The organism is Segatella copri (assembly GCF_019249795.2).
Classification (GTDB): domain Bacteria; phylum Bacteroidota; class Bacteroidia; order Bacteroidales; family Bacteroidaceae; genus Prevotella; species Prevotella copri_B.
In genome coordinates, this window is record NZ_CP156893.1 from 1 (window position 1) to 57,671 (window position 57,671).

Consider the following 57,671-nt stretch of genomic DNA (forward strand, 5'->3'; position numbering starts at 1 on the left):
ATGAAACATGAACTACAGGAAATTGTTGCAGTAGTGAACAACAAGGGTGGAGTAGGCAAGACGGCTACTGTGCAGTCTCTGGCTTCTGGCATAGTCCGGTTGAATCACAATCTCAGGGTTCTGGTAATAGACTTAGACCCACAATGCAACCTCTCTTCGCTTTTCGGAGTGAGAGATAACGAAAATGATAACATATACAACGCCATGTGCAAACAGAGTGGTGTGCCAGTCTACAAATGTAAAAATGGGGTATATGCAGTTCCAGGATCTGCTCAGATGGAAAATATAGAACAACACCTTCCTGGAGGCCCTTCACTGAGAGAACAGATGAAGAGCTACACGGTATTACTGGGATGCTTGCAAGACAACGATTGCCATGACATGACAGGAGAAGGACTGAAAAACGTATTTGATGATTTCGACTACATTTTCATCGACTGTCCTCCAGCACTTTCCAAGAACACTTATAATGCTTTGGTTGCAGCAAGCAAGATTTTGATTCCTGTACAGATGGAAGCATTATCTGTCAAGGGAGTAAGTGAAGTACTCAGCGTAATGGATGAAGTGAAAGAGTTCCACATGAACGATAATTTGGAATTACTTGGACTCCTGCCAGTTATGGTAGATGAACGAACCAAGATAACTAAGCAGTTGAGCAAACTTTTAGGCGAAAAACATGGCGACTTAATTCTGCCTTGCCGTATCCGACGCTCTGTAAAGTTCCTGGAAGCTCAGGCACACGGACAAAGCATATTCGAATATGCACCTTACTCAAGTACAGGTATCGATTACGAAATTGCTATCAAGCGCATGTTCAACATCAAAATCTAATCTTGGTAGGGTAGGTTGAAACATGTAATAATAAAACAAAAGAAGATAAACTTATAAAATATAAGAATTATGGCTGTAGCAAAAAGAAATTTAGAAGAAATTGGTGAGTCTCTTGAAAATATGGGTATGAACGACCGACCAAGTTTATTAAACACAGAAATGGCAAAAAGCGAAGAGGATAAAAATATATCTAAAGGTGGTCGCAAGAGAAAAAGTTACTGGACTGCAGAGGAAAGACGCACTAGAACGAGTGTGGCTACATATCTTAACAAGGAAGAACTCCTTCTCCTGAAGATGAAATGCCTCTCAGATGATATCCCACAGGAAAACCTGCTCTACAATATCCTGATGGATTACTTGAAAAAGTAAGCAAACAAAAAGTAGTTATTAAAAGGGTGAAAACCACAAAACTGTTTACCTAAAAAAGCGCTAAGCTTAAAAATAAGGTATAAGTTCCTACAAAAACCACATTTTTGTTTACCAAAAGAATGATAATTATAGATTATTCTTTATAATAAATTATATATCTCTTATTTATTACAGAGAGTATAATAGTTTGATTAATAATGAGTTATGTTTGAAATGGTAAATAGAAAAGTGGTTTTAGGTAAATAGGAATATGGTTTATGGTAAATAGCTTGGTGGTTTCGGGTAAATATTTATGTGGTTTTAAGTAAATAAAAAAGTGGTTTTAGGTAAACAACTTTGTGGTTTATGGTAAACAGAAATGTGGTTTTTATATGAGTGAACCAAAAGGAAACAAGAATCTGGTGTGGATTAACACACCTTTTTCGCTGACAAAATTGGATAAGCAATATACATTATTGCAACAAAACATATTGATGGTTGCAAGTACCCATCTGCAGAAGTATGTTGAAGAGTATTTTACCGAGAAGAGAGTGCTTGGAGATGCACGCTCCGACTATCTTTTCGAGAAAGGAATAGAGCATGCTGTTATGGAGATTCCGCCCATCAAAATAGACATCAAGGATTTTCAGGTATCAACGGAGTTTCATAATTATAAGAATCTGCGTGATACGCTGAAGAACGATATCCTCAACCTGTCGGTGCGTGTAAAGACGGATAGCAAGACAGAGAAGATACAGCACGTATTTTCAAACATCGAGATTCCGACAACGCAGAAAGGCTATACAAAGAGCGATGGTGAGAAAGTAGAACGCATCAAGGGTGAAGTAATACTTGAGATAGATCCAAAACTCACCATGAGCCTTTTTGACATGCGTCAGGGATATATTCACCATATCTCCATGATTGCTAAATATTCCAAGAAGGTGAATACACCTCGACTCTATATATATCTGCTTCGTCAGATGGGACTAGACAAGAGCTTGGATGTTAAGGTTGGGTTTTTGCCGATGAAACAGTATTTGGGTCTGGTAGAACTTGATGAACATGGCAATATTCTGCTTGACGACAAGGGGGAGCCTGTGATGAATAAATATCCTAAATTCTCGCAATTCAGAAAACAGGTACTCGATGTGGTAAGGGAAGATCTCAACAGAATGGCTAGTCGCAGTGAGACAGATATCGTATTTGATGAATTTTCTGAAGAAGACTTTATTTATCGGAACGGAAAGCATAAGGGTGATCCTGAATATGTTATCTTCCATATCAAGCGGACGGATGTAGGTATCAATCATATCGGAGATAAAGATGCAGATATTGCTCGTCGTCTGAATGAAAAAATAAACCGTAATAGGGGAAAGAAAACATCTGATGATGCCATACAGCAGGGAGATCTTTTTGCGCATGTATATCAGAATCCTGACAAGAAGATAGAAGTAGACACGACTCAAGGTTTTGAGCAATGGAATCAGTTTATTTCGATGGTACAGGATACCAGTCAGCAAGCCCTGTTGGGCAGATGCAAATTCATAGGAATCAAGAATGACAGATTCTGTATTGCTGCTAGTGATGATGATTTTGCTGCTTTGAAAACATTGGGTCTTGAAAGGCTGGCACAAGAATTTTTTGACTGTGTCGGTTCATTCATGCCTGTATTCTATAGAGGCTGAGCAGAACAAGAAAGCAGAAGAGGAAGTAGGGGAGTACCGTACTTCCTCTTTTTGATATGTAAAACCACATTTCTGTTTACCTGCTTTTAAGAATGGCTTATCATCATAACCACAAAACTGTTTACCTGAAATGTCATGTATATAATTCATTCCATTTTGAGGTTATATTAATTATTTACCAAATCCCATGTTATAATTTGATATGTAATAAGTTATATCATTTTTATATCAGTCTTTTATTCTTAGGTAAACAGTTTTGTGGTTTCTGGTAAACAAAATAGTGGTTTCTGGTAAACAGTTTTGTGGTTTTTATCTTGACAAGATACTATTTTTTATCTTATTCTATTTGAAATCAGGCACCTGAATACAATTTGAAAATGTGTATAACTATCAGTATATTAGTATGTTATGTAAAACGCATAAAGGAGTTGTCTAGACTTTTTGATTTTTTCTTTAGTAGCAACTGAATAAGAAATTAAAAACCACAAAACTGTTTACCTGGCAGAACGTTCATCGATTTTTCTCATAAACCACATTTCTGTTTACCTGTTTTTCTCATGAATTTTACTAGGTAAAAACCACATTTCTGTTTACCTAAAAAGGAGCAACTGCTTTTTACTAGGATAGGTAAACAGTTTTGTGGTTTCTGGTAAACAAAATAGTGGTTTTTGGTAAACAGTTTAGTGGTTTAGGTAAATAGAATAGTGGTTTGTGCTACAAAATGCAGTGATTTTTGGTAAACAGTTTTGTGGTTTATGCGTAGTTTTATGATTTTAGGTAAACAGAAATGTGGTTTTATCCTTATAGAGAATCAAATTCTTAATTGCCTAATTGTAGAATTGACTAATTGTCGGAAAAACGACAAGTAAGTTTCTTTTTTAGGTTATTATTTTGTCATTGAACTGCTTTCAAGTAAGAAACATTTTAGTAAGAGACTGACGTGATGAGGAACGGGGACCGAGACTATGAGCAATGGGCGACCGAGTACATTTTGACTTTTAGTACATTGGATAATTGTTTGTTTAAAAGGTAATTTCTCACCGCATTCACAAGTTCTATGATGGTTATACCAGTCATGGCCCAACGTGAAGCCAGAACCATCAACTTTTGAGGTCAGGAATGAACTGTTTGCGCCTGATGGAAAACTCTTGCAAACTTTCAAGAAAAAAGTGACTCTGAAAGCCGGCGAAACCAGGCGCATGGAATTACAGTCTAAGCTCATCAGTAATTCTGAGCTTTGGACTCCGGAGACACTTATATTATATAAGGTGGTAACTTCGCTTGTCGACACAAAAACAAGAAAAGCCATTGACGAGAAATCCCATAAGGTAGGATTCCGCTGGTTTTCATTCGATGGCGAGAAGGGATTCTGTTTGAATGGGAAGTCTTACAAGTTGCGTGGTTTCAACCGTCATCAGGATCAGGCACCTGTAGGTGTAGCCCCGCACCGTCGCGACATCCGTCTGTTGAAGGAAATGGGCAGCAATTATATCCGTATCTCCCATTATCCACAAGATGATGCTCTCCTGGATGCCTGTGATGAGCTTGGTTTGTTGGCTTGGGAGGAAATTCCTATAATAGATCTTGTGCCCGACACTCCAGGCTATGCAGATAATTGCGAGCGTAATCTGCGGGAAATGATCCGGCAACACTTTAACCATCCGAGTATTATCAACTGGGGCTACATGAATGAAATACTGCTCTGCACTCCATGACCTGCACGAAAGAATGGCCAGCTTTCAAGGAGCGTACATTAGCACTTGCTGAGCGGTTGGAAAAGGTTCTGAAGAAAGAAGATGCTACGCGAAAGAGTGTGATGGCTTTCAATATGACAATGTTTATAACGAATAGGCTTGAACCTCGTAGATGTGGTAGGTTGGAATCTTTATCATGGCTTGTACGAGGGAGAGTTGAATGGTTTCGACCGCTGGTGTGAAGACCAGTACAAGAACTATCCTAGGAAGCCGATGATCATCTCGGAGTGGGGAGCCGGAAGTGGAACTTTTCGTCAATGGCAAGAGCTGTGGAAAGAAGAATGTAGAAAATTGCCTTGCAGTCTTTGATGTAGTATTGCCTTTCGGAAGTTCAACGTTAGAAGCAAAAGGTTTTGGTGAGAAGCTCACTGGCGATGCTGGCAGGAAAGATGGTAATACAGAAGATGTGATGAATATCTGGTACAATCCACTGCCAGACCAAGCCTATAAGGCAGGCTCATGGGGATATATAGGAGGAGAAAACAAAAGTACCACATCTGAGATACAGAATACGATTGATGGACCTATTTATCAGATTTGGCGTAAAGGCGACTTGGAATATAAGATAGATGCACCAAAAGGCGAATATCAAGTGGAATTGTTGATGGCTGATGTTACTAAGCCAGCAACCCAGTTGCCTAATCTTCTTGCCAGAAGCAATGGAGAAGCTTCATCTAAAGATGCAAGATTTGATGTCAGCATAAATGGAGAAATCAAGGAGACAGATTTCACTCCTACCGATGGACGCCATTATTGCACAGCCTTCAAGCCCAAGTCGATGCCGACACTCAGATTGGTTTTCTCCAAGTCCTCGACCTCAACCTGCGCCCTCGATCGGATCCGACGATTGAGGGCGCAGGTTTTTATCTGTATATTTGTTAACTGCCTTATTATTAGTAATATATGTATCTTATCCGTGTTTTGCAAATGTTAATTTCAAAGGTATATCGAATCGTGATACATTTTTATTTCAAAATTTTATACTTTTGCAGCGGTTTATAATTAATTAGAAATAATATGAAGATAAAAAATCATTTATTGGGTATGATGGCTATAGCATCTCTCCTGGTCAGACGCAATAGCCATCCGAAGTTTCAAACATCGGTAGATGTTGTAGAAGGCTGCAAGAAGGAGCTTGTTGCCTTGAAGGAAAAAATGAAAATGTCGATGGACCAATTTATAAGACCACCTTGAAGGTATGTGTTGGTTTATATGATTCTGTCGGGAAGAAAGTAGTATCCTTTCTTTCGTGGTACTACGAAAAGATGAAAACTAGCATCAGCGCAAGAAAACTTTTTACACTTATTTTTGTGATGGTTCTTTTGGCTGTTCAGTATGTTGATTACGAAACAACCCTCTCTGCAGTTAGAGCAAATCATTTGATTGGAGAAGCTTCTTCATTCTTGAAAATGGATAAAGCCGGAATGGGCAGTTGTCTTTGGAATGCGTGGGAGAAAAATCTACTTTTTCTCCCATCGCAAACTCCTTACAATTTGATAATGGTAAATCTGTTATGTACCTTTCTGCTTTTCAACTATCGTATAGCTGAGAATGTTCTTACTTGTTTGAATCAGAAGAAGATTATATTTTCATTATCGGCAGCTGTTTCTGTTACTCTCATCCTGATAGATGGAAGGCTCCTGATTGGTTCCGAATGCATTGGGCGCAGGAGCTATTTTTCCAAAGTTCGTAGGACATGGACAGGGTGGTTCTAAAGAATCTCTCAGACACGTTGTAAGAGAGTTTCGAGAATGGAACGAGATTTATCGAAATGCAGCGTGATATGTTCATGTTACATTTATTTATTATCATTTTAATATGTAAATATTTAGTCATTTTATGGAACACCAAAATAAAACAAGATTCAGAGACATCATTAATGCAAAAAAAGCTCAAAGCAACGTTATCGAAACTAGGCTTCCAATCGAAAAGAAATACTCAATACATATTCCTTTTGAGGTAATGGACTTTTTGGGCAATGATTACGTAATAGTGAGTCCAAAGCGTTTTTCGAGAATCAAGGCTTTTAGATATTTGCTATCCCGGCATATTGATGGTCTTGAAAAAGGAGAACTGAAACGCAACTACATTTCTCAACTTTGCAAAGACTGGAAATGGACTCGTCCGACAGTTGTCTCTTTTTTGAAGTCTCTTCAACAAATGAATGTAATCGATATCAAACAGATTCTCTCGGCTAAAATGGTCTCAGTAAATCCGACCATTATAGTTATGAGTCTTAGTAAAGAAGAACTTGACAAGATGGCTCAGAGAAAGCTTTTACAGCTCCCTTCGCCCTTGCCACATATCTCTTCTGGAAAAACAAAGTTATTCACATAACAAATTAAGTATAATTTCAAAGTAAGGTTCTTTTACAAATGCGCTTGCGCATGAGAGGGGAATGTACTACATCCCTGTAGCCTAATACGGGGTTTTAGAAAAACACCCTGAAATCCCCAAAAACGTTAAGTAAAACGTTTTGACATTCGTGCGGCAAGCCGTGGGGGTATTAGGCTCAGGGAATACTTCCCTAAGAACCTTTCTTTTTAAAATAGATAATCATGAGCGGAGCAAAAAACGTTATTGATATGAGACCCAGTAAAGGGTTCTCGTCTTCACAAGGCAACGAACACCTTCGCCGTTTAGATGATTGCGAAAGGGCGCAGAAAGCCAGATGGAATTATGACCCTTCAAGAGAACATCTGAACTTCGAAGTGGGTAAAGGTGGGGTAGTGACAGAAGTAAATAAGTTCAAAACCATCAACCAGAGAATACAGAAAAATTTGGATTCACGTGGCATTGTAAACCCCAACAAAAAATACATTGACCAGGGACTGGATCCAAAGTACAGGACTGTCGCAAACTTTATCTTGGGTGGCAACCGAGAGGTAATGAGAAACCTGGCTTTTGGTAATCAGGAGGTGGATTGGGAACATGGAGCCGACAATTCTGACTTGAAGAGAATGCCGGAAATTGAAGCATGGGCAAAAGATGCGTATGCCTTCATGTGTAAAAAATTCGGAGAACAGAACATAGCTGCTTTTGTCGTTCATCTGGACGAAGCGAACCCACACGTACATTGTACGGTTTTGCCTCTTACGGAGAAAAATAGATTCTCTTTCAAAAAGATATTTACTAAAGGTGTTAATACTAGAGAAGCTTTAGTAGAGTACATGGAGTCTCTTCATACCGAATATGCAGAAGAGGTAGGTTTGAAGTATGGTATGGAGAGAGGGGATAGTATCAAGGAAACCGGTGCTGTTCATCGTACTACAGAAGGGTATCGCAGGAAACTCTGGAAGGATGCTCAGGAGAAGGAAGAAGAGGTTCGAGAAAACATCAAAACCATCGAACAGCAAAATTCAACGATTACCAATCAGCGTGGAATTATTGCTTCACTTAGCAGGGAAATCAAGCACTCTGCTGCTCGTCTGAAGGCTTTAGCTACGATGATCAAGAACCTTGAAACTCATAAGGCAGACCTAGAACAGGAGATTAAAAAGTTCAATAGAGACCTTGCTGCAGGAAAGATTTCTAAGGAAGAGGCAGACCGCAAACTTTCAAAAATTAATGCCGAAATCAAGAAAACAGAAGAGAAAATAATTGACAAGGCAGATAAGCTAAAAGTTGCAGAAAGCAAGCTCCATGATGCGGAACAACGGAAGGCAGAATTGGAAGCAAAAGCCCATGAAGCCGAAGAAAAGAGAAGTTCAGAAGAACAGAAAACTGCTTTGGCTGTAGAAAAAACGGCAAAGGCAGAAGGTAAATATCAGGTGATTAAAGCGAAATACAAAGAGATTGCTCCGAAAGTGAATCTTAAAGTCAGCCATGAATTTGGCTCACTCGGTTTTCACATGGCAGCACTTGATATGAAAAGTCGTCTATCTAAATATGGTGAACTTCGAAACTCTTTATCTCCGAGCCAAAGAGATTTCTTGGATAGGACAGTTGGCGAAATATTCGATGGCTCACTTATCGAAAATGTAGCAGAAAATTCTGCAAATCTATGTTCGGTTGCAGCATCCTTATATTTGGGTTATCTGAATGCAGCTACAAGGATAGCTCAAAGCTGCGGTGGCGGTGGAGGACCAGGAACCGGATGGGGTAAACGAGACGATGAAAATGATATGGACTTCAGAAGGAGGTGTTTCGGCATGGCAATGAAGATGATGAAGCCGGGACGTCAGCAGCGTCTCAAACGTTAGTTGTTGCTAGGGGGTGTAATTTAAACTGTGTCAAGGTTTGTTCTTAACTGTTGCTACAGTATTATATAATAGTGCCAAGAAAGCCCAATGGTCTTTTTGCCTTTGGATTTTCTTGGCACAAAATTTAGCCTTAATCTGTTTCCTTATGTTTATGTAAACGGCTAATTATCTTGTAGCCTCTTCCGTATCTTTTGCCTTTTATTCCAATCAGTCCACCATTATAATAATTCAGAACTTCATTTTTATGGAGTCTTGATAGGGTGGTGTTGAAACAGTTTATCTTGAGAGTAGGATAGAGTTGCATAGTCTTATCAATAAGACTCTCTTTGGTTTGCGGGAGGGACTCCTCTGTTAAGACTTTTACCATCGTAGATGCCAAAGAAGGTTTGGAATTATCTTTCAGGATAGTCTTTTCTTTTTCCTTCTTCTCCTTCTTCTTTTTCTTATGGTTATCTACAGTTGGAGTGGCGGTCTTTTTCTCTTCCTTCTTTGCCTGTTTGGCAAAGGATTCCGCATTGATGTCAAGCTTCAGTCCTAGAATTTCCGAAATGATGTTCTTGAGGACATAGATGAACAACTCGCTGTCTTCACTCTTGAGTGAGGTCTCTTGTTTCCAGTAGCGACTCTTGAAAGCAAGTTGGGTCAACTCTTCAATCTCCTGTTCAGAAATATCTTCTTTGTTAGCGAGACGTGTATTGGCCACATTGAGGAATGAAGCAAAGGAAAAGGTGGAGAATTGACTTGGAATTACGTATGTGAAAATATGATTGTTTTCTCCCTTTGCTGAAGGATGTTTAAGATTAATCATACTCATCCCTTTTACCAGAGCAATTAAAAAAGCCATGCTGGCGTATGAGAGATTTGTATTTTCAACCTCACAGATTCCTTTATAGTCGAGGTTCTTATCCGAGATAAAGTTCATGGTAAAAATACCATAGTTAGTCCATTCTGTAGAATGGAGCAACTGCTGGAGTGTGGAATCTTCTGGTGCACCCAAGCCTCTGTTAACGCTATCTATATAGCGACGCATTGTTTCTACTTCTTCCCATTGGAGAAGTGAATCATCTCCCGGCTCATTGTTTCTGATGCAGCCGATGGTTCCCAGTCTGATAACATCAGCAGAAGTTGAAGTTCGCAGGTGATTTGCGAGCTTGGCAAATAAATTAGGCATCCAGTCGAAATCATCAACCGGCGAATCTATATAATCTTCCTGATAGTAATTGTTATCAGTAAAATCTAAATCTTGATACATGCTATATTTTGTAAAAATATTGAATTCAAATCTTTCATTTGCAAAGGTAAGAAAAAATATTCTATTCTCCAAATTTTTGGCTAACTATTTGAACATCAGAGTATATTTTATGGTTTTGTTTGCTGAAAAAACACAAAAAATGGTCTTACTTGTAAAAACAGACAGACTTTTTAATAGTTTACAGGTCAAAAGGTGAGAAAGAATCTGTATTTTTTCTTGTATGATTAAAATGTTTTTTGTAACTTCGCAGCATGATTTAACGTGAATGTAAGCGGCTCCGCGTTTATACCTTGCATAATTCAAAAAAAAGCAGTAACAGCTGATTAAATTAATGCTGTTGCTGCTTTTTCCATCGGTCAGGAAGTAAGTCTCTATATTTTTCTAATGGGGTATTGGGTTGCCATTCTACAGTCTTTTCTATTACGTCGCATATGTATTCAAACAGATTAATGCCATTCAGCCTGCATGAGATTGCGATAGAATATAGGATAGCCGCCCGGCTTGCTCCTTCGTGCGAACCAAAGAACATTGAGTTTCTTCTTGATTCCTAAGACATAGCCAAATTTTTGAGCAACTTTTTGTGTTAATAAATACAAAAGAGGTATTTTGGAACATACAGGCACTAAAATATCGGTAGCAGAAATGGTCAAAAATGATTTTTCTGTTACAAATCAACACGGAACTCGTTCTTTTAATAGCGTGTGGCTAGATTCCTAATTAGTTATCCGTGTTTGTGTCTTTACAAGACTCTAAATGGCAGTAGCACAGACTGCTATAGTTCACTTGTTTCGGACTTATGATATTGCAAGTTTTTCATTGCTGCTCTTTGAATCCAACGGTTCCCATTTTCTGTTCTGCTTACCTATAGCGAACATTCTGAGAACAAGTTTGAACTTAACGGCATTCAATGCCTTGCGTTTTGTGTCTGAATCTTGCTTACCTCCTAATTTACGGTTATAAAATGATTGTAACTCTGCATCATATTGTACAACAACTGTGGCCGCCATGGATAGATCTGCTTTCGCCTGACCATCACAGCGTGCTGAAGGTCGGGGACGCCATTTCACACTGGTGCCTGAAGTGCGGAAGTGCGGTGCCACGCCGACATAACTGGCATATTGCCTTGCTGTTTCAAAAGCGGTAAAGTTTCGGGTAATGACAATGACATTTATGGCATTGACGAAGCCTATTCCCGGTATTGTCAGAAGATTCTTGTAAGTAGACAAGAGGCTATCGTCTGTAGCCAGCAACTTCTGTTCTTCCAACTCGATGTTCTCAATGTCACGGCTGAATTTTTTGATGTAGCCATCATATAACTGGGCATCTTCCTTTGTGATGCATAGCTGTCTTCTGTTCATGAAGCATGTACGCTGTTCCACCAGGAACTTACGCTCATTCATCAGTGCCTTGAGTCTCTGCATGGTCTTGTCAGGCATATTATAAGGCTTGACACATTCAGTACCATTATAGCGATAGAGAAAGTCTGCAATCTTGGCAGAGTCAATCTTGTCGCTCTTGTCCTTGGGCCCCATGGGATAATGCTTTACCACATGGGTGGAGAGCATGCAGAACTGATAGTTCCTGGTATTAAGAAACTTCTCCAGCTCCATGGAATAGCTGCCGGTGAACTCCATTCCGAAGAGACTGTTCGAGAGAACCACATGATTCTTCTTGAGCCATGTGCACATTTCGCCAAATCCCTTGCGGGAATTGTTGAATACATCGTGAGAAAAGTCCTTAATTGGGGTTTCTTCACAGAAAATTGATACGTCAATGACATTTTTTGAGATGTCGATGCCGATAAATGATTTATTTTTCATACCTTTGTACCGCATTTTGTAGGAAGGAGCTCTCTATGTCAGGGTAAGCCACATCTTTTAAAAGCTTCCACGGCTAATTCCCTAAACGGCACTTGACCTGGCATTTCAGGCTGGGGAGACTAGATCAGGGAAAGGTCTTTGTCTAAGACAAAATAGTTCACTACCCCCGTCCGGAGTTCCTTCCATTTCAGATGCTCCGGCAAAGGTAGTGAAAAAAACGCAGACAAAAGACTTAGTCGGGAAATAGTTATGCTCTAAGAAGTGCGATAGTTCACTTTTGCTGCATTTTAGTTCTTATATGCATCTGTCTCCACATATGGTGTTCCACGCTTTATCACGGCAAACATACGAAGGACCAGCTTGAACTTGACGGCATTGAGCACGATGCCACCGCATTTTTCCTTTCTCTTGCGTATCCAATAGTCTCTTATTGAAGGATTGTTCCTTATGGCGGAAAGGACAGCTATGGATAAGTCTGCCTTGGCTTCAGAAAAGCCTTTCTTGGAAACCCCCGTTTTCTTTCTTACTGAGGTACCAGATTCCTTTTTAAAAGGGGCTATTCCTATGTAACAGGCATATTTGCGAGGATTGCTGATTGCAGTGAAATTTTCCGTCAATACAATGGTTTCCAACGCTATGATGCGACCAATGCCAGGAATGGAGGTCAGCAGATTGTAATTCTTTCTGATGCTTGTATCTTCATTCATGTAGCTGTCAATCTCTTTGTCTATTGCTTTCTGGTTTTCCTGCATGTTCTTCAGCAGGAGTTTCTTGCGTTCAACGGATAAGTCTGTATCGTATGCGCTGATATCATGAAGCTGCTGCTTATAGAGAGTTGACTGCTTGGTGTTCTGCTTACGCTCTGCCAGCAATCTCTTCAACTTGAAATAGACAGGTGAAGGAAGTTTGGAGGGATTGCGAAGAATCTTCTTGTGGTTCTGCTCACAATAGATTGCTATTCTGAAAGCATCCAGTTCATCAGTCTTGATACGGTCTAGAGAGCGCTGGTCATCATCCAAGTCTGGCTCGAAGCGATGCATTTTGCGAGGTTCCACCATACCATAGATATATTCTTTGGATTCCAGCCATAATCTGAAGTTTTGGTTATAGAGTCCAGTATATTCCATACAGAACAAAAAGGTATCGAAGTCTTTTCCTACCTTTGCGACCCAGGAGCCAATCTTTTTGAACCCAGCATCATCATTGCTCACCTTAATATGAGCATTCTTCCAGTCGATGGTTTCACCATCATAATAAGCAAGGTCGAGAGTCTTCTTGGAGACATCTACGCCAAAGTAAAGTTCCTTATCCATATTATTGACATTTTAGCATTAAATGGAAACAAGAAAACATTTGGCTTGGCGAAGGACTGAATCAAAAAATAGTGATATTCTAGAGTGACATACAGTTCACCTTAACACCCGTTAACCAATTCGTTTAAACTTGTTTCCAGGTGCAAAGGTAAAAGATAGTGATATGTATCTCTGGATTCTCTCAATGTAGTTGTTATCGAGAGCCGTATCACCTCTTTTGAAGATGTCACAAATGGCATTATATTCATTAAGGGCATAGCCGACCGCCTGCGCCAAGGTAGACTTGGGCAGCAAATCTTTCCTGGAAGATATTTCCTCCAGTTTCTCCAATAAATCCTGCAAAATGTCCGGTGCATATGACTGCCGATAGGCTAGATGGTCTTCAACGGTCCATCCATTTACCCCAACCTTATGTTTTTTGTCTTCTCGATAAAATCTGTTGAGGATATCTACGACCTCCTGAGCATCCTTGTCTTCCTTGCCGCAGTCGATGAAATCTCTCTTGACATGCTGCAGGCAGGCGATTCTCATAATGTCAGGATAAGCATCCGACTCCAGTTTCCGGTAAGGAGCATATGCATCACTCTGTATGGTACCTTTATAATCAGAGAATATGTTAAGTATGACCTGCTCAGAGCGTGATCCATCCTCATATACGAAGAAGACAAGTCCCAGTTTAGGCGCACTTACAGCCCAGAAGTAGCCTTTCTTCGAACCCTTGTCCGTAGGCTTTGTCTTGGCTAACAGCACTTTATGGTATGTCTCGTCTGCCGAGACATAATCCTGCTGCAACACTACTTGGCAGATAGCCTTATAGAAGTTTTCCAGTACATCGGCACTTCTGGCAATCAGTTTGTTTGCCGTGGCTTTCCTTAACGTAAACCCATTGTCGGCAAAGTATTTGATGATTCGCTCTACCGGCATGGAATAGATGTATCGCATCTGCAGGAGTCCTGCTGCAAAGGAAGGTGAATAGGAAGAATTCAACAACAGAGCCGGCGGAGTTTTCCCCGGATACATGATACTTCCATCAGTATAAGTGTTGATGTGATACACGGTCTTGATGAATTTGATGGGTTCCATGCTGTAACGTATACAGGTACGAGTTCCGAAGAGACGCAACGTCTTCAAAAACTCTGCATCCATGACTGGATCTATCGTAACATGCACCTCTTTCATCTCGTAATGCATGTCACGCTTGGCTCCGTTGTTTTTGCGTGCCTTTCTCTTTTCGGCCTGCTCTGTTTTCTTCTTGTCAAATTCCTCCTGGGTCATCGAGTCTTGTGGATTCTTTTCCTGACGTTCGGACTTCTTGCCTGAAACGAGCTTGCCGAGTGCCTTGTTCTGACGATTCGCTTTGTCAATGGCGATTCCTTTCTGGACGAGTAATTCTTCTAATGACTTTATACGTTCAATGAGTTCGTTGACCTGTGTAGTCAATGAACTCACCGTAGCATTAGCTTGCTGAAGCTGTTCGTTTGCAAGCTGAAGCTGTTTCTTTAAAAGTACTATAATTTCGTCCTTTTTCATAGTGCAAAGGTACGAAAAAATATCGAGATATGCAAGGATTTTTAGATATTTATTTTTCTATCTTATTGATACACAGTTCATTAAATATAATCTTATGCGCCTATAGATTAAGCCGTTTCCTATATCTCATACTTTTCAGGCAAATTCCGCTCATGATGGCAGATAGCGTCTTGTACGGCATTTTGCATTGTTTGCTTTGGGGATCAAAGAATGGTAATTCAAAGGTTCCTCGCTCCAGTCGCTTCTGATACAGCAAGAAACCGTCGCCATCCCATTTTAGCATTTTTACCTGCTGGCGGTTCTTGGAGAAGAAGATGAAGACGGCACCACCGAGTGGCGGCAGCTCCATCTCCGTCCTCACAATCTGGTACAGGCCATTTATGCCCATGTTCATTCGGACATATCGCTGGCAGACGTAATACTGGGTGTTTTCGTTTAATCCAAACATAGCAAGTCCTCCTTCTCGTAAAGTTTCATCAGATGCATGACTGATTTGGCACTACCTTTCTTGATGGTGACTATCGTTCCATTGGGAAAGGTTAAGGTTATGCCGAAAAGATAATTTTCCGGGCAGACGGAATCGGATGGCATTTCCATGGGAAGGAACATCATCCCAGTGTCCTTGGCTGTTGCTTCGGAACATTCCTTACGGGCTTCGGCCTGAAGCAGACGAATCTGCTGTTTGGCTAACCTAACAGAATAACCTTTCTCTGACATCCATCTATGCATCGAGCGATGGTTTACATGCCGTTCCTTTAAAAAAGGAATCAAACTGGCTTTTGGATTATGATTCAAATGAATCTGGAAGGCATTCCATGCCCTCTCATAACGTTCTGTTGCTCTCATAATTTCGTTGCTTTTAAAATTATGGTGCAAAGGTAAGAACTTTTACGATAAAGGGCAAGGTATAAACGCGGAGCCGCTTACACGTGAATAATAATACTTATATCACTACTGTCCAATAAAAAAGGGCAATTCGATCTTTGAAACTGTTGAATTATAGTCTTTTATGCAGTATTTTGCAATGAAACGGACTTGATTTTGTAACTTTGCAGCCAAAAAGAATTGGCTACTATGTTTCAAGACAAATATGTTTTCGTTCAACTTACTGCATTTCTGAATAGAACTCAGTTCAACAACTACGTACGCAAGTATGATGGCAACCGATACGTGAAACACTTCACTTGCTGGAACCAGCTTCTTGCAATGATGTTTGGGCAACTGAGCTATCGTGAGAGTTTACGTGACTTGATAGTTGCATTGGAAGCTCATCGAGCTACGCAATATCATCTGGGGCTTGGACGTAATACTATCGTAAAAGCAACTCTTGCTTATGCCAATCAGACTCGTGATTACAGGATTTTCGAAGACTTTGCATTCTATATGATGAAGGAAGCTTGCAAAAAGCGAGAAACCAGCATTTTGAATATACCAGGAAAGAAGTATGCTTTTGATTCGACAACTATTCCGTTGTGTCTTGCAACTTTTCCATGGGCAAAGTTCAGAAGTAAGAAAGGAGGAGTCAAAGCACATGTCTTATATGACGTAGAAGCACAAGTTCCAGCTTTCTATACTGTGACCACAGCATCAAAGCATGATTCTACAGCAATGTCTTCAATTACGTATGAACCAAATAGTTACTACATTTTCGATAGGGCTTATGATACTTTCAAGGAACTTTATAAGATTCATCTTACAGGTTCCTACTATGTAGTCAGAGCCAAAACGAACTTGAAGTACAAAATGGTAAAATGGAAGCGAAGAATGCCAAAGAATGTAAAAAAAGATGGTTGGTTGAACTATTTTTCAAATGGCTAAAGCAGCATCTTAAGATAAAGAGATTCTGGGACACAACGAAGAATGCTGTACGCATACAGATTAGTGTTGCCATTATCACTTATTGTCTCGTGGCTATTGTGCACCATGATATGCAATTGAAACGCTCGACATATGAAGTTTTGCAGATTCTAAGCATTTCATTGACGGACAAAACCCGCCTAAGAGATCTATTTGATAAGACTATTTTCAACGATGTCAAAGAACTCGATTATCCCCTTTTTAAGGGACTATTTGATTAATTAATTAACGTGTCCAATTTTTATTGGACACTAATGTACTTATATATATAATTAAGGTGAAAGCATTTACATATATCCAGCAAGGAAAGTTTGGCTTCACAGAAAAAGGGAAGCCTACGATAATAGATGAGCATGATGCCATCGTAAGAGTAACGCTGAGCAGTATCTGCACCAGTGATCTTCATATCAAGCATGGTTCTGTGCCTCGCGCAGTACCGGGGATTACTATTGGCCACGAAATGGTAGGCATTGTAGAGAAAGTAGGAGAGAGGGTTTCCCATGTGAAGCCGGGAGACAGAGTATCCGTGAATGTAGAGACCTTCTGTGGAGAATGCTTCTATTGCAAGCATGGATACGTGAACAATTGTACATCTCCACATGGCGGATGGGCACTGGGATGCAGAATCGATGGCGGGCAGACGGAATATGTGAGGGTTCCTTATGTTACAACCGGCTTGAACAAGATTCCTGATTCGGTAAGCGATGAGCAGGCACTCTTCGTTGGCGACATCCTTGCTACTGGATTCTGGGCTACGAGAATATCTGAAATTACGGAAGAGGATACTGTCTTGATTATCGGTGCTGGCCCTACGGGTGTCTGCTGTTTGCTTTGCACCTTGCTCAAGAATCCGAGAAACATCATCGTCTGTGAGAAATCAAAGGATAGGCGAGAGTTCATCCAGAACCATTATCCGCAGGTGATGGTTGTTGAACCGGAGGATTGTGAGGCATTTGTCAAACAACATAGTCTGCATGGGGGAGCTGATGTGGTGATGGAGGTTGCAGGTGGACCTGATACCTTCCAGCTTGCCTGGAAGTGTGCCCGTCCTAATGCCATCGTCACCATCGTTGCGATGTATGACAAGCCGCAGATGCTTCCGCTTCCTGATATGTATGGCAAGAACCTCATCTTCAAGACGGGAGGTGTGGATGGATGTGACTGTGGGGAAATCCTTGATTTGATATCCCAGGGAAAGATAGATACCACTCCTCTGATTACCCATCGTTTCCCGCTTTCAAGAATAGAAGAGGCATACGATGTTTTCGAGAACCGCAGGGATGGAGTCATCAAGGTGGCGATATTTCCTGGATAAATAAGAGAGGGTGGGTCATAACTCCATGACCCACCCTCTCTTGTTAAAATGCAATGTTCTGTAAATATTAAGCTTTACTGCCAGGAATGGCAGAAGCAACACCTTGGTGCATCATACGCGATTTTTCCTTAGCCAAGGCTTGCATGTCTACAGCCACATCGTCTTCATCCACGATTTCTACGCCAGTCATCGTTTCGATTACGTCTTCCATGGAAACCACTCCTCTCAGACAACCGTATTCATCCACGATGATAGAGATGTGTTCTCGTTTTTCCAACATCTTTTCCCATATCTGGTATAGAGATTCATCCTCGTTGAAGGAAAGAATCGGACGCATCAGTTCGGATAATCTGGTTTGGAACTCATCGTCTGAAACCAATTTGAGAACCATATCTTTCAATACGTATCCCACAATGATATCTTTATTGTTGTCATAAACGGGAATGCGTGAGAATTTCCATTCTTTCTGTTCGTAAAACTCCTTGGTAGTCAGATTCATGTTGGCTGATTCTACTACGATGGATGGAGTCATCACCTCCTTTGCCTTTACTCCTGCCAGGTGAATGCAGCTTTTGATGATCTTGCTTTCCGATTCACGGAAGATGCCTTCTGTAGTACCTACGTCTACCATGGCCGATACCTCCTCGCGACTCACGGAAGCCTGGTGGTTCTTCGGAGTAAATACCTTAGTGATAAGTTCCGAAAGCAGTACCAAAGGATAGTTGATAAAGATGAGCACACGGATGATTTTGGTAGATGTCATGGCAAGAGAGCGCCAATATGAAGCTCCGATAGTTTTCGGGATGATTTCTGAAAGTACCAGAATCAACAGAGTGAGAATGGCGGAAATGATGCCGAAGTATTCTTCGCCAAAGAGTTTCATTGACTCGGCTCCTACACCGGCAGAACCGATGGTGTGAGCGATGGTATTGAGCGAAAGGATGGCACCCACCGGACGGTCTACGTTGTTCTTATACTGTTTCATCAGTGAGGCAGTCTTGTTGCCTTGATTCTCCTTCATCGAGATAAACGACATCGGAGTAGAAAGTAATACCGCCTCCAGGACGGAGCATAAAAAGGATAGTGACAGAGCACCTAAAAAATATAAAATGATTAAACCCATGTAAATTTAAATTCGTTAATAATATGTTATCTCAAGCAAGATAGATATTATTTCCGAAGACTACAGTTGAGGATGTAATGGGGAACATTACATCTATGTTTATCCAATATAAGTGCATTTTTAAATACCATTACTATATGTTTCATATTTTCTGCAAAGATACTGATAAAAAAATGAATCTAATATGTTTTTGTTGAAAATTAAATTGTTTTAATATGTTTTTGGTAAATTTGTAGAGAAGTATAAAAAATCTAATTTTAACGTAAGCGGCTCCGCGTTTATACCTTGCATAATTCAAAAAAAAGCAGTAACAGCTGATTAAATTAATGCTGTTGCTGCTTTTTCCATCGGTCAGGAAGTAAGTCTCTATATTTTTCTAATGGAGTATTTGGTTGCCATTCTGCAGTCTTTTCTATTACGTCGCATATGTATTCAAACAGATTGATGCCATTCAGTCTGCATGAGATGGCGATGGAATATAGGATAGCCGCACGTCCTGCTCCTTCGTGCGAGCCAAAGAACATTGAATTTCTTCTTGATAGTGATATGTACCTCTGGATTCTCTCAATATAGTTGTTATCGAGAGCCGTATCACCTCTTTTGAAGATGTCACAAATGGCATTATATTCATTAAGGGCATAGCCGACCGCCTGCGCCAAGGTAGACTTGGGCAGCAAATCTTTCCTGGAAGATATTTCCTCCAGTTTCTCCAATAAATCCTGCAAAATGTCCGGTGCATATGACTGCCGATAGGCTAGATGGTCTTCAACGGTCCATCCATTTACCCCAACCTTATGTTTTTTGTCTTCTCGATAAAATCTGTTGAGGATATCTACGACCTCCTGAGCATCCTTGTCTTCCTTGCCGCAGTCGATGAAATCTCTCTTGACATGCTGCAGGCAGGCGATTCTCATAATGTCAGGATAAGCATCCGACTCCAGTTTCCGGTAAGGAGCATATGCATCACTCTGTATGGTACCTTTATAATCAGAGAATATGTTAAGTATGACCTGCTCAGAGCGTGATCCATCCTCATATACGAAGAAGACAAGTCCCAGTTTAGGCGCACTTACAGCCCAGAAGTAGCCTTTCTTCGAACCCTTGTCCGTAGGCTTTGTCTTGGCTAACAGCACTTTATGGTATGTCTCGTCTGCCGAGACATAATCCTGCTGCAACACTACTTGGCAGATAGCCTTATAGAAGTTTTCCAGTACATCGGCACTTCTGGCAATCAGTTTGTTTGCCGTGGCTTTCCTTAACGTAAACCCATTGTCGGCAAAGTATTTGATGATTCGCTCTACCGGCATGGAATAGATGTATCGCATCTGCAGGAGTCCTGCTGCAAAGGAAGGTGAATAGGAAGAATTCAACAACAGAGCCGGCGGAGTTTTCCCCGGATACATGATACTTCCATCAGTATAAGTGTTGATGTGATACACGGTCTTGATGAATTTGATGGGTTCCATGCTGTAACGTATACAGGTACGAGTTCCGAAGAGACGCAACGTCTTCAAAAACTCTGCATCCATGACTGGATCTATCGTAACATGCACCTCTTTCATCTCGTAATGCATGTCACGCTTGGCTCCGTTGTTTTTGCGTGCCTTTCTCTTTTCGGCCTGCTCTGTTTTCTTCTTGTCAAATTCCTCCTGGGTCATCGAGTCTTGTGGATTCTTTTCCTGACGTTCGGACTTCTTGCCTGAAACGAGCTTGCCGAGTGCCTTGTTCTGACGATTCGCTTTGTCAATGGCGATTCCTTTCTGGACGAGTAATTCTTCTAATGACTTTATACGTTCAATGAGTTCGCTGACCTGTGTAGTCAACGAACTCACCGTAGCATTAGCTTGCTGAAGCTGTTCGTTTGCAAGCTGAAGCTGTTCCTTTAAAAGTACTATAATTTCGTCCTTTTTCATAGTGCAAAGGTACGAAAAAATATCGAGATATGCAAGGATTTTTAGATATTTATTTTTCTATCTTGTTGATACACAGTTCATTAAATATAATCTTATGCGCCTATAGATTAAGCCGTTTCCTATATCTCATACTTTTCAGGCAAATTCCGCTCATGATGGCAGATAGCGTCTTGTACGGCATTTTGCATTGTTTGCTTTGGGGATCAAAGAATGGTAATTCAAAGGTTCCTCGCTCCAGTCGCTTCTGATACAGCAAGAAACCGTCGCCATCCCATTTTAGCATTTTTACCTGCTGGCGATTCTTTGAGAAGAAGATGAAGACGGCACCACCGAGTGGCGGCAGCTCCATCTCCGTCCTCACAATCTGGTACAGGCCATTTATGCCCATGTTCATTCGGACATATCGCTGGCAGACGTAATACTGGGTGTTTTCGTTTAATCCAAACATAGCAAGTCCTCCTTCTCGTAAAGTTTCATCAGATGCATGACTGATTTGGCACTACCTTTCTTGATGGTGACTATCGTTCCATTGGGAAAGGTTAAGGTTATGCCGAAAAGATAATTTTCCGGGCAGACGGAATCGGATGACATTTCCATGGGAAGGAACATCATCCCAGTGTCCTTGGCTGTTGCTTCGGAACATTCCTTACGGGCTTCGGCCTGAAGCAGACGAATCTGTTGTTTGGCTAACCTAACAGAATAACCTTTCTCTGACATCCATCTATGCATCGAGCGATGGTTTACATGCCGTTCCTTTAAAAAAGGAATCAAACTGGCTTTTGGATTATGATTCAAATGAATCTGGAAGGCATTCCATGCCCTCTCATAACGTTCTGTTGCTCTCATAATTGCGTTGCTTTTAAAATTATGGTGCAAAGGTAAGAACTTTTACGATAAAGGGCAAGGTATAAACGCGGAGCCGCTTACCTGCAGTCATCAAGGGAAATGCCAGTGAGATTCAGGCATTGTACTCTCACCAGATAGGCATGCAGGGAGTGGATAGTCACCAGGAAACCTATGAGGTGAGAAACAGGCTAAGAAACTGGCTCAGCAACTTTCCTGTATCATAGTTGTAACTGGAGCCATAGACTTCATCACGGATGGCGAAAGAATGGCTTATGTTCATGAAGGACATCCCATGATGAGCAAGGTTACTGCAATGGGATGTACTGCCACTGGTATCGTTGGGGCATTCCTTGCTGTGAACTCCGATCCTCTGGAAGCATCTTTTCATGCCATGAAAGCCATGGAAATTGCCGGAGAAAGGACAGCTTCCCTGTCTAGAGGCAATGGTAGCATGATGATTAACTTCCTCGATGAACTCTACAATCTTATGGCTGATGACTAGGATTATCAGAATCAAGAGACGTTCCTTCATGAAAAGCTTCATTGCAATCAATCTCTTTGGCATAATTGTTACTTGCGAAGAGCTTTCTAAAGAAGAACTCAACCATGAGCTTATACATACGGCTCAAGCAAGGGAGTTGTTGTATATCCCATTCTACCTCTGGTACATCATAGAATGGTTTTTCTTATTTCTCAGATATCAGAATTGGATGTGGGCATATTACAACATCAGGTTTGAAAAGGAAGCCTATGCTCACCAAGAAGACCTGGAATATTTAAATCGAAGGAAACATTATTGCTATAGATGATATTACGTGGTTCCATAATCTTACTATTCCCCAGTTTTTTGGGGAATAGTTCTACACTTTTTCCCAAAATTCCACAGGGGCAATTTATGGCACACAAATTATAAGTCTCTGTATATCAAGCTTATCATCTTTTCTATTATCTTTTGGCATGCAGGTTGCAACCATGAATAGTGGGTTCGATAATGAATCCCAAAACAGAGAAAATAACAATAAATAGTAACAATTTAAAATAGATAAGATTATGAAGAAGTTCGTTTTTGCAGCTATCGCAGCTATGGTAATGGTTTCAGTAAGTAACGTATTTGCATCAAGCAAAATGATGATAGATAATTCAGAAGTAGTTCCAGTTGACACTGTAGCACCTGAAACTCCAAAGGATTCAGCAGAGATCAGCACACCTGTTTTGCCTCAGGCGGGTGCAGAGAATTCAACAGAGCAGGCGACTCCTGCAGAGACAACAGCAGAGTCTGTAGAAACAACCCAATCTGAGCAGCCAGCTGAGGTTCAGGAGACTCCACAGAAGAACGCCCAGCAGGAGTCAACAGAGATAGAACAGGCTGCTGTTTCAGAGTAACAAATATCTGATTTTCAATATAATTAAAACGCAGAGGTCTGCTGGCAGTAATGCCGGCAGATTTCTGCGTTTAATTTAATACATCTAATTATTCTTAAAAAAACTTGATAACCCATCTTATAATGAAGTAAATTATGTATTTTTTCATATTATAATTAAGATTAAAGCTATGACAAAGAATACAATGGCAAACAAACTTCCAAGGAAGTTGATTCAAAAGATGGAAATCGTGGGTGAGCAGATTAAGCTTGCCAGATTACGGCGCAACCTGAGCATGGCACAAGTTGCAGAAAGGGCAACATGCTCGGAAGTTACACTTTGCAAGGTAGAGAAGGGATTACCAACGGTCTCCATCGGAATTTACCTTCGTGTACTCTATGCTCTTCAGCTGGATGATGACATCTTGCTCCTGGCAAAGGATGACAAACTCGGAAGGGCATTGCAGGATATGGGACTGAAGCATCGTCAACGAGCATCTAAAAAGGAATAGGAATGGAACGACTGTTTGTTTTCGCTGATTTTAACTGGCTCGGCAAAGGGGAGCTGGTAGGGGAGTTGTGCTATGAAAAATTGCGCGGCTCTGGCAGTTATGCATTTAAGTTTGATGAGAATTGGCTTAAGGTTCATGCCGGAATTAAGCTTTCGGAAGACATCAACAATTACCCAGGCATGCAATATACCCAGCCAGGAAGTGATATTTTCGGATGTTTTTCTGATGCTTTGCCAGATAGGTGGGGACGTACCTTGCTCAAAAGAAGAGAACAGATACAGGCCGCTGAAGAAAAAAGAGCAGTCAGACCTCTTTCCTCATTCGATTATCTCATGGGCATCGATGACTCCTCCAGAATGGGTGGATTTAGGTTTAAGAAGGAAATGGAAGGTGATTATATCAATGTGTCTCCATCTCTCAAGATACCCCATTAACAGAGATTAGAGAATTGGTTCATGCCAGTCAAGAAGTAGAGAGATCTGAAGAGAATGATGTTTTGCCTGAGAAAAAATGGATAGCGCAGCTCATCCAACCTGGTACTTCATTGGGTGGCGCAAGACCTAAAGCAGGCGTATTGGATGAAAAAGGTAATCTATGCATCGCGAAGTTTCCTTCTCGAAAAGATGACTATGACGCAGGACTTTGGGAGCATTTTTCTCACCTGCTAGCTCAAAAGGCTGGTATCCTGGTAGCTCAAACCAGGGTGTTGGGAGGATTGGGAAAATATCACACACTCCTGTCTAAACGCTTTGACCGAACTACAGAAGCTAAGAGAATCCATTTTGCGTCATCCATGTCTCTGCTAGGATTAAAGGATGGTGAAAATGCACAAGGTGGTTATGGTTATCTCGATATTGTTGATTTCATACTCCAAGGTTGCTGCGACGTAGAGAAAAATCTTCTGGAACTCTACCGAAGGGTTGTCTTCAACATCTGCATTGGAAATTCTGATGACCACTTCAGAAACCATGGCTTTCTGCTCACACCAAAGGGCTGGACTCTATCACCAACCTATGATATGAATCCTACCCTTAATGAATATCAGAGTCTTCTGATAAATGAATCTTCAAACAAGGCAGACATCAATATTCTGCTTGATTCATCTGAAAGCTACATGATTAAGAGGGAGAAAGCTGAAATCATCATCCAAGAGGTTCAAGCAGCAGTTAGTCAATGGGAAAGTTTAGCTACTCTGCTTCAAATCCCAGCTAGAGAGATGGCTATGTTTAAAAAAAGGTTTAAGCTTAATCTATAATATAATGAAGTATCGAACCTATTTGCTTCATTATATTATGGGTTATCCTGCAGTCTCTATCATGTCGATGATGGTATAGATTGGCAAGATATCCAATGCAAGTTGGGTGTTAAAATGGTAAGAAAGGAGATTATTTATGTCACAAAAGAAGATATTCAGATGCCAGGATTGTGGGTACGAGACAGAAGTATATGAGGGACGTGGCTTCATGGGACAGCATATCGAAGCCATGTCTTGTCCTGGCTGCAGAAACATAGTACCTCTTGTGGTGGGTGGAGTAATTGGTGATGCTGCATCTAGTTTTAATTCTCTTGTAGGAAGGCTATGTCTAAGATGTGGTTCTGACAGGATTCACAGGTGGGATATGCATACTTGCCCAAAGTGCGGGAGCAAGATGCAACCCACTGGCGAAGAAGAGTTTTGGACATGAAAATTCTAGCCTTTATAGGAAAAAGAAATTCCTTTTCAAACTTGTTTTTCTATCCAGGTCATAAGTACCGCCACTGCATATTGCTGTTCTTCTTCTGTCAACTGTCTTCCGGTAGGTATATGATGCCATTTGAAGAAACAACCACGGCAGCAGCAGCCGGTAGCATGCTGGGCAATGAATACAGGATGACCTCTCATCGGTGTCTGCTTGCCGTCATTGGGAATCACTGCTGGAGCAAGACGTTTGGCAACGAAATCCTCCGCATGCTTACGGATGGTAGCCAATCCCTTTTCTGCAATATATTCCTTATCCTTCTTCGAGAGATGGAAACGGCTGCGGAAAGCTGACCCGGAAAGTCTTTCAAACAGATCTGTCAAATCATACTCTTTGTCTGAAGAAGTATGGTTTTCTTTACTGTCTGAGGAGACAGAGTCTTTCTGATGATCCTCTATCTCCTCAGGAAACAAATTGAGTTCTACATATTTGGCTTGGTTTCCTTTTGAATCTTTTTTCATTTTTATGAGTCTCCTATATATATGAATCTCCTATATATTTAATGGATACTAGCTGGCTGCTGCGGTGGGCAGAATACCTGATTCTCTGCAGCTTGAGATTTCTATTTCTTTTCTTCTTGTTCCATTTTTAATACTCTCTTATACAATTATTTAAAATCAAAGTCTTTCATTTACTTTGCGTTTTCATCAGTTTCTTCAACGCTTCTCTTCTGGGTATTCGGCAAGAATCCTGCTATGATGCCGAGCAATGGCAGGAAGGCACTCACCTGGAAGATAAACTCAATACTGGTCTTGTCGGCTAACCAGCCGAAGAACGCTGAACCAAGTCCTCCCAGTCCGAACATCAGGCCGAAGAAAATGCCTGCTATCAATCCCACTTTATCTGGCATCAGGTCGGTGGCATATACCACGATGGAAGAGAAAGCCGAGGCAATGATCAATCCTGACAGGAAGGTAAAGATGATGGTCCACGTGAAGTTGACGAAAGGCATGGCGATGGCGAAAGGTGCTGCTCCCAGAATGGAGAACCAGATGACATACTTTCTGCCAAACTTGTCACCTAGCATTCCTCCTGCCACCGTACCTATAGCAAAGGCGGCAAGGAATACGAAGAGGCACAGCTGCGAGGTCTGTACCGATACGCCGAACTTATCCATCAGGAAGAAGGTGAAGTAACTCGTAATGCATGCCGTATAGAAATACTTGGAGAACACGAGCATGATGAGGATAAACAGAGCCCAATACTTCACCCTTTTAGAGATATGGGTATTAAGAAGGGGCTGTTTCTGGGGATGGTTCACCACGTAAGTCAGTCGTGCCTTATACCAGACTCCCAATCTTACCATGATGATGGCGGCAAGCAAGGCTGCAAGGGCAAACCAGGAAATGGCATGCTGTCCGAAAGGCAGGATGATGATGGCTGCCAGCAGTGGTCCTACTGCCGAACCGCCATTGCCACCCACCTGGAAGATGGATTGTGCCAGACTCTTCTTACCTCCCGATGCCATCTGTGCCACTCTCGAAGCCGTGGGATGAAACACAGACGAACCCAGACCTATGACACTTACAGCCAGAAGAATCAGAAAATAATTCTCGGCGAAAGCCAGCAGGAGCAGGCCCACCAATGTGAAACACATGCCGATGGAGAGGGCATAGGGACGGGGATGCTTATCGGCATAGAGTCCTGTGAAAGGTTGCAGGATAGAAGATGTCATCTGGAAAACCAGCGTGATGATGCCTATCTGTGCAAACGAGAAGTCGAACTTATCCTTCACAATCGGATAGATGGAAGGGATAATCGACTGAATCATATCGTTCAGGAAATGGGAAATGCTACAGATGATGAGCATGGAATACACCGTACCCTCTACCATCGTAGGATTTCCCTTGATTTTACTGCCTATTGACTTGATGTTCATTTCTTTTATTTTTTGTCTTTTTTATTTTCTTATTTGAAAATCAACATTATGTTGTTTTTGTTCTGCTTCAATCTCTAATAACCTTCTCTTTGCATCCAATCCTCCGGCAAAACCTGTAAGGAGATGATTGCTTCCGATAACACGATGGCAGGGAATGAAAATGCTGATGCCATTAGCTCCGATGGCACCTGCCACGGCTCTTGTGCCATTGGGGTTACCCATACTTATGGCTATTTCCTTATAGCTCCTTGTTTCTCCGTAGGGGATGTTGAGCAATGCACCCCATACTTTTTTCTGAAAATCGGTTCCTATAGGGTGCAACGGAATATCGAATGTCCTGCGGCTGCCGGTGAAATATTCATTCAGCTGCTTCTTGGACAGTTCCAGGATAGGGGATGTTTCTATCTTGAACACTGCCTTCATATACCGCGAAAGCCGAAGCTTATTGCGCTCTGAACATGGCATTTCATTCCAATCACAAAGGCACAATTCATCGTCCACCGATGCCAGGATGATTTCTCCACAAGGCGAACTGTAATATTGGATACTTACTTGCTGCATTATATCAGACACGATTGAACAGATTCTTATTTTTCATACAGTTCTATCGGCAAACCATCTGGGTCACTGAAGAATACAAATCGCTTGCCTGTATATTCATCTGTACGGATGGGTTCATGAGCGATACCTTTATTGTCAAGTTCATCTATAGCCACCGAAAGCTCATCCACCTCAAAAGCAAGATGACGCAGTCCAGCTGCTTCCGGATAAGAAGGACGTGCAGGTGGGTTAGGGAAAGAGAACAGTTCTATGACATACGTGTCACCAAGAAAGCAGTCTGCCTTCCAGGAGTCGCGTCCTTCACGATAGTTTTCACTTACAATCTTCATTCCGAGCACATCTGTATAGAAATGCTTGGATTTCTCATAGTCGGAGCAAATCACGGCTACATGATGGATTTTGTTAAGTTTCATAGGATATTGTTTTATTGTTAATCAATGATTTATCAACTACAAATGCTTTATTTACCTCTCTGATATTTTGCTGAAAATTACTTCTCAGAATTTCTTCGTTCTCAGATGGCAATAAGGCTCACCATCTGTTTTTTCATAATAATGCTGGTGGTAGGCCTCACCAATGTAGAATGTCTCCTCTGGCAGGAGCAAGGTATTGACCTCGTCACCCTTACTACGGAGAAGTTCCGTCACATGTTCGGCTGTCTGCTTCTGAGATTCATTACGATAGAAGATACAGCTGCGGTATTGTGGCCTCAAATCAGGACCAACACCATCGGTCTGTGCCGGGTCGTGAATCTCGAAGAAGAGTTTACATAAGCTCTCATATGAAACCTGTTGGGGATTGAACTCCACGATGACGGCCTCTACGTGGTGCGTCTTGTGCCCTCGTACATCGGCATAGGAAGGAAAAGCCTCTTTGTCGCCGGTATATCCTGCCAGGGTATTGAGTACACCGGGCTGTTTCTGAAACTGATGTTGCGCGCCCCAGAAACATCCGCAGGCAAAGATGCCAACCTCTATACTGCAGTCTTCAGGCGCATGATAGATGTCAACCTGAGAGCATTTTTCGATGGCTGCCTTTATCATTTCCAGTGCCTTGCCATGTTTCTTCTGAAGGTCTGGGTAGGCCTTACCTCTCTGAAAGTTATGTTGGAGGTCATTGTACTTTACTTGAAGTGCAATGGGATTTTGAGAATCGATAATGCTCTGCACATAATCGAAATAATCAGTTCCCGGCTGATGTGTAAGGATGCGAAGGGCATTCACTACACCTGTGGGAATACCTTCATGAAGCAAATCCTCAAAGGAGTAGGAGGTATCTTCTACCACATCATGCAGAAAGCCTGTCATCTTTTCCTCGTCTGCATGGCCCATCAAGCCCACTGTGAGTGGATGAAGAATAACAGGATAGCCATCGCGATCAAGTTGACCGGCATGGGCTGACGTTGCTATACGGAGTGCTATATCAATTGGATTCATTGTTAATTATGTCATTCTATGTTTATAATCTTGTCGTATCTCTTGCCTTGCTAGTCCTGGAATGATTACCACCCTTCATGGAGCAAGAATCATATATCTATCGATTCGCCCTCATGTGCTATCTTCCAAAACGGAATTTGCACAGCATCGGTAAACTCTTTCATACGCCAGGCGCTTTTGAAACCACTTGCCACAAAATGCATTGGGACAAACAGACCTGTCTGGAATTGCTCTATGAACTGTCTTGCACCACGGGTATAGCCATTACCTATGCGGCCATCTACAGGAAACAGCACAACATCAAAACTATCAGTCATTTTTCTGATGTCCTTGAGTTCACCCAAATATTGCTTCTCGTCTTTTTGAGGGTCTATCTCGCCAAACTCAAAGCTCCAGATGGTTCCACCCTGATAGTCGGAAGTCAAGAACCTGGCGTACCAATTATTCAGATCGCCTGCATGAAAGATACGCTTGTCTGCAACTTCTACTATCCAAGACACACCGCTATCATTACTACCGGCTGCAACTATCTTTATATTTTTGTCGCACCATGATTTTCCCTTTACCATCAAGACGTCAGCTTCGTCCTTTTGGCATCTGTTATGTCTGAAGATATCCTTGGAGAGTATATAGGTAAAAGAGGTATGAGGGTAGCACTGGCGCCATGAAAAGATTTCCCGAGAGAAGTGATCTTCATGGAAATGACTTACAAGTACATACACAGGCTTACCCTTGGACAGAATCACCGGCATACAATCGGCGGGATCCATCCAATAATCGAAGACCAATACGCAGGATTGGGTCTCCACTGCAAAACCACTATGAAAGATATATGTCAATTTCATGATTCTCATTCTGATTTACGATTGAATCTTTGAATTCTTTCTTGGACGATTTGAAATAGGTATGTTTCAACTTACCGTCCAAAACCGATAGCTTTTCTCATATCCTACTATATTAAAACGGTTTGACGAATCTCATATTTAACCTCCATGCCAAGGATATCCATGATTTTTTCAACCGTCGATAGGGAAGGGTTGCCTTTACCGCTCTCTATTTTCTTGATGGTAGAAATGGCTATCTCAGACATGTCAGCGAGGTCTTGCTGGGTTATCCCCAAGGCCTTACGCTGCAATTTCATTACTTCTTGAATTTTCATACCAAGTAGTGTATTATATTGTACTTTTCCTGCAAAGTTAACAAAAGAATCTAGATTACGCAAGAAAAGGTATAATATATTATTCTTTTTATAAAAAATTATAAGTTTCTGAGATTTTTCTTGGTTTTTTGCCTTTGAATATTGTTTTTTTCTTAACTTTGCATGCACAATTCATTATAGAAATCATGACTATAGAAGAAGCTATCAAACAAAGACATAGTGTACGAAAGTACATACACAAACCTCTTTCAACTGAGGTAGTTAGAGCACTTGAAGAAAAAATCTTGGAGTGCAACAAAGAGGGTGGCCTTCACATACAACTGGTTACCCAAGAAACCAAGGCATTCTCCGGCATTATGTCATATGGAAAATTCCATGGCGTGGAGAACTATCTTGTAATGGCTGGGCAAAAAGCTGACAATCTTGATGAGCGTATTGGCTATTATGGCGAACAGCTTGTGCTGCTTGCCCAAGCTCTAGGACTCAATACCTGCTGGGCAGGATTAAGCTATCGCAAGGTGAATGGAGCCTACAAGATTGAAAAAGGGGAGAAGTTGACATGCATGATTGCCTTGGGATACGGAGAGTCACAAGGGGTTAGTCACAAAATCAAGACCATGGAACAGGTGAGCAATGCAACCAGCAACTCTCCTTCATGGTTCCGAAAGGGCGTGGAAGCAGCTCTTCTTGCTCCCACTGCCATCAATCAGCAGAAGTTCTCATTCTTCCTGCAAGACCAGAAAGGTACAAAAGTTGGTTGTAAACCCAAAGTTATTGCCAAGAGAGGCTTCTCAATGGTAGGATATACCAAGATGGACCTCGGCATTGCCAAGCTTCACTTTGAAATAGGAGCAGGAAAGGAAAACTTTAAGTGGGTGGTAAAGAAAGGATGAGAGACTTCACGGAAATATGGCAACTTCAAGATACCATCATTACAGCAGTCAACGCATGCGGTTATGGTGTCTGGGATTTGCACGCTACCAGTTGGGGATTTCATCTGGAGTTAACAGAGCATTTGGATGATGCAGAAATCTGCAATATCTGCAATCAACTTCCGCTTTCTGGAGATTATGAAGGAGAAGGCATAAATGGTTCTATTCTAAGTTTGTACAACTACTGATTATTGATGTTCAAAAAATAAAAGATAGATTATTATGCAGATATTATAGGCAAATGCAAAAATCATGTTTGATAAGGCAGACAGGAAGCCTATCTCCGTGCCACTCTTCCAATCAGTTGCCAATGTCTTGGCCGAAGAAATGGCAAGGATGAATGTAGAGGAATTGGCTAGGCAACTGGATTGCAGCAGCAAGATTTTTTTCATCCTCTTTCGGGAACTTGCTTTCACCCCCACTTTCATTATAAGAGGTCTTATGGTAAATAGAATGTTTGCAGTACACCCTATTGAGAAGAATCACTATATCCTAATTTCCGCAACACTATAATTTAATATTTTTTATAAGCACCTGAGCAACAAAAAGTTGCTCAGGATTTTGCCATGTCAGAAATTTCACTTATCTTAGTGTTGCAAAATAAAAACAATCTTCGTGGTGGCAAGGAACGCATCTTCGATGACATGAACAATGGCTTTGGCTGGAATCGATTGCCAAAATCGTTCATGGCACAGAATATTGTATTCCTGCTTATGACAGCTCTCATCAGAAACTTCTACAAAGCTATTATGCAGAGATTGAAAACCCATGAATTTGGATTGCGTGCCACCAGCAGAATCAAGACCTTTGTTTTCAAGTTCATCTCTGTTCCTGCGAAATGGATTAAGACATCACGTAGGCATGTATTGAACATTTACTCAGACAACAATGCTTATGCCTTATTCCCATTGAAAAGAGTGGTATACAGGTTCATGCGCATCCAGTTCACCAATACACTTCCTACATCGAAGACGATATTCTTGTATCTACTCATTGCTATCTGATTCTTTAAACATTCACATAGAAAAATTCAGGCTGCTTAGGTTCCGAATACGCTTTCTCGAATTTCCAGCTGACAGCCTTATACAGCAGGCCACCGAAAAGTCGGGCTTGCTCAGGACAGACCACGACACAGCGTCCGCAAGAGATGCATTTCTTTTCGTTGGTCTTGTAGGGTTCCCCCATAGTGATGGCTCCGACAGGGCACATTTTCACACAGGCATGGCAGGATGTACATTTTCCCTTACTTCCTTCTGGATGCAGAGGAATAGGCTTGGTATCACGATAAGGGCGATTTCCATTTACCATCAGTCGGCTGACTGCTGACATCTTTGGTATCTGGAGTAGAAGTTCCCTACTCTTTGAAGCAAAATCATGGAGTTTCTCCATATCATCCGCATTAGGTCTTCCTTCTGCTATCTTGGGAAATATAGAATGCTGGGCTATGACGGCTGCTGCTGAGAGCAACTTGAAGCCGTGGGATTCCATCAGATCCTTCAGTTCTATGAGCGTATCATCATATGCTCTGTTTCCATAGACTGATACGATGATGGCTGGGGTATTGTTTCCAAGAAAACGTCTCAAAGAGCGAACTGCCATTTCCGGGACTCTACCAGCATAGGAAGGTACGCCCACTATCAGCAGATCGCCATCACTTCCCAGCGAGACATCATCCTTCAGCACGTCTGAGGTAATGTCATACTCAATGACAGGCTTCTGAAACTGGGATGCTATCTCACGAACGATACGTTTGGTGGAGAAAGTGGCACTAAAATAGGCCAAATGGATATTCTTCATGTTCATAATGTCTTTGTTTTCTTTTTGTTGGGTGCAAAGTTACTATTTTTAGGCGAAACCAGCGAGTGATTTCTAGAATTTTGTTATCTTTGCAGAAGATTGTGTGTCCTGAGACAGAATGAAGTCTGATATTGGCTATATTTGATAAATTTCTGTCGTAACTTCTAAAGAGATGGTGGCAGCCCCACCGCATTCGGCATGCAGGTGCTGATTGCAAACCACTTTGTGCTGCTCTGATGGAAACAGATGGGTAGTGAACGACAATTGAAAGCCTTCCGTAAGGTTGGTAAGTTATGTGTCAAGGAGATGAACGCAAGTGAACCATTGATGACGCATCGTTAGCAAAGTTAGCAAGTCACATCAGAACTAAGGTCTATTCTTCATCTTGGGATAATGGCAGAGGAAACCTGTTTACTGTCTGCTGGGTGTGCGGTGTAGAGATGGCATGAACTTGACATGGGCTCTTTGGAGGAACAGGAGAAATAGACATGGAATGCTAAGGGAAAATGCTGAGAGCCGTGACACGCAAGGCAGAAAGTACTGATGTCCATGTCTGTGGCGGACTACCTCGTAGTAGTGCTGAAGTTTCTGTAATGGGGATGGAGCGAAGGGGGTAGCGTGCTTAGCCAAATTTAAAGTCCAACTTAAGAAATTGAGGATGAAACAATGAACGAGGCAAAACCTTTTGTAATAGACAAGCGATTGGTGTGGGAAGCTTACCACAAGGTGAAGGAAAACAAGGGCAGTGCGGGTATCGATAAGGTTGACCAGAAGACATTTGACAAAGAAATGTCCAAGAACCTTTATAAGATATGGAATCGCATGAGTTCTGGATGCTACTTTCCCAAAGCGGTAAAGCTGGTAGAAATACCCAAATCCAATGGCGGTACTCGCCCTCTGGGCATACCGACGATTGAATATAGAATAGCGCAGCAGGTAGTAGTATCAGTACTGACTCCCATACTCGAACCTATCTTCAAGGAAGATTCCTACGGCTATCGTCCAGGCAAGGGAGCGAATCAAGCCATAGCCAAGGCTAAGGAGCGCTGTTATGTGACTCCCTGGGTGCTTGATATGGACATAAGTAAGTTCTTTGACACAATCAATCATGAATTGTTGATGAAGGCTATCCGCAAGCATACAGAGGAGAAATGGGTACTTCTATACATTGAGCGGTGGCTCAAGGTTCCCAATCAGACATCGAAAGGTGAAGTGATAGAGCGAACGATGGGAGTTCCCCAAGGTTCTGTGATAGGTCCGGTTTTGGCAAACTTGTTCCTTCATTACGTCTTTGACGAATGGATGTTGCGTAACTATCCAACGATTCCGTTTGAGCGTTATGCAGATGACACCATCTGCCACTGCGTATCGGAGAAGCAAGCCCGGTTCTTGAAAGCTGTTCTAATGAAACGCTTTGAAGAATGTGGATTGAAACTGAATGAGGAGAAGACAAAGATAGTCTATTGTAAGGATAGCAATCGAAGAGGTGACTCGGAGCATACTTCCTTTGACTTTCTAGGCTTTACCTTCAGACCTAGAGGTGCAAGAAACAGAAAGACGGGTCAAAACTTTACTGCTTTTCTCCCTGCAATAAGCAATAAGTCGATGAAGAGGATTAAAGAAGCCGTAAGGGCTTGGAAACTGAATCGTAAGACTTTTGCTTGTCTGCTAGACATAAGCACTGAAGTTGATACGCAGATTAGTGGATGGATGAACTACTTTGTACCCTATCCACGTCTAGATTAATAAAGAATATAAACTAAGAAACAAAAGAGTTAAGTACGAAGAGCCGTGTGATGGGAGACTGTCAAGCACGGTTCCGAGAGAAGGGTGGGTGAAATTCCCTCCACTTACTCGACTGCTGCACTCGGCATCATATTGACGAGGATTTTTGAAATAACAAAGGAATATAAAATGATAGATACAAGACTGAAAGTTTTCAGAAGTGTGGCTACACTCCTGAGTTTCACTAAGGCTGCCAACGAACTGTTCATCAGTCAGCCTGCCATCAGTAAGCACATACAAGAGCTTGAAAAGGAATATGGGGTGCAACTGTTCGACAGAATCGGCAATCGCATCCAGCTCACCCGTGCCGGACAACTTATGCTTGACCATGCCTGCAAGATTATCGATGCCTATCAGAATCTCGATTTCGACATGAAGAAGCTCACAGAGAAATCAGGTGGCGAACTGCGCATCGGAGCCAGTACCACCATCTCACAATATGTTCTCCCCGAACTGATTGCTGAATTCAGGAAACTATACCCCGACATTCGTATTACCCTGCTCAGCGGAAATTCTCATGAGATAGAGGATGCGCTTGCTGCAGGAAGGATAGATCTGGGTATGGTGGAAGGCATCAAGCGGCAGCCCACCTTTAAATACACTCCTTTCATGAAAGATGAGCTGGTGGCGTTCGTACATTGTTCCAATCCCCTAGCCCAGCAAGATGAGATTTCTTTGAATCTTCTCAGGCAGACACCGATTGTACTGCGTGAATTAGGTTCCGGAACCTTGGATGTCATCCAAAAAGCCCTGCAGGAAAACGGCATTGCTCTTTCTGATCTGAACATTGAGATGAATCTGGGAACCACAGAGGGCATCAAGCATTTCGTGGAACATTCCTTAAGCATGGGTATCATCAGCATAAGAGCCATCTACAGGAGTATCTATGAACAAGTATTCAAGGTTCTGGAAATTGAGAATCTGAAGATGGAACGAGAATTTCTATTTGTTGAGAAGAGGGGCGAGACCGCTAAACTCCAGCAGACATTCAAGAGATTTATAACTAAAGATTATAACGTATAGTTATTATGTATATACAACATCTCATGATTTTTCGTACCTTTGCACCCGCTTTTCAAAAGCGAATAACCGACAAAAAAAGAAAAATATGAGATTATCAGAACAAAGGAGCAGTATGCTGCATGGCGTATTGCTCATCGCGCTCTTCGCATGCGCTGCTTTCTACATCGGTGGCATGGACTGTGTGAAAGCTCTTTCGTTTAGCCCCATGGTAGTGGGCATCATCATTGGTATGCTCTATGCCAATAGTTTACGTAACAACCTGCCTGATACCTGGGTACCGGGCATCAAGTTTTGCAGCAAGCGAATCCTCCGCACAGGCATCATCCTTTATGGTTTCAAGCTCACCTTCCAGGATGTGATGGCTGTGGGCTTCTCTGCCATCGTAATGGATGCCATCATCGTATGCGGCACCATCGGTTTGGGAATCCTGGTGGGAAGACTCCTGAAAATTGACCGCAGCATCGCACTGCTCACCGCTTGCGGAAGTGCCATCTGTGGAGCTGCTGCAGTATTGGGTATAGATGGGGCCATTCGTCCGAAGCCTTACAAGACGGCAGTAGCCGTAGCCACCGTAGTCATCTTTGGAACATTATCCATGTTCCTCTACCCTATTCTCTACAGGGCTGGCATCTTTGACCTATCACCAGATATGATGGGACTCTTTACGGGTTCCACCGTTCATGAAGTAGCCCATGTGGTAGGTGCAGCCAATGCCATGGGAGCCGAGGTGAGCAACAATGCCATCATTGTGAAGATGATAAGGGTGATGATGCTGGTACCGGTATTACTGGTGATTGCATGGACCGTTGCAAGGGATGTTGCCAAAAGAGATAATCTGGAAAATACTGATACCAACAAGCCTAAAATCAGCATTCCATGGTTTGCCATTCTCTTCCTGGTAGTGATCGGATTCAATTCTCTTGATTTGCTTCCGGAAAGCATAGTGGATTGGATTAACCAACTGGACACCTTCCTCCTGACCATGTCCATGGCAGCATTGGGAGCCGAAACAAGCTTTGACAAATTCAAGAAAGCTGGCATTAAGCCTTTCCTCTTGGCTGCCATTCTTTATTGCTGGCTCATTGGAGGTGGATATTGTCTGGTGAAGTTTGCCATTCCTTACTTGCAATAATAGTATCACATATATGATACTGTCAAAACAGAATATCCATGTGAAATATTGAACGATTCACATGGATATTTTTATTCGTTAACGTCTTTACTTTCTTCTTCTCCAAGGTATTTCAACCGTAGGCTCGTAAGCTTTCAAGTCTTCATCACCTGTAAAGCTTTCAACTTCATATCCTAAATCTGTATAATATTTTACCACCTCAACAATAGAAGCATCGCCTAAAGCTTGCCCTCCTATAACAGTGATCTTCCACTTCTCTGCCAACTTTTTTAAGTTTTCAGGATTCCACAAACTGCTTTGTTCAGTAAATGTAGCCCATGGTGATTTCTCATCAGCCGAATCGATCATGATTTGAGCAAATTCCTCACCTAATGACATTCTGTCTCCTGAAGAATGAGCTATATGATTTTCTGTCTCAATGATCGTTGCCAGTGGCAGGATAAAGGTTGTTCCTTTCTTCTTTTCTTCCTCTATTTTCTCTGAGACCTTCTCGTATGTAACCAAGGCATTGCTTGGACCACAAGTTTCCTTTCCTGATACTTTGAGCCAAACGTAAAGTACACTCGTATCAATCACCAATACCTTTCTCATTATATTTTATCGTTAACCATCATTCTACCAATTGTTCCTGAAGCCATCAATTTGGTTAGATTCTCTTTTTCTTCCAAGAGATTGACATGACTATCACCATTCTCATCACGGGTAACATAGCTGACAAACGGAATCATCTTGTTGCCTAACTCATCTAACAAAACTGGATTATGCGTCGTACAGAGCACATCAACCTGGCGCTGTCGTGACAAGTCCTTCAACATATCAACCAACTCCTTAGCACGAGAAGGATGCAAGCCATTATCCACCTCTTCGATAAGCAATAAACTATGAGGTGCAACCGCCAAAAGAGCTACGACAATCGCTATAAAACGAAGCGTACCATCACTCATACCTCTTGCATCAACAGGTTGTTCGGGATTCCAATCCTCATAATAATAAAGCATGTCATCCGACTTAATCAGGCTAACAGGCTCAGATATCACCTTGTTAATATCACGCTCAGGAAGTGGTCGAACATAGCTAGACACCAGTGCTTCCACCTTCTTCTTTTCCTCAGGTGCCAATGCACATAAAACGCCAGCTACATTACTACCATCAGACTTCAACTCTTTTGAAATCTTGCAGTAATCACGCATCTTAGCAGGAACAGGATCAAGAATGATGATGCTACTATACTTGCCCAAATTGCGGTGAGTTAATAGACCGTGACCTGAATGTAGAAAAAAATATACTTGATGAAGGTTTAAGAAATATATCGGCAGGAACTGTCGATTACACTGATGGAAAGGGCGTAAGACTTGCTTGCAAGCATTCCTTGATGAAGTCGGAATCCTACAAGTCTTTAGCTTGTGGGTAGTTCAATTAATGTTAGCGGATAATAGTATCCGTTTTCAGCCTGTAAAAGTACAAAAATAAGATACTACGTCACAAATTACTCAATAATTTGCCACAAAAGTACAAATTTTCAGTGCATCCTATCTGCACAGTACTAAAAAAGCCACCAGTTTTACTGATGGCTCACCGATTTAAGAAATAAACTAATCAATTTACTATCCGTTGTATTCCAAACATTATGATTGTTCTAAATACTACAACTCCATCCTGTACCATATAAATGCCTGTTATGAACCAGGTACTGATGAAGCTATCAGAACTTCCTTGCCAGTTTCTCTGCCTCTACCGGCTTATTGGTAGTAATGAAATCAACATTCATTTCAATGAGCTTCTTGATGATAACATCATCATCAGAAGTCCATCCATTTACCTTCAATCCCAATTCATGAGCTTCTTTAATCCACTCAGGATGCTTGAAAAGTATCTTATAACTATAATCAATACCTTGATAACCAAGTTTCTTCACTTCAGCTGGTGTATAATTGCCATTAACATAATAAATAACAGCATTAGAATCCAACTGACGAACCAATGCACAAGCTGCAGAACTGAAAGAGATATACTCCACCTGTTTGGTCAAGCCCATACGATTCACCATCTCCACCGTTTTGCGAGTAAGACGATCTTCGTCGCACTGTAAAGGTTGTCTTTTGATTTCAAGAATCAGTTTTATTGCAGGATGATTCTTCAACTCATTTAAATATTGCTCTAAGGTTGATACTTCTTCTCCATTTTTTAGAAGTTGTATTTTCAAATCAGCATACTTTGAATCAGCAATGATCAAATCATTGATTTTCGGGTCATGGTTGACAATGATAACACTGTCAGCAGTGATATGCAGATCACATTCAGAACCGTAAACCTTGGCATCTGCAGCCTTACGCAAAGAAGCTATCGAGTTTTGGGCCGAACCTTTCGTATCCCAATACCCACGATGTGCTATTATCTGAGTCTTAACTTTTGGATTTGAAATCAGAACAGTTTGCTCATATTTCTCTCCAAAATGATTGGTGAATACCACCGTAATATTCTTGGCATCAGAAGAAGGCAAGGCTCTAAACAGATGCCCGGTAGCAGTAAGACCTTCCTTATGTCCTTTGCTCGCAGCATAGGCTTCATCTACATCAACAAACTTCTCCATCTCACCCATGGCTTGTCCGTCCTGCAGCCATTCAACCTTGCAGCTTGGATCCCAATCCCAAACATTTACCACTACATATTGAGGCTGACTCAACATATTACCTTTACCATAAACACGCATCTGATAATCAATGCTATGACCTGTGGATTTATAATGCCATTTCAGCTGATTCCCATCCACATCCATCACCAGATAACCATTAGGCGCTCCACAGCGATTAACCTGACTCTTCCACCAGGCACCACAGGCGGCACCAATATTGTGTTCCAAAAGTTGAGCATCCATGACATTGTTCTGGAAATAATGAGTATGACCAGTCAAGACATGTACCTGATAATCCTTTAGGGCATCGGCCAACTCCTCTGCATTGCGAACATTGCCCTCACCCTCTGTGCTATTCCAACCAGCCGCATGCATATTGAGGAAGACCAAAGAGCCCTTCGGTACAAAACTCAAATCATGCTTCAGCCAGTCTAAATCAGCATCCGTAATAGCCTCTATATACTTCTTGTGACCCACGTAATTTATATTCTTCAACGTAACTACGTGTACTTTACCTATGTTGTAGGAATAATTGACAGGTCCGAAAAAACGGTGATAATATTGCTCTCCATATACAGGTGTACCAAGTGTCATATTATGCAAATCCTGATAACGCTTGTCGAAATCATGATTGCCTATACATTGGAAGGTAGTCATTTTGATGCCATCAAATGAGGCGGCATATTCACCATACAGGTTCATACTGTCAAATACTAAATCTCCCAAGGTATTGGCCACTACCTCTCTCTCTCGGCTCAGGGTATCCACATAGCCCTTCAAATCGCGGATAGATTCCTGCTTCCAACGCTTCATGTCATGCTCATTCTTTACCTGAGGATCAGAGATGGCAATATAATAAAACTTATCAGATAACTTTTTCCTCTTCTCCAAAATGAAATCATGTCGGCTGTGATCTTTTACAAGTTCATCCACGCGAACGTAAAAGCCTTTAGCAAGGCTCTTCTGGCAGGGAAGCACATAGGATGAAGGAGTGGATATACTGACGAACTTGCAGACATTGGTATCAGTAGGCAATGTCCATTCTCCAAGAGAATTGGTTTGCACAAAACTTCGGCCATTGTTTACAACCACCCCGGCAATCCCCTTACCCTTGATGTCTTTTACCTTACCGGAAAAAACAAAAGAAGAAGCTTGTTGGGCAGCCATACCCAATGGCATGGCCCCAATAGACGCTAACAACAGAATTTTACTCAGATTTTTATTCATCACGCTAAAAACTAAACATTTATCAATTTAATATGGTCAAAGAAAGCCAAAGCCTCTTCTGCAGTATTGGCATCACCGGCAGCCTCCTCCAAGGCTGCAGTATCACTCTCCAGGCAGATGATGTTGGCACAATCCAGTACATGACTCATGATTCGAATTGCCTCCTCTTTGGTCATATGCTGCGACTTATAGCTCTTCTTTACATATTTGTTAACACGCTCCACGGCCTTGAAGACAGCCGGCTTTCTAAATTCTGTTCCTGAAGAACTCAACCCCACCTCTACCTCATAGGTGTGGGTATAGTTACAGAGGAAAGTATTCCATTTCTTGGTAATCTCACCACCTAAGAAATGCTCTTCATCAAAAGCTGGCTTGACATTGGGAATCTCCCCACCATATACTTCGAGCGTAAACTCTTTCTTGTCCTGTGCAGCCATGTGGGCAATAGTACCCATCAGAAGCGCTGCAATCAAAAATAGTCTTACTTTCATTTTTTCAATCCTTTCATTAAACATCTAATCAATTATAATTCTGGTCTCTTCTGCCAGATCAGTCGGGTATTGAAATCATCACCACCCATCGATTTCACAGCCTCCAAATAATGTTCACGATTCATACGTTGCAAGATAGCTGGGTATTTGAAACGATATGGCATATGCAATGAAGCATCTACACCTGGACCTTTCGGTACATCAGGATAACCGGTACGATTATACTCAAACCATTGCTGGAAATCAATAAAGAAGAGTGCATAGAACTTCTGTTCCATGATGCGGCGAAGCGTTCCATCATACGCTGCCTTCCCGTTATCAAAATACCCGTCAGGAACCTCAACTCCCCATTGCGTAATAGCTGCAGCAACAGCTTTTTCATAGAGCAGCTTGGCATCATCAGAGATAAGACCGCGTTGTGCCAACTCTGCCTTGATGAAGAGTACCTCTGCATAGGTGAGACACTGTATATCCTGTGGCGCTGTGGCCAGATTTGCCGCATTTGGAGAAGAAGCAGTAAATGTAGGCTCCACATCATAACCACTAGGCAAACCGATAAAGGAAGTAACCTCTTGACCGGTTTGAGGATCCTTATTGGTAGCCTGAGTTGCAAACACTTCCAGACGAGGATCCTTCCAATCCTGAAGACGATCGATGAAAAATGCAGAAAGTGACTTGTAGGCAGAAAGGTCTGATGGACGTGTCATTGGAGCTTCATCAGGAGCAATTCCTGAGATATGTACCTTAGCATTGTCATCATTCGATTCAAAAACCGGATAAGTAGTAGGATCTGCCAACATCTTCTTCAACTCAGCCTTGGCCAAATCACCCAATTCCTTGGAATCTATGACACGCAGCAAAGCGCGCAAACGCAAGGAGTTGGTAAACTTCTTCCATTTCAGGATGCCCTGCAAGTCAGAACCGCTGCTGCAATACATCTTGTCACCATTGGTATTGAACTGCAAACCTTTTTTGAGATTATATATGCTGTTCGCCACATCCAAGCTGTCGATGATAAACCTGTAGACATCAGTCTGAGACTCAAACTTTGGATAGTAGAGCTGTTCCTCACCACGGCATGATTCCTGTACAGGAATATCACCGAAGGCATCTGTCGTGTTCTCAAATATCCAGCATCTGAGGGTCAATGCAATTGCCTGATAGTTCGGATCTCCCACTTTCACGGCTTCGTCATAGATGGCCTTGGCATTGGTATTCCATTTGTAATAATTGGTCCAGACGCCATCACCTGCCGTATCACTGATGTTGAACCAGCCCACACCGCTGGTGGAGTTTGTTGTTACAAGGCACTGCATCAACTGGAAGGTCCAGCTATTGTATCGGGTCCAGGTGTAAGTGCCCATACCATAAATGAGAGGATCCAAAAAACTTCCAGCATTAGCAGTATTCATACGGGTTGGATCCACATTGGTATCGTCCATTGATTCGCATGCCGAGGTCATCAGCATGAAAGGAACGATCATCAGCGTCATTATATTTCTAAAAATCTTTTTCATCGATTCTTTCTTTTTTTGTTCATTACATTTTATTCTTAACTAGAAATCAACTTTGAGATTAACACCCCAGGAACGACTGGTAGGAAGAGTACCCACCTCTACACCTGGTACAAATGTATTGCCATCAAGTGAGGTTGTCTCCGGGTCATACATTGGATAACTGGTAATGCAAAGCAGATTGCGCCCATATATACCCACTGAAGCATTGTTGATGAAAGTATTCTTCAACCAAGATTTTGGCAACTGATAATCCAGACGAACCTCGCGAAGCTTGAGATAAGTGGTACTGAAAGTATTGGTTTCCACATTACCAATGCGGTAATACTCCTTATAATATGACTCCAGGGTGACAAGTTTCTGATTCGGACTATAAGTACCATCTCCGTTATCAACCACACCCGGTGCTATGCAATACACACCAGCTACAGGAGTAATCTTCTGCTTTTCAAAGAGCTTCAGAACATCAGGGTCCGCAATATCCAGGTAGAGACTGGTTCCAGGCTTTCTACCATTCAAGGTCTCAGCCAGGTGACCCTGTTCGCACATCTTGTGATGTGACTGAGAATAGGTCATACCTCCAACCTTTCCATCCCATTGCATGGAGAATGACCAGTTCTTGAAGCGCAAAGAGGTATTGAACGCACCCTCCCAGTCTGGTAAGGCACATGCCACATATTCAATCTCAGAAGGACGAGCAGGCAAACCGGCAGAAGTGATAATCACCTCACCCTTAGCATTACGCTTGAGTTTGTAGCCCCAGATATCTCCCGTGGTTCCACCTTTAGTGCCGATGATACTTACATTGCCACTCACATAAGAACCGAGAATCTGACGCTCATCAGCAAATTCAGAAAGTGATTCTATCTTGTTCTTATTGGTTGACCAGGTAGCGGTCATATCCCACTGCCAATCTCTATTCCTGATAGGAGTACCACGGAGTACGATCTCCACACCTCTGTTGCTGACACATCCCGAATTGATGGTACCCTTGGTGTATCCAGTAGTAGGATCAAAGGGAGCATTGAGAATCTGATTCTTGGTGCGATTATAATAATAGGTCACATCCAATCCCAAACGGCTGCCAAATGCTTTGAAATCCAATCCTCCTTCCCAGTTGGTAGACATCTCGGGCTTGAAGTCGGCATTATAAAGTGTACCTGGCTTAACCAAAGAACCCGAGAAATCACTAGTTGTATAGTAAGGTGATGTCTTGTAAGGCTGAGTATCATTACCCACCTGTGCCCAAGAAGCGCGCACTTTCAGCAGATTCACCCACTTTGGCATTTTCATCATGCTATTCAACACACCACTCAGACTCACAGAAGGATAGAAGAAAGAACGATTCTTGCGCGGCAAGGTAGATGACCAGTCATTGCGCCCTGTTATATCCAGGAACAACATCTCCTGATAAGCCAGATTAGCCATGAAATAAAGCGAGTTCACACGCTTCTTGCGAATAGTGGTACCAACCAATGGATTTGAAACTCCATTGGCCAAACTATATACACCAGGCGTATTCAAACCGGTAACAGAAGCTGACAACAAATCATAATACGACTGCATCATGTTACCACCCGCTGAAGCATTCACGTTGAGTCCATTCTCGAAACTGTTATGGTAAGATAAAAGTACATCAGAGTTAACCTCATAGTCAAAGATGTTCTGCTTCTTGAAGAAACCGGTAGGGAAAGCCTTGTCATCCCATGGTCTGTGCTGTTCCTGCTGCTGAGCCGTAGCCTGTAAACCAGAACGCAATTGCAAATCAAGGAAACGATTGATGGTAAAATTGGCAGAAATATTACCATTGAAACTATGCTTCTTTGCAGGGTTGGTTGCCTCGTAAAGCAAAACATACGGATTAGGCAGATAACTGGAGAATGGACGTATCTGCTTGATATTCTCCTTACCCTTGTACCACATTGGCTTAAACCAATCGAGGTTGAAGTTAGGATTCATGAATATCAGGAAATAGCTTAAGGAGTTAGAGTTATAGGTAAGCTGAGGAGTATTCTCCACATCTCTGTAAGTATAACTCATACGTGCATTGATCTTCACACGCTTGGAAATCTGTTGTGATCCGGCGAAAGCTGCAGTCAAGCGCTGATAGCCAGAGTTAGGCAAAATCCATTCACTCTTACTATGAGTCAAAGAGATACGCATATTGCCTGTACCGTTATTACCAGTCAAGGCCAGGGAGTTGGTCATCGTATGCCCCGTTTGGAACAATCCGGAGTGATTGTCTTTATAGGCTCTCCAAGGAGTGGCCACATCAGCACGACCTTCTTTCTCCGGGTCATATTGATAGAACATCTGTCCATCAAACTTCGCACCAAAAGCTGAGCTTGTACCACTGGTGCTAGCCAAACCATCATCACCTGCACCATAGGAGTAATAAGGTTGTCCAGCCCACTCTGTCCCCTTAGAACCGATGTTCTTGGCTACACCCTGTCCGAATTCATACTGATAATCAGGAAAGTGAGCAGCTTGTTCCCAGGAATTATTGAAATTATAACTGATACCTAATCCCTTCTTGGCCTTCTTACCAGACTTGGTGGTAACCATAATGACACCATTAGCAGCTCTTGAACCATAGAGAGCAGAGGCAGACGCTCCCTTCAATACCTGAATGCTCTCAATGTCATCCGGATTTAAATCAGAGAATCCATTACCAAAGTCAATCGAACCTTCGGAGTTGCCACCGGCACCATAAGAGCCACCAGGATTATTCATAGGGCTGGAAAGTGGCACACCATCCACAACGATAAGTGCGCCATTTCCGTCCATATTCATGGAAACGTTGCCACGAAGATTAATCTGGGTTGATGACAGGGGACCACCGGCTGAAATGACATTCAAACCTGCCACCTGTCCCTGCAAAGCTTGAGACCAGTTGGCAGGCATCGTTGCCGTAATTTCAGAACCAGATACGGTTTGGGTAGCATATCCGAGACTTTTTTCCTCACGCTTGATACCCAAAGCGGTAACCACTACATTATTCAGTTCTATAGGATCGTCGCTGAACTTCGACTTCTGTATTTTTTTACCATTTACAGAACTTTTCTTTTCAATAGTCTTGCTGCTATCCTGTGCAACTTGACCATACATGCTTCCTGCAGTACAGCATAATGTGAGCGCGAAGAAACAATGCTTCATACGTTGCTTTTTCATTTACTACCTTTTTATAGAGAATTCATAACTAACAATTTCTGGTGCAAAGGTAGGACTATGATATTACGTATTGAGGTCAATGAGGATACATTCTATTTACTTTCTTGTTGCCAAAGAATTACAAACAAAGCTAACTTCCACATATACAACAGATTGCAAAAAAATGGAGCAAACTAAAGACAACAGTTTGCAAAACTCAGCCAAAGGAAGAATGTTTTGATGCCTTTACTCCATTACCTGTTGCTGTCTTCCTCTAACCTGTGATACCGTTCATATACATCAAGAGCATACTCCTGCCTGAGCAGTTCACCCCGATGAAGCCCTTCAACCACCTCTGCCGTAAGTCCACAATCACTGAAATCAACAAGATAAGTACAAAGCAACTTGTTGATGATAGGAATGAGATCCTTTGCTCCTAAGCTGCAAGCTAAATCAATGGCCGCAGCCACCACGTAACCATCACAACAGTCAGCGGTTTCCAATCTGCCATCATAGAAGACGAGCATGTCCTTCACCCACGCTGTCGCCTGTTCCTTCAAGGCAGGATTCTTTTCAACATAAAACTCCACATATTCATAAACGTTCATGCGGCAGTAATGGTCAAGCTTTGGCGTTTTCAGGAATTTCGTGAATTCAGAGAAAGGATCCGGATTCAACTTGTAGAGGGTTGGGGCAAAGAGATAATTGGTCGCCAGCCAGCTCAACTGATCTAAGAAATCACTTTCAAACTTCAATACATCCATCAGAAGACGGAAAGATTCCATGTTACCCACCTCTGCAAGAAGGATGATGCTATGACGTATGGCAGCAAACAATTCCCCTGTCGCTTTCAAATGCTGGTATTTGCCCAAGCCATACCTGATTATGTTCTCCAAGTCCTGACGCAACTCCTCGTGATCTATAGTCAGCAAGAGATCGATGATGTGATCCGGCAGGATCCATTTATAGGCATGAAAAGTCAGATACGACATCACTTCGGGATTCAGCAGCTTGATATGAGTTGGATATGATGGCAATTCGTAGCCATACACTTCCTCATGGATTTCATATTCACAACCCTGAAATTCCTCTTCATGCCAATCCCATCCACCAATATATGCCGTACTATCTCCTATTCGGAACTTGAAGTTTCTGCCAAGATGTTCCTGCATGGTAGAAAGATAACAAGATGCCTCCAACCTGTCTTCTGCAAGCTGATAATGCATACCATTCAAGCCCCATTGATATTCAATGAGAGGAACGTTGTCATCATCTTCTTCCAGGATATATTGAGTAATGTCCCATGCATCAACAGGTTCAATGCCGGCTTCCTCAGCAAATTCAATGGAACCATAGATCAGATTGTGAGCCACCTCATATGGTATCTCCACCATCCTGTCATTCTCTTTATCCGAGTAGTACTCAACAATTTCTGCCAACTTTCTGGGTGATACGTTGAAGAAATATCTGGTTCCTATCAGACCCCTGCACAACTTGTCGATGCAGAAATCCGCACATGTTACAGTTCCCTTTGGGTGAATACGTGTCACGATGACCATAATTTCATCGGCATCTTTCCAGTTGGCATAAGTATAGCATTTGCCAAGAGGAAGCATACGGGCTTTCTCCTTGATATATTTCTCCGGACTCATCGGCTGAGCACCGGATTTATTGTTCTTTTTCCCCATTCGTTTTAAATTTATCTTATCTATCAATTTTTCCAGTAAACAAAAGTATTGAACACCTGTCGGCGGGAAGCCTAAACTTCTCTCATTTGAACATAAAGGAAAAACATCTGATCAGGAATAGAACGTTAGTTTACCTTATGTCAAATCCTAGAGACTATTATCAATGAAAGAATCCAATTCTTTACACTGCTTATAGTACGTATACACTTCCTTTATAGAACAAATTTTTGACATCATATATTTATTACATAGCACTTCGAGAGAAGAAGATGTTGAGCCAATGCCATCAAATTACAGGAATTGTATCAGGCAGGAAAGAAATGGGGCGTGAAGGTAGATGGTAAAGTTATCGTGCCACCCCTCTACTGCAGTATAGCGCAACCTGTTGGTGCCTATTGCGCCTTTGAACAGATACCCAAACATTGGAGCATTATGACATTGAAAGGAAAAGTGATTGTTGATGCCAAATATGAGAAGGTGGAGATTCGTGACAATGGAATCGCCGTGGTAACAGGCATAATGGGAAAAACACAGACAATCAAACTTTTAAAGGTAAAAAAGTAAAAGGGTAAAAAGGATTTTTGCTTTTTGAAATGACAATGAAGAAGATCAATGCTGTAAGCATGCAATAAAGCAATAGACAAATAGCGCAATACCTATATAGATATAAAAGTTAAGGGCGCTCTATCCTTTAGGAAGGAGCGCCCTTTTCTTATCATCTGACAGGAATCCCTATCTTGTTACACACATATCAATGCGAGAAAAATGATATATATAAATTATTGCCACAAAAACAACATATCCGATAGCAAAATGTCATTTTTAAGGCTAAAAACAAGTGGTTGACCCATATCAAGAAAGACATATTGCAATGATATTTCTCGGCAAAAGATGCCGTTATTCGATAAAAAAGTGTTAACTTTGCACTCGCATTTAAGGAATAACAAATAATAAATTTTAAAAAGGTTAATAATTATGATGACTATTTTTACAATGGCTTTCGCCGCAGTTATGTTTTCAGGTATGGTTCTTTGCATGGGCATGTTCTTGAAACACGTAGTAGACTCAATTCCAGAAATGGCTAACATGAGCCATTCTGTTAGCTTGAGCAAGTAAGAATAGAACACTACGATATACATAATATATATATATGAATCACTTTAGAAATAGAGAGAGATTTATATAACGATGAGGGTGTGTCATAAGTCTGGATAATAGTTGGTGTATAACAGTTGGCTACCGCATGCACAACAGGTGTTGTGCATGCGCATATCAGCTGTTATGCAAGCGCACAACAGCTGTTGTGCGATCGAAGATACTGACTGTCTCAACAACATATCCTATCTCTTCCAACAACATATCCTATCTCTTTCAGCGTCATATCCTATCTCTTTCAACAAATAGAAGAGGGTGAATCATAAACTTATGACACATCCTCATCTTGCTTAATATTCCATCGAGAAGGTGATACCTCTTCGCAGACATTTTACTTAAATGCCTGAATATACTGCTTTAAAGCATCACGTAATATCTCTTCACAACTCTTTTTTGTCTTAATCTTAGTTCATAGTCTTCATCAGACAAATAAGTCTGAACACCATGCATAGTGGCTCTTTTCTCTGCAAGAGACATCTTCTGTTTCTTAACAACAGTATGCTGTAGCGGTACTGATGGCATGGATTGAAAAACAGGTTTAAAAAACATGAAGTTTTAGCAGTAAAGTTTAAATTAATTATCCATTGTTGTCAATTTTGCAGAATCTTTAGTCAAAATTGGCAAAAACTGTTTATTCCAAATCTACAAACCGGGTTGGCACGTAACTTGCTCCTACATAGAGTGAAAGCCGAAGCCGAAAGGGCAAGGGGAACGACAAGAACCCTAAGTAATGACAGTTGAGGGTTTCTAGAAATCCTTGAGCCTCGTAAGCCGAAGCAATCGTTATTAAAAAGGATAAATTAAAAACAATGAGAAATCCCGACTGAGCCGGAAGGCGAAGAGAGGACGAGAAAAATAGAATTTGGAGGTTTTACATTATGTTGTTAGCTCGTAGAAATAACAGTGTTTCAAATTGGTTGAACAGTTGGTTTAATGACAACTTCTTTGATACAAACTTGATGCCACGCATGAACGCAACAGCTCCTGCAGTCAACGTCAAGGAAAGTGCTACAGCTTATACGATGGAGGTTGCAGCTCCTGGTTTGAAGAAAGATATGGTCAAGATGAACATCGATAAGGATGGCTATCTGAATGTATCCATCGAGAACAAGGATGAGAAGAAGGAGGAGAAGGAAGAGCATTACTTGCGTCGTGAGTTCTCTTACAGCAGCTACTCTCAGAGTTATGCTTTGCCAGAGGATGCTGATCAGGAGAAGATTTCCGCTGAGGTCAGTGACGGTGTCTTGAAGATTGAGATTCCTAAGATAGCCAAGGAGGAGAAGAAAGACGATGTTAAGCACATTGAGGTTAAGTAATCTTTCTTGAAGTGCTATGCAGCTTTCAAGATACATTCATTGCATTGAGAAAATAATTAAAATTGGGGGCTAGTCCTGATTATGGGGCTAGCCCTTTTTTGAATATATGAATTTAATTTTGGAAAGGATCTAGGATGATAAGAATATTTATTTCACTTGTTTTCTGTCTGATGTCTGCCTTTGCCTGTGCGCAGTCAAACCAGTCAGATAATAGGTATCAATGGGGAAAAAACAAGGCCAGCGAGCAGTTGGTCAATGGTCTGAAGTCACGTCAGAAAACTCTCTGGAAAGAACAGCGCGATTTGCAAAACCGGATAGATAGTGTATATTGGGATGAAGCATTGGACGCTATTAAGGATACAACCTTTACTTTGGAAGCCGACAAGGTAGTTTTCCCGTATGGTCAGATTGCTTATGTTAATTCCAACACCAATTTCGTTTCCGTCAATAAGGACGATGCTGTTGTGCAGGTTGCCTTCAATGTACCCTTCTCCGGACCTAATGGCATTGGTGGAGTTACGGTTCAGGGAAGCGTAAGTGGATACAAAATTCAAACAGACAAGAAAGGGACTACACAAGTAAGTATGAGTGTTACTGGTATTGGTATCTCTGCCCAAATCTGGATTACCATGTATAAGGGAAGCCATGAAGCCAGTGTGGAAATTCTGCCTAACTTCAACTCTCGTAGGCTCACCCTTAATGGAGTCATACTACCTCTTCACAAGAGTACTGTATTTCAAGGGCGAACATTATAACAAAGAAGCCTGCTGACAATTATAGCCAGCAGGCTTTTTGCTTTCTTCGTCTTTCTGTCCCAAAAACTATGATTTCATGTCCAAAACTCTTCTTCGCCAGTGGGTTGCATCTTGCCCCCGCACTTTGGGCAAGTATGCATATCCCACCTGTGAATCCTGTCAGAACCACATCTTAGACATAGATTCCCAATGACGGCAAGCAGACGCCGATAATCATGTGCTTTATGATGTATGTACGCAAACAGATTGCATAAAGCGTGCAAACGTTTGCACAAAAAAATATAACCTTTTTGAAACTTTTTCTTGCTTCGTATTGGTTTTTTTCTTAAGTTTGCAGCCGAAAATAGATACCAACTAACAAACGAAGGCTAAGTTTAATATAAACGAAACCAAATATAAAAGTAAAGATATGATGAAGCAAACATTCATAAAATCAGCTATGTTGCTGCTGCTGATCCTTTCAATGGCAACGACGCGAGCGCAGGAGGTCGCTCTGAAGACCAACTTACTGGGATGGGCTTCCACATCTGCCAACGCCGGCATCGAAATCGGCACGGGCAAGAAAACAACCTTCCAACTCTTCGGCACCCTGAACCCCTGGAAGTTCTCGGGCGACAAGAAGATGAGATTCTGGAATGTTATGCCAGAATACAGATGGTACACCTGCCAGAAGTTTGGAGGCCATTTCTTCGGAATTCATGCCTTAGGCGGTGAATACAACATTAAAAACATTGACATGCCCTTCGGCATCCTGCCGAAAACTCTGGAGGGCAGGCACTATGAAGGCTGGTATGTAGGTGGAGGCCTCACCTACGGCTATCAGTGGCTACTCAATAAGCACCTCAATTTCGAAGGGTCTATCGGTTTGGGGTATGCCTACAGTCCTTACAAGCTTTACGGACGATGCGAAAAATGTCTCGACAAAGACCACCGCAACTATGTGGGCCCTACAAAAGCCGCACTATCTCTCATATACGTGTTCTAAGAATTTAATTTAACTGTGGTTTTAAACTGACAATAAAAACACGTAATAACTAGACAGAATACAAAAAAATTAGGGAAATCATAATATGGATAAAATGAAGCTTTATGCGGTCATTTCGCCCCTCTGCATACTCCTTTCTCAGGGCATCATGCCTGCTCAGGCTCAACAGCTGGCAGGGGGTAAGATTCAGGTAGAAAGCGTCTTGGCACGCAAGAACGGCAACCGGATGGACGTTGCCTTCCGTATGAATCTGAACGATTTGAAGATGAAATCAGAGCAGCAGATTGTTTTCACACCGGTAATGGTAGGAACTGATTCTATCGCTCTCAACCCTATCATCATCCAGGGTAGAAACCAGGCTGTAAGATACCGCCGACTTGCCGACAGCAAGAAGAATCCGCAGGCACAGGTTCTTACCCGCAAGAACAAGACCAGTCAGCAGGTTTACTTCGCCCAGTCTGTTCCTTATCAGAAATGGATGAAGAAGTTCAAACTCTCGGTGAAAGAAGATCTCTGCGGATGTGGCAACCTGATAGAACAGGACAATACGCTGATTGCGGATATCGACCGTACACCGAAGATTACGAAGGATTTCTTCGTGCAGCCGAAGGCGGAAGCCAAGAAGGTGAGAGCCGAAAAGGGTGAAGCCTATCTCAGCTTTGTGGTTAACAAGAGTTATATTCTTGCCAACTTCCGTGAGAATGCTACTGAGCTGAAGAAGATTACTTCCACCATCGACCTGGTGAAGAACGACAAGAACGTTGAAATCACAGATATTGATATCCATGGTTTTGCTTCACCTGATGGTTCGTATGCCAACAACAAGCGCCTTGCCAACGAGCGTGCAGCTGCCCTCCGTAAATATGTGAGCAGCCTCTACACCTTAAACAGCAAGCTCTTTACCTATCAGGCTACACCGGAAGACTGGGAAGGATTCAAGAAGAAGATTCAGGCTAGTCATCTGGCTGATAAGGAAGCAATTCTCGAGATAGCTAACTCCTCGCTGGCTCCCGACGATAAGGACCTGAAGATCAGAAAGCTCCATCCGACTAGTTACCGCTATATCCTGGATCATATCTATCCTCGTCTCCGTCATAGCGACTATACGGTAACCTACACGGTTCGTCCGTTCAGCATCGAAGAGGCCAAAGAGATATTGAAGACCAAACCACAGCAGCTTTCTCTGCAGGAGATGTTCCTGGTGGCACAGACTTACGAGCCGGGTTCGCCAGAGTTTAACGAGGTATTCGACATTGCCGTCCGCCTCTTCCCTGATGATGAGACAGCGAATCTCAATGCCGCCTGCACCGATTTGCAGAAAGGTGATCTTACTTCTGCCGAAAAGCATCTTGCCAAGGCAGGCAACTCGAAAGAGGCAGAGCGTGTAAGAGATGTCTTCAAGCAGATAAAGGAATTGGAATAACAGAAAATTAGAGAATAACGATTATAAACAAGCTTAACTTTCAAAGATTATGAAGATTAAACATTTATTTGGCTTGGCTGTCATCGCAGCTATGACAGCAAGCTGTTCAAGCAATGAGGACCTAGGAACCGCAGGTCCAGGTACTGGTACTAATGAAACTGGTGTTGGTTATGCAACTTTCACCATCAACTTGCCTTCGGTAGGTGGTTCTACTACTTCTGGTGCAAGAGGAACTCGTGCAGCAGATGATGGTGGTGCTGAAGTGGACGAAGGTACAGCAGATGAGTATAAAGTTTCTGACGCAACTGCCCTTATCTTCCAGAAGTATGGTGCAGATGAAGGTTCTTACAAGTTTGTTGAGAGCGTAAATTTACCTGTTACGGCTACAGATTGGGAAGACGATACAGAAGCAGGTATCACCACAAAATCTAAAAAGTTGGTAGCAAAGCTTACCAATGTGGATACTAAGAATACATATGGTGTTTTGGTTTTACTCAATAACAAAGCTAGTAGTGGTGGCGTAAAGATTAAATTGCCTACTGCAGGTCAAAGTTATAATGAGTGGAATAACGAGGCTCAGAGTCCTAATTTAACTGAGTTGACAAAAGCAGACAACTTCTATATGGCTAATGCTCCATTGAATGAATCTGGCTCAGTAACAACTTTGGTTAAAATTGATAAAAATAATATCTATGCTACAGAGGCAGAGGCTAAGGCTAATTCTTCTGCAAATGTTTATGTAGAGCGTGGAGTAGCAAAGATGTCTGTTGCTGATCCTGCAACAAAAACTGTTGTGGACAAGGCAACCCCAACAGTTACTACACAGAGTACAGTAACATTTAACAATTGGGCTTTGGATATCACAAACAAGAAGACATATGCTGTTCATAATATTGATGGCTTGAAATCTGATTTTGACGATATTTGGAAGACAGATCGTTTCATAGGTACTAACAGCCGTGTTTATTGGGGTAAGGATCCTAACTACAATATGGATGATCTCAAGAAAAATAATGCTACTGATGATAGCAAAAGAGGCGAAGAATTCAATTTCATCACTGCTACAAGTGAGATTAATAAAGCCTTTACCGAGTCAGCATATTGCTTAGAGAATACCTTCAACTTGGCAAACATGTATCAGGGTCAGACAACCCGTGTTATCTTCAAGGCAACATATGCTCCTAAGAATGATGCAGGCAAAAGCCTTGCAGAGGAAGATGGAACTTTCTACACCATCGGTAATATGACAACTATCCTGAAAAAAGCAGACTTAGAGACTGCAGTTAATACTGCAGCAACTTCAGTTCTCCCAGGTTGTACAGTTAACTATGCAAATCTCGAGACTGAAGGTTCACATGTGATTACTTTGGAAGATATCAAGGATGGTACTTCTGGTGCAGTTCTCGAAGCCGCAACGACTTATGGCACAAAGACAGGTGAACAAATCGTTAAAGAGATTAATGAAAAACTCGGCTTGACTGATGGAGCTGGTCGTCCAGAAGCGATGGTTGGTATCAATACCTATCTTAATGGTGTTACATATTATATCGCTCGTGTTAAGCACTTCGGCTCATTGACTCCATGGAGCTCAGGTGAATCTTATGGAACAGATAACGTCAAGTATCTTGGCCGTTATGGTATGCTCCGTAACAACTGGTATGAATTGAAGGTTGGCAACGTCTATGGTCCTGGCTACCCTGGTGTACCTCCAGTAGACCCAACTCTGCCAGATGATGAGAATGAGAAGTATCTCAGTGTCAGCGTGAAGATCCTTTCTTGGGCTAAGCGTTCAGACACAGTCGATTTGTAATCCATTACACATTATTATATATAGCTCAGCCGCTCTAGCGCTAAGGAGCAGCTGGCTATCTCGGAAAAATAAGAATCTATTTATACACTTTACTTTTTCATAAAACAGATAAGCATCATGGCAAACAAGAAGTTTAACAGTTGGATCAAGAATATATGCATGGGATGGGGCTTCATCATGGCCGGCAGCCTGCTAGCAAGCTGCAACGACTTGATGCACGACGACCTGCCTCCTTGTGACATGGGTGTTGACTTGCAGTTCAAGTACGACTACAACGTGCAGCGTGCCGACATGTTCAAAGATCATGTGGGCGGACTCTGCGTATTCGTATACGACGAGCAGGGCAACTTCATTGCTCGCCATGATGCCTATAACGATGCGACATCACAGCCGCTCAAGGACCCTAACTATGCCATGCGAATCAATCTGGAACCGGGCAAATACAGATTCGCAACCTTCGCCTTCCAAAAGAAATATGAAGATGCACTTGCGCAGCCAGGTGCCAAATTCCAGATAGCTCTGCCACAGCAGGGTGACAACATCACCGCCCTCCATGCACGTCTCGACCGCGAACAGGGCAAGGTGAACAACCAGAGCCAACCGCTCGATACACTCTGGCAAGGACTCAGCAACGAACTGGTTGAAGTAAAAGACCTGCAGGTTACACGCCATACCATCGGTCTGGTTCGTGATACCAAGCAGCTCACCATCAGCCTGCATCAGACCGACGAGCCTGCCAACATCAATGCCGATGACTTCAGTTATCAGATAACCAATGCCAACGGCGATATCAGTTACGACAACTCTCTCCTCCCCGACGAGGAGTTGACATATACCCCATACTACACCTGGACCACTGAGTTTAAGGATACCGAGGGCAATGTAAAGGAGCGCACCGCTCATGCCGCCCTCATGTTCTCCCGACTCATCTGGCATCCGGCAGAAGAAAACGACAAGAACGCCATCCTCACCATCACGAACAAGACTACTGGCGAAGAGGTGGCACGCATCAATCTTGCAGACTTTCTGGCTCAAGGCCGTGGTGCCTTCGAAGCCCGCCATTATTCAGAGCAGGAATTCCTGGACCGAGAGTACGACTACAAGCTCGACTTCTTCCTCCAGGGCAACCAGTGGAAGTATGTGCAGCTCAGCATTTCCATCCTGGATTGGAGCAAGCGCATCCAGCGTGTCGATTTCTAACCGTTTCAGGTGTCAGAGCCCCTTCCGGGCATTTAGCTCATAAGAGTATTTGACTTTAAAAATTAGAAACAATGAAAATACGAGATTTCATTTTAAGTTTAGTTAGTTGGTTTATATTGTTGGTTACAGTAAGTTGCTCTGACGAACTTGGAGGCGAGCGCGCTCCCATTTCGTCAGAAAGCAACTTACATGTACTCGTGCCAACCGTGCTCAGCAGCCGCGGCACCCGTGCCGACGATGCTTCCGGCCTTCCTACCTATAATGCCACGGTAGATGAATGCCAGATCAACGACCTGACCCTCTATGCCTTTCCGGTAAATAATGACGGCAAGCTCCTGGTAGAGACGCTCCCTGCCCCATTGGCTACAATGATGGTAGAGCAGCATGTAGCTAACTATCAGCTCACCATCGAGCCGGGCACTTACCATATCTATGTGGTTGCCAACATGAACAAGGTGTTGAGTGGTAAGACTATCAAAACTGAAGATGAACTCAAAAATATAGTACTCTATTACAGACCTACAAGTACACCAGGTATGCCTGTATGCACCAATATCCCGATGATTTACGAACCTAAGGATGTGAACGGTACTATCATCGATACAAAAATAGAAAAAAGTGGTAAGAAATATACAGAGGTAGCAGCTAACCTGAAGTTTACATGCGTAAAGGTTAAGCTCAACCTCATTATGGACCCAACTGCGAGCGATAATCTTTATGACAAGAGCTATAGCATAACAGATATTGCTGCTCAGAAGCTTACTCCTTCTACCCATTTATTATGGGATGGAAAGTTTACCCAGACAAATGTTTCTTCTGAATATGCTACAGGTATCGAGAACACCATTTACCGTAGTTCATCTACTGGCGAAGCTAGCACTGGACGCTATTATCAGAACGGAGAATATACCATCGATGAAACCAATGCTAACGAAAACAACAAGGATGTGGTATCTATTACAGATAGAACCAACAAGGGTACACCAATCCCTACGAACTTTAAGCAATGGCTTTTTCAAGGTACTTACTATCTGCCAGAGCGTTATATCTCTAAAGTAGAGGAACAGTCGGTATTGAAGATTAACGGTATAGTTAATAGCAGCAACAAGAATCAATATACCATTAAGCTGGGACATAAGCAGAACGCATCAGATGCTCTGCCTACATTCCCTCGTGGAACCTATTATGAGATTATCGGCAAAATCAAGAGTCTGGGA

General features: G+C 42.1%; 52 protein-coding genes and 4 pseudogenes (1 of these 56 running past the window's edge). 30 read left to right on the plus strand and 26 right to left on the minus strand.

The features are described 5' to 3' along the window. The 8 genes from KUA48_RS15035 to mobV all read left to right on the plus strand — a co-directional run bounded on the left by KUA48_RS15035 (position 1) and on the right by mobV (position 8,823). Positions 1-831, plus strand: a complete 831-nt coding sequence (locus KUA48_RS15035; protein ID WP_118066514.1) for a ParA family protein — start codon at positions 1-3, stop codon at positions 829-831. 69 nt (positions 832-900) lie between these two features. Continuing rightward, the gene (locus KUA48_RS15040) at positions 901-1,200 is read left to right on the plus strand and encodes a hypothetical protein (RefSeq protein ID WP_006848167.1); all 300 of its coding nucleotides are present in this window, start codon (positions 901-903) and stop codon (positions 1,198-1,200) included. Positions 1,201-1,571: 371 nt separating this feature from the next. Continuing rightward, complete coding sequence (locus KUA48_RS15045) at positions 1,572-2,867, plus strand: RepB family plasmid replication initiator protein (protein ID WP_218433696.1); 1,296 nt, start codon at positions 1,572-1,574, stop codon at positions 2,865-2,867. A gap of 1,085 nt (positions 2,868-3,952) precedes the next feature. Continuing rightward, positions 3,953-4,582 (plus strand): glycoside hydrolase family 2 TIM barrel-domain containing protein, encoded by a 630-nt coding sequence (locus KUA48_RS15050; RefSeq protein ID WP_334649368.1) that lies wholly within the window; start codon positions 3,953-3,955, stop codon positions 4,580-4,582. 138 nt (positions 4,583-4,720) lie between these two features. Then, entirely contained in the window at positions 4,721-4,930 is a 210-nt protein-coding gene (locus tag KUA48_RS15055; RefSeq protein WP_147468812.1) for a hypothetical protein, read from the plus strand. Next, on the plus strand, positions 4,863-5,555 hold the full coding sequence (locus KUA48_RS15060; protein ID WP_287821441.1) for a malectin domain-containing carbohydrate-binding protein: 693 nt from the start codon (positions 4,863-4,865) through the stop codon (positions 5,553-5,555). The genes KUA48_RS15055 and KUA48_RS15060 overlap by 68 nt, the downstream gene beginning before the upstream one ends. 905 nt (positions 5,556-6,460) lie before the next feature. Next, positions 6,461-6,958 (plus strand): hypothetical protein, encoded by a 498-nt coding sequence (locus KUA48_RS15065; protein ID WP_218433694.1) that lies wholly within the window; start codon positions 6,461-6,463, stop codon positions 6,956-6,958. 221 nt (positions 6,959-7,179) lie between these two features. Beyond that, on the plus strand, positions 7,180-8,823 hold the full coding sequence (gene mobV / locus KUA48_RS15070; RefSeq protein WP_301331854.1) for a MobV family relaxase: 1,644 nt from the start codon (positions 7,180-7,182) through the stop codon (positions 8,821-8,823). Between the two features lie 130 nt (positions 8,824-8,953). Here mobV and KUA48_RS15075 read toward each other — a convergent pair whose 3' ends face one another. From KUA48_RS15075 to KUA48_RS15105, 7 genes and pseudogenes are all read right to left on the minus strand, one after another. Then, a complete protein-coding gene (locus tag KUA48_RS15075; protein ID WP_118155157.1) occupies positions 8,954-10,075 on the minus strand; it encodes a hypothetical protein in 1,122 nt (373 codons plus the stop codon). Positions 10,076-10,403: 328 nt separating this feature from the next. Next, a pseudogene (locus tag KUA48_RS15080) lies at positions 10,404-10,619 on the minus strand (IS66 family transposase); the annotation flags it as partial. Between the two features lie 250 nt (positions 10,620-10,869). Beyond that, positions 10,870-11,895, minus strand: coding sequence for an IS110 family transposase (locus KUA48_RS15085; protein WP_181993552.1), 1,026 nt, complete (start codon positions 11,893-11,895; stop codon positions 10,870-10,872). Between the two features lie 287 nt (positions 11,896-12,182). After that, positions 12,183-13,208, minus strand: coding sequence for an IS110 family transposase (locus KUA48_RS15090; RefSeq protein WP_218433791.1), 1,026 nt, complete (start codon positions 13,206-13,208; stop codon positions 12,183-12,185). A gap of 111 nt (positions 13,209-13,319) precedes the next feature. After that, positions 13,320-14,738, minus strand: a complete 1,419-nt coding sequence (locus KUA48_RS15095) for a transposase (RefSeq protein WP_369503260.1) — start codon at positions 14,736-14,738, stop codon at positions 13,320-13,322. 100 nt (positions 14,739-14,838) lie between these two features. Further along, the gene (tnpB, locus tag KUA48_RS15100; RefSeq protein ID WP_117588063.1) at positions 14,839-15,186 is read right to left on the minus strand and encodes an IS66 family insertion sequence element accessory protein TnpB; all 348 of its coding nucleotides are present in this window, start codon (positions 15,184-15,186) and stop codon (positions 14,839-14,841) included. After that, a complete protein-coding gene (locus tag KUA48_RS15105; RefSeq protein ID WP_144021577.1) occupies positions 15,174-15,584 on the minus strand; it encodes a hypothetical protein in 411 nt (136 codons plus the stop codon). The genes tnpB (KUA48_RS15100) and KUA48_RS15105 overlap by 13 nt, the downstream gene beginning before the upstream one ends. A 228-nt stretch (positions 15,585-15,812) precedes the next feature. On the opposite strand from KUA48_RS15105, the pseudogene KUA48_RS15110 reads away from it, so the two are divergent. Together KUA48_RS15110 and KUA48_RS15115 are read left to right on the plus strand one after the other, a co-directional pair. Continuing rightward, a pseudogene (locus KUA48_RS15110) lies at positions 15,813-16,816 on the plus strand (IS4 family transposase). Between the two features lie 56 nt (positions 16,817-16,872). Further along, positions 16,873-17,910 (plus strand): alcohol dehydrogenase, encoded by a 1,038-nt coding sequence (locus KUA48_RS15115; RefSeq protein ID WP_218433787.1) that lies wholly within the window; start codon positions 16,873-16,875, stop codon positions 17,908-17,910. Positions 17,911-17,977: 67 nt separating this feature from the next. On the opposite strand, the gene KUA48_RS15120 is transcribed toward KUA48_RS15115, so the two are convergent. The 4 genes from KUA48_RS15120 to KUA48_RS15135 all read right to left on the minus strand — a co-directional run bounded on the left by KUA48_RS15120 (position 17,978) and on the right by KUA48_RS15135 (position 21,792). Further along, positions 17,978-19,033: a CNNM domain-containing protein gene (locus KUA48_RS15120; protein ID WP_119228329.1), complete on the minus strand. Its 1,056-nt coding sequence runs from the start codon at positions 19,031-19,033 to the stop codon at positions 17,978-17,980. A gap of 323 nt (positions 19,034-19,356) precedes the next feature. Continuing rightward, entirely contained in the window at positions 19,357-20,946 is a 1,590-nt protein-coding gene (locus tag KUA48_RS15125) for an IS66 family transposase (protein WP_369503346.1), read from the minus strand. A 100-nt stretch (positions 20,947-21,046) separates the two neighbouring features. Then, positions 21,047-21,394, minus strand: a complete 348-nt coding sequence (gene tnpB, locus KUA48_RS15130) for an IS66 family insertion sequence element accessory protein TnpB (RefSeq protein WP_117588063.1) — start codon at positions 21,392-21,394, stop codon at positions 21,047-21,049. Further along, positions 21,382-21,792 carry a hypothetical protein gene (locus tag KUA48_RS15135; protein WP_153112472.1) on the minus strand — a complete coding sequence of 137 codons (411 nt, stop codon included), beginning with the start codon at positions 21,790-21,792 and terminating at the stop codon, positions 21,382-21,384. The genes tnpB (KUA48_RS15130) and KUA48_RS15135 overlap by 13 nt, the downstream gene beginning before the upstream one ends. Positions 21,793-21,911: 119 nt before the next feature. Between KUA48_RS15135 and KUA48_RS15140 the strand changes: the two genes are divergently transcribed. The 6 genes and pseudogenes from KUA48_RS15140 to KUA48_RS15165 all read left to right on the plus strand — a co-directional run bounded on the left by KUA48_RS15140 (position 21,912) and on the right by KUA48_RS15165 (position 25,350). After that, positions 21,912-22,016, plus strand: a complete 105-nt coding sequence (locus tag KUA48_RS15140) for a hypothetical protein (protein ID WP_118155214.1) — start codon at positions 21,912-21,914, stop codon at positions 22,014-22,016. Positions 22,017-22,030: 14 nt separating this feature from the next. Further along, a complete protein-coding gene (locus KUA48_RS15145; protein ID WP_287549599.1) occupies positions 22,031-22,294 on the plus strand; it encodes a hydroxyethylthiazole kinase in 264 nt (87 codons plus the stop codon). A gap of 548 nt (positions 22,295-22,842) precedes the next feature. Further along, positions 22,843-23,175: a hypothetical protein gene (locus tag KUA48_RS15150; RefSeq protein ID WP_153072944.1), complete on the plus strand. Its 333-nt coding sequence runs from the start codon at positions 22,843-22,845 to the stop codon at positions 23,173-23,175. 169 nt (positions 23,176-23,344) lie between these two features. Next, on the plus strand, positions 23,345-23,665 hold the full coding sequence (locus KUA48_RS15155; protein WP_218433290.1) for a helix-turn-helix domain-containing protein: 321 nt from the start codon (positions 23,345-23,347) through the stop codon (positions 23,663-23,665). Between the two features lie 2 nt (positions 23,666-23,667). Beyond that, positions 23,668-24,920, plus strand: a pseudogene (locus tag KUA48_RS15160) (type II toxin-antitoxin system HipA family toxin). A 136-nt stretch (positions 24,921-25,056) separates the two neighbouring features. Continuing rightward, positions 25,057-25,350 carry a hypothetical protein gene (locus tag KUA48_RS15165; RefSeq protein WP_228112271.1) on the plus strand — a complete coding sequence of 98 codons (294 nt, stop codon included), beginning with the start codon at positions 25,057-25,059 and terminating at the stop codon, positions 25,348-25,350. 35 nt (positions 25,351-25,385) lie between these two features. Here the strand turns inward: KUA48_RS15165 and KUA48_RS15170 are convergent, their stop codons facing one another. From KUA48_RS15170 to KUA48_RS15200, 7 genes are all read right to left on the minus strand, one after another. Next, the gene (locus KUA48_RS15170) at positions 25,386-25,865 is read right to left on the minus strand and encodes a DUF4186 domain-containing protein (RefSeq protein WP_118256040.1); all 480 of its coding nucleotides are present in this window, start codon (positions 25,863-25,865) and stop codon (positions 25,386-25,388) included. 170 nt (positions 25,866-26,035) lie between these two features. After that, the gene (locus KUA48_RS15175; RefSeq protein WP_118255956.1) at positions 26,036-27,283 is read right to left on the minus strand and encodes an MFS transporter; all 1,248 of its coding nucleotides are present in this window, start codon (positions 27,281-27,283) and stop codon (positions 26,036-26,038) included. Positions 27,284-27,304: 21 nt separating this feature from the next. Beyond that, the gene (locus tag KUA48_RS15180) at positions 27,305-27,844 is read right to left on the minus strand and encodes a methylated-DNA--[protein]-cysteine S-methyltransferase (protein WP_118155235.1); all 540 of its coding nucleotides are present in this window, start codon (positions 27,842-27,844) and stop codon (positions 27,305-27,307) included. A gap of 26 nt (positions 27,845-27,870) precedes the next feature. Beyond that, positions 27,871-28,257 (minus strand): VOC family protein, encoded by a 387-nt coding sequence (locus tag KUA48_RS15185; RefSeq protein ID WP_118155238.1) that lies wholly within the window; start codon positions 28,255-28,257, stop codon positions 27,871-27,873. An 84-nt stretch (positions 28,258-28,341) separates the two neighbouring features. Then, positions 28,342-28,821, minus strand: coding sequence for a peptide-methionine (S)-S-oxide reductase MsrA (msrA, locus tag KUA48_RS15190; protein WP_334649337.1), 480 nt, complete (start codon positions 28,819-28,821; stop codon positions 28,342-28,344). Between the two features lie 548 nt (positions 28,822-29,369). Further along, positions 29,370-30,125 (minus strand): MBL fold metallo-hydrolase, encoded by a 756-nt coding sequence (locus KUA48_RS15195; RefSeq protein WP_153080475.1) that lies wholly within the window; start codon positions 30,123-30,125, stop codon positions 29,370-29,372. 107 nt (positions 30,126-30,232) lie between these two features. Next, positions 30,233-30,607, minus strand: a complete 375-nt coding sequence (locus KUA48_RS15200; protein WP_203055050.1) for a helix-turn-helix domain-containing protein — start codon at positions 30,605-30,607, stop codon at positions 30,233-30,235. Positions 30,608-30,624: 17 nt separating this feature from the next. Here KUA48_RS15200 and KUA48_RS15205 point away from each other — a divergent pair, with 17 nt between their 5' ends. The 3 genes and pseudogenes from KUA48_RS15205 to KUA48_RS15215 form a co-directional block, all read left to right on the plus strand. After that, positions 30,625-31,332: a nitroreductase family protein gene (locus KUA48_RS15205; protein ID WP_118255952.1), complete on the plus strand. Its 708-nt coding sequence runs from the start codon at positions 30,625-30,627 to the stop codon at positions 31,330-31,332. After that, complete coding sequence (locus KUA48_RS15210; protein WP_153080474.1) at positions 31,329-31,559, plus strand: hypothetical protein; 231 nt, start codon at positions 31,329-31,331, stop codon at positions 31,557-31,559. The genes KUA48_RS15205 and KUA48_RS15210 overlap by 4 nt, the downstream gene beginning before the upstream one ends. Before the next feature lie 420 nt (positions 31,560-31,979). Then, a pseudogene (locus tag KUA48_RS15215) lies at positions 31,980-32,270 on the plus strand (IS1380 family transposase); the annotation flags it as partial. Between the two features lie 109 nt (positions 32,271-32,379). Here the strand turns inward: KUA48_RS15215 and KUA48_RS15220 are convergent. Next, complete coding sequence (locus KUA48_RS15220) at positions 32,380-33,174, minus strand: 4Fe-4S binding protein (protein WP_153093966.1); 795 nt, start codon at positions 33,172-33,174, stop codon at positions 32,380-32,382. Between the two features lie 660 nt (positions 33,175-33,834). On the opposite strand from KUA48_RS15220, the gene ltrA reads away from it, so the two are divergent. The 3 genes from ltrA (at position 33,835) to KUA48_RS15235 (ending at position 37,108) form a co-directional block, all read left to right on the plus strand. Then, positions 33,835-34,914 (plus strand): group II intron reverse transcriptase/maturase, encoded by a 1,080-nt coding sequence (gene ltrA / locus KUA48_RS15225; protein WP_203055052.1) that lies wholly within the window; start codon positions 33,835-33,837, stop codon positions 34,912-34,914. 168 nt (positions 34,915-35,082) lie between these two features. Then, on the plus strand, positions 35,083-35,976 hold the full coding sequence (locus tag KUA48_RS15230; RefSeq protein ID WP_118255738.1) for a LysR family transcriptional regulator: 894 nt from the start codon (positions 35,083-35,085) through the stop codon (positions 35,974-35,976). A gap of 85 nt (positions 35,977-36,061) precedes the next feature. Next, a complete protein-coding gene (locus KUA48_RS15235; protein ID WP_153087261.1) occupies positions 36,062-37,108 on the plus strand; it encodes a YeiH family protein in 1,047 nt (348 codons plus the stop codon). Between the two features lie 87 nt (positions 37,109-37,195). Here the strand turns inward: KUA48_RS15235 and KUA48_RS15240 are convergent, their stop codons facing one another. From KUA48_RS15240 to KUA48_RS15270, 7 genes are all read right to left on the minus strand, one after another. Next, positions 37,196-37,699, minus strand: coding sequence for a hypothetical protein (locus tag KUA48_RS15240; protein ID WP_218433292.1), 504 nt, complete (start codon positions 37,697-37,699; stop codon positions 37,196-37,198). Further along, complete coding sequence (locus KUA48_RS15245) at positions 37,699-38,346, minus strand: AAA family ATPase (protein WP_218433293.1); 648 nt, start codon at positions 38,344-38,346, stop codon at positions 37,699-37,701. The genes KUA48_RS15240 and KUA48_RS15245 overlap by 1 nt, the downstream gene beginning before the upstream one ends. Positions 38,347-38,810: 464 nt before the next feature. Then, positions 38,811-40,907: a calcineurin-like phosphoesterase C-terminal domain-containing protein gene (locus KUA48_RS15250; protein WP_256624474.1), complete on the minus strand. Its 2,097-nt coding sequence runs from the start codon at positions 40,905-40,907 to the stop codon at positions 38,811-38,813. A 71-nt stretch (positions 40,908-40,978) separates the two neighbouring features. Beyond that, complete coding sequence (locus KUA48_RS15255; protein ID WP_218433294.1) at positions 40,979-41,458, minus strand: hypothetical protein; 480 nt, start codon at positions 41,456-41,458, stop codon at positions 40,979-40,981. Between the two features lie 32 nt (positions 41,459-41,490). Further along, positions 41,491-42,975, minus strand: a complete 1,485-nt coding sequence (locus tag KUA48_RS15260) for a SusD/RagB family nutrient-binding outer membrane lipoprotein (RefSeq protein ID WP_218433295.1) — start codon at positions 42,973-42,975, stop codon at positions 41,491-41,493. A 39-nt stretch (positions 42,976-43,014) separates the two neighbouring features. Then, a complete protein-coding gene (locus KUA48_RS15265) occupies positions 43,015-46,143 on the minus strand; it encodes a SusC/RagA family TonB-linked outer membrane protein (RefSeq protein WP_118255743.1) in 3,129 nt (1,042 codons plus the stop codon). Positions 46,144-46,376: 233 nt separating this feature from the next. Further along, on the minus strand, positions 46,377-47,810 hold the full coding sequence (locus tag KUA48_RS15270) for a hypothetical protein (RefSeq protein WP_218433296.1): 1,434 nt from the start codon (positions 47,808-47,810) through the stop codon (positions 46,377-46,379). Positions 47,811-48,110: 300 nt separating this feature from the next. Between KUA48_RS15270 and KUA48_RS15275 the strand changes: the two genes are divergently transcribed. The 8 genes from KUA48_RS15275 to KUA48_RS15310 form a co-directional block, all read left to right on the plus strand. Continuing rightward, positions 48,111-48,374 (plus strand): hypothetical protein, encoded by a 264-nt coding sequence (locus KUA48_RS15275; RefSeq protein ID WP_256624475.1) that lies wholly within the window; start codon positions 48,111-48,113, stop codon positions 48,372-48,374. A gap of 1,469 nt (positions 48,375-49,843) precedes the next feature. Beyond that, the gene (locus KUA48_RS15280; RefSeq protein WP_218433297.1) at positions 49,844-50,281 is read left to right on the plus strand and encodes an Hsp20/alpha crystallin family protein; all 438 of its coding nucleotides are present in this window, start codon (positions 49,844-49,846) and stop codon (positions 50,279-50,281) included. A gap of 134 nt (positions 50,282-50,415) precedes the next feature. Beyond that, positions 50,416-51,036, plus strand: a complete 621-nt coding sequence (locus tag KUA48_RS15285; RefSeq protein ID WP_256624476.1) for a DUF4251 domain-containing protein — start codon at positions 50,416-50,418, stop codon at positions 51,034-51,036. A 409-nt stretch (positions 51,037-51,445) separates the two neighbouring features. Further along, a complete protein-coding gene (locus KUA48_RS15290) occupies positions 51,446-52,021 on the plus strand; it encodes a DUF3575 domain-containing protein (protein ID WP_228115343.1) in 576 nt (191 codons plus the stop codon). A gap of 85 nt (positions 52,022-52,106) precedes the next feature. Then, complete coding sequence (locus KUA48_RS15295; protein WP_218433298.1) at positions 52,107-53,444, plus strand: DUF3868 domain-containing protein; 1,338 nt, start codon at positions 52,107-52,109, stop codon at positions 53,442-53,444. A 49-nt stretch (positions 53,445-53,493) separates the two neighbouring features. Further along, positions 53,494-55,254, plus strand: coding sequence for an Mfa1 family fimbria major subunit (locus KUA48_RS15300; protein WP_153094017.1), 1,761 nt, complete (start codon positions 53,494-53,496; stop codon positions 55,252-55,254). 117 nt (positions 55,255-55,371) lie between these two features. After that, positions 55,372-56,454 carry a FimB/Mfa2 family fimbrial subunit gene (locus tag KUA48_RS15305; RefSeq protein ID WP_218433300.1) on the plus strand — a complete coding sequence of 361 codons (1,083 nt, stop codon included), beginning with the start codon at positions 55,372-55,374 and terminating at the stop codon, positions 56,452-56,454. A 71-nt stretch (positions 56,455-56,525) separates the two neighbouring features. After that, positions 56,526-57,671, plus strand: the 5' portion of a protein-coding gene (locus tag KUA48_RS15310; protein WP_369503347.1) for a fimbrial protein. The gene runs 1,644 nt beyond the window's last position; 1,146 of the gene's 2,790 nt are visible here — the first part of the coding sequence; its start codon is at positions 56,526-56,528; its stop codon lies beyond the right edge, outside the window.

What these genes read in the sequence shown, in the direction of transcription:
- KUA48_RS15260 (WP_218433295.1), bottom strand. Translation starts at nt 42,975, where the DNA reads ATGAAAAAGATTTTTAGAAATATAATGACGCTGATGATCGTTCCTTTC.
- KUA48_RS15105 (WP_144021577.1), bottom strand. Translation starts at nt 15,584, where the DNA reads ATGAGAGCAACAGAACGTTATGAGAGGGCATGGAATGCCTTCCAGATT.
- KUA48_RS15295 (WP_218433298.1), top strand. Translation starts at nt 52,107, where the DNA reads ATGGATAAAATGAAGCTTTATGCGGTCATTTCGCCCCTCTGCATACTC.
- KUA48_RS15165 (WP_228112271.1), top strand. Translation starts at nt 25,057, where the DNA reads ATGTCACAAAAGAAGATATTCAGATGCCAGGATTGTGGGTACGAGACA.
- KUA48_RS15300 (WP_153094017.1), top strand. Translation starts at nt 53,494, where the DNA reads ATGAAGATTAAACATTTATTTGGCTTGGCTGTCATCGCAGCTATGACA.
- KUA48_RS15205 (WP_118255952.1), top strand. Translation starts at nt 30,625, where the DNA reads ATGACTATAGAAGAAGCTATCAAACAAAGACATAGTGTACGAAAGTAC.
- KUA48_RS15135 (WP_153112472.1), bottom strand. Translation starts at nt 21,792, where the DNA reads ATGAGAGCAACAGAACGTTATGAGAGGGCATGGAATGCCTTCCAGATT.
- KUA48_RS15170 (WP_118256040.1), bottom strand. Translation starts at nt 25,865, where the DNA reads ATGAAAAAAGATTCAAAAGGAAACCAAGCCAAATATGTAGAACTCAAT.
- KUA48_RS15150 (WP_153072944.1), top strand. Translation starts at nt 22,843, where the DNA reads ATGAAGAAGTTCGTTTTTGCAGCTATCGCAGCTATGGTAATGGTTTCA.
- KUA48_RS15210 (WP_153080474.1), top strand. Translation starts at nt 31,329, where the DNA reads ATGAGAGACTTCACGGAAATATGGCAACTTCAAGATACCATCATTACA.
- KUA48_RS15285 (WP_256624476.1), top strand. Translation starts at nt 50,416, where the DNA reads ATGATAAGAATATTTATTTCACTTGTTTTCTGTCTGATGTCTGCCTTT.
- KUA48_RS15230 (WP_118255738.1), top strand. Translation starts at nt 35,083, where the DNA reads ATGATAGATACAAGACTGAAAGTTTTCAGAAGTGTGGCTACACTCCTG.
- tnpB (WP_117588063.1), bottom strand. Translation starts at nt 21,394, where the DNA reads ATGTTTGGATTAAACGAAAACACCCAGTATTACGTCTGCCAGCGATAT.
- KUA48_RS15085 (WP_181993552.1), bottom strand. Translation starts at nt 11,895, where the DNA reads ATGAAAAATAAATCATTTATCGGCATCGACATCTCAAAAAATGTCATT.
- KUA48_RS15090 (WP_218433791.1), bottom strand. Translation starts at nt 13,208, where the DNA reads ATGGATAAGGAACTTTACTTTGGCGTAGATGTCTCCAAGAAGACTCTC.
- KUA48_RS15035 (WP_118066514.1), top strand. Translation starts at nt 1, where the DNA reads ATGAAACATGAACTACAGGAAATTGTTGCAGTAGTGAACAACAAGGGT.
- tnpB (WP_117588063.1), bottom strand. Translation starts at nt 15,186, where the DNA reads ATGTTTGGATTAAACGAAAACACCCAGTATTACGTCTGCCAGCGATAT.
- KUA48_RS15175 (WP_118255956.1), bottom strand. Translation starts at nt 27,283, where the DNA reads ATGAACATCAAGTCAATAGGCAGTAAAATCAAGGGAAATCCTACGATG.
- KUA48_RS15250 (WP_256624474.1), bottom strand. Translation starts at nt 40,907, where the DNA reads ATGGCTGCCCAACAAGCTTCTTCTTTTGTTTTTTCCGGTAAGGTAAAA.
- KUA48_RS15265 (WP_118255743.1), bottom strand. Translation starts at nt 46,143, where the DNA reads ATGAAAAAGCAACGTATGAAGCATTGTTTCTTCGCGCTCACATTATGC.
- KUA48_RS15280 (WP_218433297.1), top strand. Translation starts at nt 49,844, where the DNA reads ATGTTGTTAGCTCGTAGAAATAACAGTGTTTCAAATTGGTTGAACAGT.
- KUA48_RS15125 (WP_369503346.1), bottom strand. Translation starts at nt 20,946, where the DNA reads ATGAAAAAGGACGAAATTATAGTACTTTTAAAGGAACAGCTTCAGCTT.
- KUA48_RS15155 (WP_218433290.1), top strand. Translation starts at nt 23,345, where the DNA reads ATGACAAAGAATACAATGGCAAACAAACTTCCAAGGAAGTTGATTCAA.
- KUA48_RS15045 (WP_218433696.1), top strand. Translation starts at nt 1,572, where the DNA reads ATGAGTGAACCAAAAGGAAACAAGAATCTGGTGTGGATTAACACACCT.
- KUA48_RS15185 (WP_118155238.1), bottom strand. Translation starts at nt 28,257, where the DNA reads ATGAAACTTAACAAAATCCATCATGTAGCCGTGATTTGCTCCGACTAT.
- KUA48_RS15255 (WP_218433294.1), bottom strand. Translation starts at nt 41,458, where the DNA reads ATGAAAGTAAGACTATTTTTGATTGCAGCGCTTCTGATGGGTACTATT.
- KUA48_RS15305 (WP_218433300.1), top strand. Translation starts at nt 55,372, where the DNA reads ATGGCAAACAAGAAGTTTAACAGTTGGATCAAGAATATATGCATGGGA.
- KUA48_RS15240 (WP_218433292.1), bottom strand. Translation starts at nt 37,699, where the DNA reads ATGAGAAAGGTATTGGTGATTGATACGAGTGTACTTTACGTTTGGCTC.
- KUA48_RS15120 (WP_119228329.1), bottom strand. Translation starts at nt 19,033, where the DNA reads ATGGGTTTAATCATTTTATATTTTTTAGGTGCTCTGTCACTATCCTTT.
- KUA48_RS15220 (WP_153093966.1), bottom strand. Translation starts at nt 33,174, where the DNA reads ATGAACATGAAGAATATCCATTTGGCCTATTTTAGTGCCACTTTCTCC.
- KUA48_RS15195 (WP_153080475.1), bottom strand. Translation starts at nt 30,125, where the DNA reads ATGAAATTGACATATATCTTTCATAGTGGTTTTGCAGTGGAGACCCAA.
- KUA48_RS15290 (WP_228115343.1), top strand. Translation starts at nt 51,446, where the DNA reads ATGATGAAGCAAACATTCATAAAATCAGCTATGTTGCTGCTGCTGATC.
- KUA48_RS15095 (WP_369503260.1), bottom strand. Translation starts at nt 14,738, where the DNA reads ATGAAAAAGGACGAAATTATAGTACTTTTAAAGAAACAGCTTCAGCTT.
- KUA48_RS15270 (WP_218433296.1), bottom strand. Translation starts at nt 47,810, where the DNA reads ATGGGGAAAAAGAACAATAAATCCGGTGCTCAGCCGATGAGTCCGGAG.
- KUA48_RS15235 (WP_153087261.1), top strand. Translation starts at nt 36,062, where the DNA reads ATGAGATTATCAGAACAAAGGAGCAGTATGCTGCATGGCGTATTGCTC.
- KUA48_RS15065 (WP_218433694.1), top strand. Translation starts at nt 6,461, where the DNA reads ATGGAACACCAAAATAAAACAAGATTCAGAGACATCATTAATGCAAAA.
- KUA48_RS15180 (WP_118155235.1), bottom strand. Translation starts at nt 27,844, where the DNA reads ATGCAGCAAGTAAGTATCCAATATTACAGTTCGCCTTGTGGAGAAATC.
- mobV (WP_301331854.1), top strand. Translation starts at nt 7,180, where the DNA reads ATGAGCGGAGCAAAAAACGTTATTGATATGAGACCCAGTAAAGGGTTC.
- ltrA (WP_203055052.1), top strand. Translation starts at nt 33,835, where the DNA reads ATGAACGAGGCAAAACCTTTTGTAATAGACAAGCGATTGGTGTGGGAA.
- KUA48_RS15075 (WP_118155157.1), bottom strand. Translation starts at nt 10,075, where the DNA reads ATGTATCAAGATTTAGATTTTACTGATAACAATTACTATCAGGAAGAT.
- KUA48_RS15040 (WP_006848167.1), top strand. Translation starts at nt 901, where the DNA reads ATGGCTGTAGCAAAAAGAAATTTAGAAGAAATTGGTGAGTCTCTTGAA.